Origin of the sequence: Paractinoplanes tereljensis, from assembly GCF_016862435.1 — a bacterium.
GTDB lineage: Bacteria > Actinomycetota > Actinomycetes > Mycobacteriales > Micromonosporaceae > Actinoplanes > Actinoplanes tereljensis.
In genome coordinates this window covers 1-40458 of sequence record NZ_BOMY01000026.1, presented here as the reverse complement: position 1 = coordinate 40458, position 40458 = coordinate 1, and the positions used below count along the sequence as shown (strand labels likewise).

General features: G+C 69.6%; 37 protein-coding genes. 14 read left to right on the top strand and 23 right to left on the bottom strand.

The annotated features are described in order from the left end of the window. Positions 1-598: 598 nt before the first annotated feature. The 3 genes from Ate02nite_RS20250 to Ate02nite_RS20240 all read right to left on the bottom strand — a co-directional run bounded on the left by Ate02nite_RS20250 (position 599) and on the right by Ate02nite_RS20240 (position 2925). Positions 599-1543 carry an ATP-grasp domain-containing protein gene (locus Ate02nite_RS20250; protein ID WP_438871230.1) on the bottom strand — a complete coding sequence of 315 codons (945 nt, stop codon included), beginning with the start codon at positions 1541-1543 and terminating at the stop codon, positions 599-601. After that, positions 1507-1800, bottom strand: coding sequence for a hypothetical protein (locus Ate02nite_RS20245; protein ID WP_203807806.1), 294 nt, complete (start codon positions 1798-1800; stop codon positions 1507-1509). Before Ate02nite_RS20245 ends, Ate02nite_RS20250 begins: the two co-directional genes overlap by 37 nt. Before the next feature lie 183 nt (positions 1801-1983). Next, positions 1984-2925, bottom strand: a complete 942-nt coding sequence (locus Ate02nite_RS20240; RefSeq protein WP_203807804.1) for a heme o synthase — start codon at positions 2923-2925, stop codon at positions 1984-1986. A gap of 328 nt (positions 2926-3253) precedes the next feature. Between Ate02nite_RS20240 and tkt the strand changes: the two genes are divergently transcribed. From tkt to pgl, 5 genes are all read left to right on the top strand, one after another. Continuing rightward, positions 3254-5308 carry a transketolase gene (gene tkt, locus Ate02nite_RS20235; protein WP_239147544.1) on the top strand — a complete coding sequence of 685 codons (2055 nt, stop codon included), beginning with the start codon at positions 3254-3256 and terminating at the stop codon, positions 5306-5308. Between the two features lie 10 nt (positions 5309-5318). Beyond that, positions 5319-6455, top strand: coding sequence for a transaldolase (gene tal / locus Ate02nite_RS20230; protein WP_203807800.1), 1137 nt, complete (start codon positions 5319-5321; stop codon positions 6453-6455). An 89-nt stretch (positions 6456-6544) separates the two neighbouring features. After that, positions 6545-8062 (top strand): glucose-6-phosphate dehydrogenase, encoded by a 1518-nt coding sequence (gene zwf / locus Ate02nite_RS20225; RefSeq protein WP_354263221.1) that lies wholly within the window; start codon positions 6545-6547, stop codon positions 8060-8062. Beyond that, on the top strand, positions 8059-9075 hold the full coding sequence (locus Ate02nite_RS20220) for a glucose-6-phosphate dehydrogenase assembly protein OpcA (RefSeq protein WP_203807796.1): 1017 nt from the start codon (positions 8059-8061) through the stop codon (positions 9073-9075). The genes zwf and Ate02nite_RS20220 overlap by 4 nt, the downstream gene beginning before the upstream one ends. A gap of 64 nt (positions 9076-9139) precedes the next feature. Continuing rightward, positions 9140-9865, top strand: coding sequence for a 6-phosphogluconolactonase (gene pgl / locus Ate02nite_RS20215; RefSeq protein WP_203807794.1), 726 nt, complete (start codon positions 9140-9142; stop codon positions 9863-9865). A 3-nt stretch (positions 9866-9868) separates the two neighbouring features. On the opposite strand, the gene Ate02nite_RS20210 is transcribed toward pgl, so the two are convergent. The 13 genes from Ate02nite_RS20210 to rsgA all read right to left on the bottom strand — a co-directional run bounded on the left by Ate02nite_RS20210 (position 9869) and on the right by rsgA (position 26198). Next, complete coding sequence (locus Ate02nite_RS20210; protein WP_203807792.1) at positions 9869-10210, bottom strand: RNA polymerase-binding protein RbpA; 342 nt, start codon at positions 10208-10210, stop codon at positions 9869-9871. A gap of 119 nt (positions 10211-10329) precedes the next feature. Further along, entirely contained in the window at positions 10330-10587 is a 258-nt protein-coding gene (gene secG / locus Ate02nite_RS20205; protein WP_203807790.1) for a preprotein translocase subunit SecG, read from the bottom strand. Between the two features lie 88 nt (positions 10588-10675). Next, on the bottom strand, positions 10676-11470 hold the full coding sequence (tpiA, locus tag Ate02nite_RS20200; RefSeq protein WP_203807787.1) for a triose-phosphate isomerase: 795 nt from the start codon (positions 11468-11470) through the stop codon (positions 10676-10678). A 2-nt stretch (positions 11471-11472) separates the two neighbouring features. Beyond that, positions 11473-12669 carry a phosphoglycerate kinase gene (locus tag Ate02nite_RS20195; RefSeq protein WP_203807785.1) on the bottom strand — a complete coding sequence of 399 codons (1197 nt, stop codon included), beginning with the start codon at positions 12667-12669 and terminating at the stop codon, positions 11473-11475. 6 nt (positions 12670-12675) lie between these two features. Next, the gene (gap, locus tag Ate02nite_RS20190; protein WP_203807783.1) at positions 12676-13671 is read right to left on the bottom strand and encodes a type I glyceraldehyde-3-phosphate dehydrogenase; all 996 of its coding nucleotides are present in this window, start codon (positions 13669-13671) and stop codon (positions 12676-12678) included. Positions 13672-14163: 492 nt separating this feature from the next. Further along, a complete protein-coding gene (gene whiA, locus Ate02nite_RS20185; RefSeq protein ID WP_097322458.1) occupies positions 14164-15144 on the bottom strand; it encodes a DNA-binding protein WhiA in 981 nt (326 codons plus the stop codon). Positions 15145-15206: 62 nt separating this feature from the next. Next, positions 15207-16166, bottom strand: a complete 960-nt coding sequence (locus tag Ate02nite_RS20180) for a gluconeogenesis factor YvcK family protein (protein WP_203807780.1) — start codon at positions 16164-16166, stop codon at positions 15207-15209. Beyond that, entirely contained in the window at positions 16163-17071 is a 909-nt protein-coding gene (gene rapZ / locus Ate02nite_RS20175; protein ID WP_203807778.1) for an RNase adapter RapZ, read from the bottom strand. Before rapZ ends, Ate02nite_RS20180 begins: the two co-directional genes overlap by 4 nt. Positions 17072-17202: 131 nt before the next feature. Continuing rightward, the gene (gene uvrC / locus Ate02nite_RS20170) at positions 17203-19347 is read right to left on the bottom strand and encodes an excinuclease ABC subunit UvrC (RefSeq protein WP_203807776.1); all 2145 of its coding nucleotides are present in this window, start codon (positions 19345-19347) and stop codon (positions 17203-17205) included. 90 nt (positions 19348-19437) lie between these two features. Continuing rightward, positions 19438-19965 (bottom strand): Rieske (2Fe-2S) protein, encoded by a 528-nt coding sequence (locus tag Ate02nite_RS20165; protein ID WP_203807774.1) that lies wholly within the window; start codon positions 19963-19965, stop codon positions 19438-19440. 273 nt (positions 19966-20238) lie between these two features. Beyond that, positions 20239-23202 (bottom strand): excinuclease ABC subunit UvrA, encoded by a 2964-nt coding sequence (uvrA, locus tag Ate02nite_RS20160; protein WP_203807772.1) that lies wholly within the window; start codon positions 23200-23202, stop codon positions 20239-20241. A gap of 136 nt (positions 23203-23338) precedes the next feature. After that, complete coding sequence (locus Ate02nite_RS20155) at positions 23339-25135, bottom strand: hypothetical protein (RefSeq protein WP_203807770.1); 1797 nt, start codon at positions 25133-25135, stop codon at positions 23339-23341. Between the two features lie 25 nt (positions 25136-25160). Next, positions 25161-26198, bottom strand: a complete 1038-nt coding sequence (rsgA, locus tag Ate02nite_RS20150; RefSeq protein WP_203807768.1) for a ribosome small subunit-dependent GTPase A — start codon at positions 26196-26198, stop codon at positions 25161-25163. Between the two features lie 166 nt (positions 26199-26364). On the opposite strand from rsgA, the gene Ate02nite_RS20145 reads away from it, so the two are divergent. From Ate02nite_RS20145 to Ate02nite_RS20130, 4 genes are read left to right on the top strand one after another with little or no spacing between them, the layout of a single operon-like run. After that, the gene (locus Ate02nite_RS20145) at positions 26365-27060 is read left to right on the top strand and encodes a maleylpyruvate isomerase family mycothiol-dependent enzyme (RefSeq protein ID WP_203807766.1); all 696 of its coding nucleotides are present in this window, start codon (positions 26365-26367) and stop codon (positions 27058-27060) included. Between the two features lie 2 nt (positions 27061-27062). Then, on the top strand, positions 27063-27710 hold the full coding sequence (locus Ate02nite_RS20140; protein ID WP_203807764.1) for an MBL fold metallo-hydrolase: 648 nt from the start codon (positions 27063-27065) through the stop codon (positions 27708-27710). A gap of 36 nt (positions 27711-27746) precedes the next feature. Continuing rightward, on the top strand, positions 27747-28232 hold the full coding sequence (locus tag Ate02nite_RS20135) for a SigE family RNA polymerase sigma factor (RefSeq protein ID WP_203807762.1): 486 nt from the start codon (positions 27747-27749) through the stop codon (positions 28230-28232). Beyond that, positions 28229-28822 (top strand): hypothetical protein, encoded by a 594-nt coding sequence (locus tag Ate02nite_RS20130; RefSeq protein ID WP_203807760.1) that lies wholly within the window; start codon positions 28229-28231, stop codon positions 28820-28822. Before Ate02nite_RS20135 ends, Ate02nite_RS20130 begins: the two co-directional genes overlap by 4 nt. Here the strand turns inward: Ate02nite_RS20130 and Ate02nite_RS20125 are convergent. Continuing rightward, on the bottom strand, positions 28819-29472 hold the full coding sequence (locus Ate02nite_RS20125; RefSeq protein ID WP_203807758.1) for a hypothetical protein: 654 nt from the start codon (positions 29470-29472) through the stop codon (positions 28819-28821). The two genes, Ate02nite_RS20130 and Ate02nite_RS20125, sit on opposite strands and share 4 nt — an antisense overlap. Then, positions 29469-29978, bottom strand: coding sequence for a SigE family RNA polymerase sigma factor (locus Ate02nite_RS20120; protein WP_203807756.1), 510 nt, complete (start codon positions 29976-29978; stop codon positions 29469-29471). The genes Ate02nite_RS20125 and Ate02nite_RS20120 overlap by 4 nt, the downstream gene beginning before the upstream one ends. A gap of 121 nt (positions 29979-30099) precedes the next feature. Between Ate02nite_RS20120 and Ate02nite_RS20115 the strand changes: the two genes are divergently transcribed. From Ate02nite_RS20115 to Ate02nite_RS20105, 3 genes are read left to right on the top strand one after another with little or no spacing between them, the layout of a single operon-like run. Beyond that, on the top strand, positions 30100-31611 hold the full coding sequence (locus Ate02nite_RS20115) for an NCS1 family nucleobase:cation symporter-1 (RefSeq protein ID WP_203807754.1): 1512 nt from the start codon (positions 30100-30102) through the stop codon (positions 31609-31611). Next, positions 31611-32339 carry an aspartate/glutamate racemase family protein gene (locus Ate02nite_RS20110; RefSeq protein ID WP_203807752.1) on the top strand — a complete coding sequence of 243 codons (729 nt, stop codon included), beginning with the start codon at positions 31611-31613 and terminating at the stop codon, positions 32337-32339. Before Ate02nite_RS20115 ends, Ate02nite_RS20110 begins: the two co-directional genes overlap by 1 nt. Before the next feature lie 49 nt (positions 32340-32388). Next, a complete protein-coding gene (locus Ate02nite_RS20105) occupies positions 32389-32613 on the top strand; it encodes a DUF397 domain-containing protein (RefSeq protein WP_203807750.1) in 225 nt (74 codons plus the stop codon). A 75-nt stretch (positions 32614-32688) separates the two neighbouring features. On the opposite strand, the gene Ate02nite_RS20100 is transcribed toward Ate02nite_RS20105, so the two are convergent. Beyond that, positions 32689-33558: a GntR family transcriptional regulator gene (locus Ate02nite_RS20100; RefSeq protein ID WP_239147541.1), complete on the bottom strand. Its 870-nt coding sequence runs from the start codon at positions 33556-33558 to the stop codon at positions 32689-32691. Positions 33559-33615: 57 nt separating this feature from the next. On the opposite strand from Ate02nite_RS20100, the gene Ate02nite_RS20095 reads away from it, so the two are divergent. Next, the gene (locus Ate02nite_RS20095) at positions 33616-34230 is read left to right on the top strand and encodes an ATP-dependent Clp protease proteolytic subunit (RefSeq protein ID WP_203807748.1); all 615 of its coding nucleotides are present in this window, start codon (positions 33616-33618) and stop codon (positions 34228-34230) included. Between the two features lie 12 nt (positions 34231-34242). Here the strand turns inward: Ate02nite_RS20095 and Ate02nite_RS20090 are convergent, their stop codons facing one another. Together Ate02nite_RS20090 and Ate02nite_RS20085 are read right to left on the bottom strand one after the other, a co-directional pair. Then, positions 34243-34668 carry an uL11 family ribosomal protein gene (locus Ate02nite_RS20090; RefSeq protein WP_203807746.1) on the bottom strand — a complete coding sequence of 142 codons (426 nt, stop codon included), beginning with the start codon at positions 34666-34668 and terminating at the stop codon, positions 34243-34245. Between the two features lie 127 nt (positions 34669-34795). Beyond that, the gene (locus Ate02nite_RS20085; protein ID WP_203807744.1) at positions 34796-35569 is read right to left on the bottom strand and encodes a lytic transglycosylase domain-containing protein; all 774 of its coding nucleotides are present in this window, start codon (positions 35567-35569) and stop codon (positions 34796-34798) included. 150 nt (positions 35570-35719) lie between these two features. Here Ate02nite_RS20085 and typA point away from each other — a divergent pair, with 150 nt between their 5' ends. After that, positions 35720-37582, top strand: a complete 1863-nt coding sequence (gene typA / locus Ate02nite_RS20080) for a translational GTPase TypA (protein ID WP_203807742.1) — start codon at positions 35720-35722, stop codon at positions 37580-37582. A gap of 128 nt (positions 37583-37710) precedes the next feature. Here the strand turns inward: typA and Ate02nite_RS20075 are convergent, their stop codons facing one another. Continuing rightward, on the bottom strand, positions 37711-38706 hold the full coding sequence (locus Ate02nite_RS20075; RefSeq protein WP_203807740.1) for a TerC family protein: 996 nt from the start codon (positions 38704-38706) through the stop codon (positions 37711-37713). 342 nt (positions 38707-39048) lie between these two features. Next, a partial coding sequence (locus Ate02nite_RS49460) for a GNAT family N-acetyltransferase (protein WP_203807738.1) occupies positions 39049-40458 on the bottom strand: 1410 nt, incomplete at its 5' end.

Sequence of the window (40458 nt, the reverse complement as noted above, 5' to 3'; positions counted from 1 at the left end):
GGCTCGCGAGCCGCCCCGCCACGTCGTAGGCGTGCGCCGGCGACTCGACAAGCAGTCCCAGCATCGGCAGCACGAGCCCGTTCCGCGTCGCATCCAATGGCATGACGCGGAGCCTATAGTCGTATACGTCTAATGGGCAAGTGGAGCCCCCAACCGGCCCGGCGCATGGCGTTGCCGGGAGGCAGACGGACCGGACGCCGCTTGGTCAGAGCGACGAACGGACTCCCGGATGCCGGGCCGGTCGAGGACGCGGCCGCCTTGGAGACAGAGGCGACCGCCACGCACTATTCCGAGGCTGTCGTAAGGCCTCATTCCTTTCTGCGCCGACCGGCCGCGCGCTACGGCGGCGGGCGCTGCTGCGGACATCGGGCAGTGGCCATGGCACTCGTCGCGTCAGCGGGCGGCCGGCCACCCGCTGACGAACTGCACACAGCCTGGCGCCCCGCAGCGATCAACGAAGAGAAAAATTTGAGCCTGTGGATAACTGCCCACCGCATAGCGCGAGCGGCGCGCTACGGCCTCTGGCCGTGGCTGGGTCGCGCTGCTCGGCGGGACCGGGTGGAATCGGCGGGGACGGGGATGCCCGTACCCCTCGGATTTAAAGGCGGGTGCGGATCGCCTGGGCCAGGCGGGTGGCCGCGGCCGGGGCCGTGCGCAGGAAGAGTGAGGGCTCGGTGAGCTCCAGCTCCAGCAGCAGCGGGAGGCCGTCGGGGCCGGGGATCACGTCCACCCGGGCGTACAGCAGGTTTTGGAAGCGTTCGGGGATCGCGGCCAGGACCTTGTCGGCGGTCGCCAGCTCGGACGGGGACGCGATGCGCGCGGTGATGTTCTCGCTGCCGGGGTTGATCTTGCCCTCGTCGGGGCCGGTGAGCATGGGGCCCTTGCGGGCCGCGTGGCTGAAGGTGAGCCGGCCGGAGGCGTCGGCGAAGTAGAGCAACGCGGTCTCGCCGGCGGTGTCCACGGCGGAGAGGTACGGCTGGATCATCGCGGTGCGGCCCAGCGACGTCAGTCTGGCCACATGCGCCTCGGCCAGGTCCAGCTGGGACGGCAGCGCGTAGCGGCCGGTGTCCTGGCTTCCGGCGCTGACGGTCGGCTTGACCACCCACTCGCCGTCGGACGGTGGCTGCCAGGTCTCACCGGGAGACACATAGGTCGTGGGGGTGATCGGGGCGCCGGCCTCGGCCAGCTCCCGCATGTAGCGCTTGTCGGTGTTCCACTCGACGACGTCGGCCGGGTTCAGCAGACCCGGCACCGAGTGGGCCCAGGCGACGAACTCGTCGCGGCGGGCGACGTAGTCCCAAGGGGAACGCAGCACCACTGACGCATAGGAGGACCAGTCGGCGGTGGGGTCGTCCCAGCGGACCACGTCCACCGGTATGCCGGTGGCCAGCAGGGCATCCCGCAGCGGGTGGTCATCGTCCCAGAGGGACGGAAAGAGGCTGCAGGTAACGAGAGCGACCCGGGAGGACTCCCGGGTCGCCTGGGTTGAAGTGGACGGGGACAAGATCAGCGGGCCATGCTCCGGCGCGACATCGAGCGCCACAGGTCGTTGCTGGGGCGCATCTGCTCCAAGAGCTCGCGCTCCCACTCGTTCTCAATCTCTACGCCGGCGTTCTCACACGCCTGGCGGGCGACGTCGGTGCCATCGGCGAACTGGTCGGACCACTCGCCGTCCTGGCCGACGAGGACGATGCGGGCACCACGCTTGCCGACGTACTCGATGACCGCCTTCGCGCCGCCGTGGCCGGCGGCGAAGGATTTGATCCCCGCAGTCAGTGTCGTATCGGAACCTTGAGCCATGACGGGCAGCCTAAGCACGTTCCCTGTGGAAGCAAGCACCGGCTGTTGCATTTTGTGATGACAATAACCAGGAGGTTTACCTGATGGACTCATTGGTATGCACCAATTGCGCCCGAATTGCCCGCATCAACAGGTTTCCATCGATGGGGTGACCAACCGTAACCTTTAAAACGGTCATTTCGCTCAAATGAGCGCATCCACCGCGACCGCGATGAAGAGGATCGTCAGGTACGTGATGGACCAGTGGAACAGGCGCATCGGCTTGATCGGGCCGCCCTTGCGGGTGCGGTTCACCAACAGGAGCGCCTCGCCGAGGAAGAGGGCTCCGGTGACGATCGCGGTGATGCCGTAGATCGGGCCGAGGCCGAGCGGCCAGGCGACGAGCGACGCGACCACGGTCAGCACGGTGTAGAGCACGATCTCGAAGTTGACCCGGCCGACCGAGCGGACCACGGGCAGCATCGGGATGCCGGCGCGGGCGTAGTCGTCCTTGTACTTGATGGCGAGCGCATAGAAGTGCGGCATCTGCCAAAAGAACACAACCGCGAAAAGCGCCCATCCGAGCGGGGCCACCGAGCCGGTCACCGCGGCCCAGCCGATGATCACCGGGGCCGCTCCGCAGACGCCACCCCAGAACGTGTTGGCCGGCGTGCGCCGCTTCAACCAGAGCGTGTAGACCACGTCGTAGTAGAAGATGGCGCCCGCGGTCAGGGCGGTGGCGAGCCAGTTGGTGAAGACCGCCATCAGCGCGACGGAGATCACCGCGAGCGAGAGTCCGAAGATCAGCACGGCCCGCGGAGTGACGCTGTGTGCGGGCAGCGGGCGCCGCTTGGTGCGCCGCATCAGCTCGTCGATATCGCGGTCGATGTAGCAGTTCAGCGCGCTGGCCGCACCGCCCGCGAGGGCCCCACCGATCAGGACGATCGCGAGAGTGCCCAGGTCGGGCCAGCCACCGGCGGCCAGCATCAGGGCCGGCACAGTGGTCACCAGGAGCAGTTCGACGATCTGTGGCTTGGTCAGCGCGAGGTAGGCGCGGAAAACGGCCGCGCGATCGCGGCGAGTTTCACCGCGCTCCTTGACGCCGGGCGCCCGTGAGGTGATGGGACGCTCGGTGATCATGCTCACGGACTGCCACCTTCCGGCATCGGCACTAGCCAACTCACGACCATTGCCGGCGCCAGCCGGCGGCACGCTGGGACAGCCTACGCTCAGCCGAATGTGCAGCTCCGGCGACCCAGCGCCGGTGCAAGGCGTCACACGTGGCATGTCCGCTCTCAGCGTATGGGCCTGAGGCGTTCCCCCGGCGCAGGTTTACGGCAAGTGGATAGGGTCAACCTCAAAAGGGTTCCTAATTCATGCCCCGAGGAGCACAACCGACGTGGCTGCGACAGATCCTGCTCTCAATTGGTCCGACCTCGACCGCAAAGCGGTGGACACCGTCCGGGTGCTGGCCATGGACGCCGTCGAGAAGTCCGGCAACGGCCACCCCGGCACCGCGATGAGCCTTGCCCCGGCCGCTTACCTGCTGTTCAACCGGGTCATGCGGCACGACCCGACCGACCCGCACTGGGCCGGGCGCGACCGCTTCGTGCTCTCCTGTGGGCACTCCAGCCTCACCCTCTACATTCAGCTCTACCTCTCCGGCTACGGCCTGGCGCTGGACGACCTGAAGTCGCTGCGCCAGTGGGACTCGCTGACCCCGGGTCACCCGGAGTACGGGCACACCCCCGGCGTCGAGATCACCACCGGCCCGCTCGGGCAGGGCATCGGCAACGCGGTCGGGATGGCCATGGCCGCCCGCCGCGAGCGTGGACTGTTCGACCCGAGCACCGACGCCGGTGACTCTCCGTTCGACCACAACGTCTACGCGCTGTGCTCGGACGGCGACATCGAAGAGGGCGTCAGCCACGAGTCGAGCGCCATCGCCGCGGTGCAGAAACTCGGCAACCTCACGGTGATCTACGACGACAACGAGATCTCCATCGAGGACGACACCCGGATCGCCAAGAACGAGGACGTCGGCGCCCGCTACGCCGCCTACGGCTGGAACGTGCAGCACGTCGACTGGCGCAAGGGCGACCCGGCGAAGGGCGACTACCACGAGGACGTCGAAGCCCTCTGGAAGGCGATCCAGGCCGGCCAGAAGGTGACCGACAAGCCGACGTTCATCGTCCTCAAGACCATCATCGGCTGGCCGGCACCGAACAAGCAGAACACCGGCAAGATCCACGGTTCGGCTCTCGGTGCTGACGAGGTCGCCGCGACCAAGAAGGTTCTCGGCTGGGACCCCAACGAGTCGTTCGCGGTCGCCGCGGACGTGCTCGCGCACGCCCGTGAGGTCTCCGACCGGGGCCGGGCGGCGCACGCCGAGTGGCAGAAGGCGTTCGACGCCTGGGCCAAGGGCAACGCCGAGGGCAAGAAGCTGTTCGACCGGCTCGACTCGCGCACCCTGCCGGACAACTGGTTCGACGCCGTTCCGGTCTTCCCGGCCGACGAGAAGGGCATCGCCACCCGCGCCGCGTCCGGCAAGGTGCTCGACGCCCTCGCGCCGGTGCTGCCCGAGCTGTGGGGCGGCTCGGCCGACCTGGCCGAGAGCAACAACACCACGATGAAGGGCGAGCCCTCCTTCATCCCGGCCGAGTACGCCACCAAGGCGTTCCCGGGCAACGAGTACGGCCGCACGCTGCACTTCGGCATCCGCGAGCACGGCATGGGCTCGATCCTCAACGGCATCGCGGTGCACGGCGGCACCCGCCCGTACGGCGGCACCTTCCTGGTGTTCAGCGACTACATGCGCGGCTCGGTCCGGCTGTCCGCGCTGATGAAGCTGCCGGTCGTCTTCGTGTGGACGCACGACTCGATCGGTCTCGGCGAGGACGGCCCGACGCACCAGCCGATCGAGACGGTCTCCGCCCTGCGCGCGATCGTCGGCCTCGACGTGGTCCGCCCGGCCGACGCCAACGAGACCGCCTGGGCCTGGCGCGGTGCCATCGAGCACACTGACCGGCCGACCGCGCTCGCGCTGTCCCGGCAGAACCTCCCGACGATCGACCGCAGCAAGTACGCGGCGGCCGAGGGCACCCTCAAGGGCGGCTACATCCTCTCCGAGGCGTCCGGTGGCCAGCCCAGCGTGATCCTCATCGGCACCGGCTCCGAGGTGCAGCTCTGCCTCGTCGCGCAGGAGCGGCTCGAGGCCGAGGGCACCCCGACCCGGGTCGTGTCGATGCCCTGCCAGGAGTGGTTCTACGAGCAGGACACCGCGTACCAGCAGGAAGTTCTGCCGCGTGGTGTTAAGGCGCGCGTCACCGTCGAGGCTGGCATCCGGATGAGCTGGGACCGCATCCTTGGAGATGCGGGCGAGCCGGTCAGCATCGAGCACTACGGCGCCAGCGCACCCGCCAAGATCCTTTTCGAGCAGTTCGGCTTCACCGCGGACAACGTGGTGGCCAAGGCCAACGCCGCCCTGGCCAAGGTCGGCGAGATCACCGGTCACAAGACCGGAAACTGAGGAGTACGCGATGACCGACAGGCTGGCCGAGCTTTCCGCCCAGGGTGTGGCGGTATGGCTCGACGATCTCTCCCGTGTCCGCCTGACCACTGGTTCGCTCGAGAAGCTGCGCGTTGACCAGCACGTGGTCGGCGTGACCACCAACCCGAGCATCTTCCAGAAGGCGCTGTCCGACGCGGACGCCTACGACGAGCAGCTCCGGGACCTGGCGGCGCAGAAGGTCACGGTCGAGGAGGCCGTGCGCCTGATGACCGCCAAGGACGTGCGGGCGGCGTGTGACGTGATGCGTCCCGCGTACGACGCGTCCAAGGGCATCGACGGCCGCGTCTCCATCGAGGTCGACCCGCGCAAGGCGCACGAGACCGAGAGCACCGTGGCCGAGGCCAAGACGCTCTGGTGGCTCGTCGACCGGGAAAACCTCTACATCAAGATCCCGGCCACCCTGGCCGGCCTGCCCGCGATCACGGCGACCCTGGCCGCCGGGATCAGCGTGAACGTGACGCTGATCTTCTCGCTGGAGCGCTACCGCGCGGTGATGGAGGCGTTCCTGGCCGGTGTCGAGCAGGCCAAGCTCAACGGCCACGACCTGTCCAAGATCGGTTCGGTGGCGTCGTTCTTCGTCTCCCGGGTGGACAGCGAGGTCGACAAGCGGCTCGACAAGATCGGCAGCGACGAGGCCAAGGCGCTCAAGGGCAAGGCGGCCATCGCCAACGCCCAGCTGGCCTACGAGGCGTACACCGAGGTCTTCGGCACCGACCGGTGGAAGGCCCTGGAGAAGGCCGGCGCGCACCCGCAGCGTCCGCTGTGGGCGTCGACCTCGACCAAGAGCCCCGAGTTCAAGGACACGATCTACGTCGAGGAGCTGATCGCCCCCGGGACGGTCAACACCATGCCGGAGTCGGTGATCTTCGCGTACGAGGACCACGGTGACACCCGTGGCGACACCGTCAGCCCCGCGTTCGGCGACGCCAAGAAGGTCTTCAGCGACCTGGCCGCCGTGGGCATCGACTTCAACGACGTCGTGAAGGTCCTCGAGGACGAGGGCGTCGACAAGTTCGAGGTCAGCTGGAAAGAGCTGCTCGACGGAGTCACCAAGTCGCTGAAGGCGGCCGCTTCCGGCGCCAAGAACCCGAGCGACGCGGCCTGATTTTCCCCGCCGGGGCCCGCCATGTTTTAAACAGGCGGGCCCCGGCGTACTTCACCTGCACGACACCGATAACTGGCAGGATGGACCACGTGGGCAATCCGCTGCGTACCGCACAGGACCGCAGGCTCCCGCGCATCCCGGAGCCGTGTGCTCTGGTGATCTTCGGAGTCACCGGTGACCTGTCCCGAAAGAAGCTCATCCCGGCCGTCTACGACTTGGCCAACCGCGGTCTGCTGCCGCCCGGTTTCGTGGTCCTGGGCTTCGCCCGCCGCGACTGGGGTGACGGCGACTTCGAGTCTCTGGCCCTGGAAGCGGCGAAGAAGGGCGCCCGGACCCCGTGGCGTGAGGATGTCTGGCAGCGTCTGGCCAGCCAGTTCCAGTTCGTGCCCGGTTCGTTCGACGACGACGCCGCCTTCGACAGCCTGGCCGAGACGCTCGACGACCTGCGCGAACGCAACGGCATCCCGGGCAACGCCGCCTTCTACTTCTCCATCCCGCCGGCCGCGTTCCCGCTGGTGCTCAACCAGCTGGCCCGCACCGGGATGGCCGACAACGCCAAGTCCGGCGGCTGGCGGCGGGTCGTGGTGGAGAAGCCGTTCGGTAACGACCTGCAGTCCGCGATCTCGCTGAACCAACTGGTCGACGAGGTCTTCACCCCGCAGGACGTTTACCGCATCGACCACTACCTGGGCAAGGAGACGGTCCAGAACATCCTGGCCCTGCGCTTTGCCAACAGTCTCTTCGAGCCGGTGTGGAACTCGAAGTACGTCGACTCGGTGCAGATCACCATGGCCGAGGACGTCGGCATCGGCACCCGGGCCGCGTTCTACGACGCCTCCGGTGCCGCCCGCGACGTCCTGCAGAACCACCTGCTGCAGCTGCTCGCGCTGGTCGCCATGGAAGAGCCGACAAGCTTCGACCCCAATGACGTACGCGCCGAGAAGCTCAAGGTCCTCAAGGCCATCGCCATCCCGAAGGACGTCGCGACGGGTTCCGTCCGCGGGCAGTACCTTCCGGGCTGGGTGGCCGGCGAGCGAGCCGTGGGCTACCTCGAGGAGAAGAACATCCCGCCGGACTCGACCACCGAGACCTACGCGGCGGTCCGGCTCGGCATCCAGAACCGGCGCTGGGCCGAGGTCCCGTTCTACGTCCGGGTCGGCAAGCGCATGCCGCGCCGGGTGACCGAGATCGCGATCCTGTTCAAGCGCGCGCCGCACCTGCCGTTCGACCCGGCCGACGTGGAGATGCTGGGCAACAACCAGCTGGTCCTGCGGGTGCAGCCGGACGAGGGCGTGGTGCTCAAGTTCGGTTCCAAGGTGCCCGGCACCACCATGGAGGTCCGCGACATCGCGATGGACTTCCAGTACGGCGAGGCGTTCACCGAGTCCAGCCCCGAGGCGTACGAACGACTGGTGCTGGACGTGCTGGTCGGCGACCGGACCCTGTTCCCGGACGCCGCCGAGATCGAGCAGTCCTGGCAGGTCATCGACCCGCTGGAGGCCGCCTGGGCGGACACCACGCCGGAGCCCTACCGGGCCGGCGAGTGGGGCCCGCGGGCGTCCGACGAGATGCTGGGCCGCGAAGGCCGTGCCTGGAGGCGAGCATGATTGGCTTGTGGGACACCACCGGCAACGAGGTCGTCAAGGCTCTCGCGGCCGAGCGGCGCAGCGCCGGCGGCGTGGCCTCCGGCCTCGCCCTGACCCTGGTCGCCGTCGTGGAGGAGAAGAAGGTCCGGGAGGCCGAGGCGGCCGCCACCATCGCCGCCTCCGCGCACCCCTGCCGCCTGCTCATCGTGGTCCGCTCCGATCTGGAGGGACGCAGCCGCCTCGACGCGGAAATCGTCGTGGGTGGCCGTCTCGGCCCGGCCGAGGCGGTCGTCATGCGGATGTACGGCCGTCTCGCGCTGCACGCCGAGTCGGTCGTCATGCCGCTGCTCGCCCCGGACGTCCCGGTGGTCAGCTGGTGGCACGAGGAGCCGCCGGACTCGATCGCCAACGACTTCCTCGGCGTCGTCGCCGACCGGCGGATCACCGACTGCGCGCAGTCCCCCGACCCGGTGGCCGCGCTGCGGCAGCGGGCCGTCGACTACGCGCCGGGCGACACCGACCTCACCTGGACCCGCATCACGCTGTGGCGCACCCTGGTGGCCGGCGCGTTCGACACCACCGACGAGCGGGTCACCGGCGCCACCATCGTGGCGCCGGCCAAGGACCCGACCGCCTGGCTGATGAAGGGCTGGCTGCAGTCGCGGCTCGGCATCGAGCCGAAGCTGGAGTCGTCCGACCGCTCGCCGCGGATGCACTCGGTGGAACTGCAGTGCGCCAACGGCGACTGCGTCCGGGTCACCCGCGAGGAGAACACCGCGCTGTTCAGCCGCACCGGCCAGGAAGACCGCTACATGCCGCTGCCGAAGCGGCCGGTCGGTGACGAACTGGCCGAGGAACTGCGCCGGCTCGACGCCGACCAGATCTACTCCGAGGCCCTCGGTGCGATGGCCGGCGCGACCGGCCTCGACCACCGGGCCCCGATGCGGGTGCACGTCTGGAAGGACCCGGCCCTCGCCGCCCGCGCGAACGAGGACGCCGGAGCCATGGCCGGCCCCGGTGGCACCGCCGCCTGACCCCGACAATCAAGCAGGGCCGTCCGCCTCACGGTGGGCGGCCCTTCCGCAATAGGAGGCGTACGTGAGCAAGACCCTGGTCGTGGTGGTACCCGACGCCGACGTCCTCGCCGCCACCGTCGCATCCCGCCTGGTCGCGAAGATCGTGGACGCGCAGGCCGACCGTGGCACGGCGAGTGTGGTGCTGACCGGCGGCCGGATCGCCGCGAAGGTGCTGACGACCGTCAAGGACCTGCCGGCCGCGGCCGCGATCGACTGGTCGCAGGTCGACCTGTGGTGGGGGGACGAGCGGTTCCTGCCGGCCGGTGACGCCGACCGCAACGAGACCCAGGCCCGGGCCGCGCTGCTGGACGCGCTGCCGCTGGACCCGGCCCGGGTGCACGCCATGCCGGCCGACGCCGGTCAGGGCGTTTCGTCGGCGGCGGTCAGCTACGCTGCCGAGCTCGGTGACCCGCTGCCGACATTCGACGTGCTGATGCTCGGCGTCGGCGAGGACGGGCACGTGGCGTCGCTCTTCCCGGATCACCCGGTGCTGACCGAGACGGGGACGACGACGGCGGCCGTGCACGACAGCCCGAAGCCGCCGCCGAACCGGGTCACGCTGACCATGCCGACGATCCAGAGCGCCGACGAGGTGTGGCTGATCGCCGCCGGGCCGGACAAGACGGTGTCGGTCGGTGCCGCCCTGGGCGGCGACAAGTCGAAGCCGGCCGCACACGCCACCGGTGTCAGCAAGACCTACTGGCTGCTCGACCGGGCCGCGGCGGCCGACGTACCGGCCCGGCGATAGTCCTTACTCGCCTCGGCGCTGGCGCACCTTGGCGAGGGCCTCAGCGAGAATCTTCTCGCCGTCCTCGTCGGTGCGCCGCTCCTTGACGTACGCCAGATGCGACTTGTACGGCTCGGCACGCATTCGGCCAGGCGGGTGTTCCCCGTCGAGACCGGCCGGCTGTCCGCAACGCGGGCAGTCCCACGTGTCGGGCGCGGGCGCCTCGGCCGAGAACTTGATCAGGCTGGCGTGGCCGGCCGCGCAGAAGTAGGTCACTTCTCGGCGCGGGGCGGGCTCGCTGCGCTCGTCGGGGCGCATCGGGCTGGACCCGACACGGCTGCCGCGGATCGCACTGCCGCTGGACACGGATGTCACTCCTGTCTCGAGGCGGGTCGGCCGGAAATATGGCCGAAATAATGGGGATAAAATAGCCGCGCGCCCGGCAGAACCGGACGCGCGGCAGATTCTACGACTATTGGCGACGGTCAGGAAGCAGGCAGGGCCAGACGCAGCCAGAGTCCCAGACCGACGATGCAGGCGAACCAGACGATGCCCACCAGAACGGTGTAGCGGTCGAGGTTCTTCTCCGCGACCGACGACCCGGCCAGGCTGGAAGAGACGCCACCGCCGAACATGCTCGACATGCCGCCGCCCTTGCCGCGGTGCAGCAGGATCAGCAGGGTCAGCACGAGGCTGGTAAGCACCAGCAACACGATCATCGTGTACGCGAACCACATCGGCATGATCGGGTTCATTCCTCTCGAAGGACAGACAGCACCGCAACAATAGCGGGTGCCCGGCCGCAAGGTGCGACCGGGCACACAGCATGTTTCAGCGGCCTACGTGCTCCCGGTAGCGCACGATCGAGGCGAACTCGCCGGCCTCCAGCGACGCGCCGCCGACCAGCACACCGTCGACATCCGGCTGCGCCATGATCGACGCGATATTGGCGGCCTTCACTGAACCGCCGTACTGGATGCGCACGGCCTCGCCGACGTCGGTGCCGTACTTCTCGGCGATCGCCGCGCGAATGGCCTTGCAGACCTCCTGCGCGTCGTCCGGCGTCGCGGTCTTGCCGGTGCCGATCGCCCAGACCGGCTCGTACGCGACGACGATCTGCTTGACCTGCTCCGGCTTCAGCCCGGCCAGCCCGGCCAGGGTCTGGTTGGTGCAGTGGGCGACGTGCGTGCCCTCCTCGCGGGTGACCAGGCCCTCGCCGACGCAGAGGATCGGCGTGATCTCGTTCGCGAAGGCCGCCTTCACCTTCGCGTTGACCAGCGCGTCGTCCTCGTCGTGGTACTCCCGGCGCTCGGAGTGCCCGGCCAGCACGTAGGAGACGCCCAGCTTGGACAGCATCGCGCCGGAGATCTCCCCGGTGTACGCGCCGCTCTTGTACTGGGAGATGTCCTGCGCGCCGTAGACGAGGTGCAGCTTGTCGCCGTCGATCGCGGTCTGCACGCTGCGCAGATCGGTGAACGGCGGCACGACGACGGTCTCGACGTCGGTCAGCTGCTGCGGGGTGAGACTCGCGGCCAGCTTCTGCACCAGAAGGATGGCCTCGAGGTGGTTGAGGTTCATCTTCCAGTTGCCGGCAACGATCGGACGGCGGGGGGTGGGGTCCGTCATGCTCACTTCTCCAGGGCTTCGACGCCGGGCAGCTTCTTGCCCTCGAGGTACTCCAGGGAGGCACCGCCACCGGTGGAGATGTGCCCGAACGCCGACTCGTCGAGGCCGAGCGTGCGCACGGCCGCGGCCGAGTCGCCGCCACCGACGACCGAGAAGCCGTCGATCTTGGTGATGGCCTCGGCGACGCCCCGGGTGCCGGCCGCGAACGGCGCCAGCTCGAAGACGCCCATCGGGCCGTTCCAGAACACGGTCTTCGCGGACCCGATGGCCTCGGCGAAGATCGCGACCGACTTCGGCCCGATGTCCAGCCCGAGCCGATCGGCCGGAATGTCGGAAATGTCAACCGTGTCATACGCAGCGTCAGCCGAGAACTCGCTGGCCGCCACAACGTCCACGGGCAGCACGATCCGGCCGTCGGCTTCCGCCAGCAGCGCGGAACAGGTGTCGATCATTTCCGACTCAAGCAGCGACTTGCCGACCTCGTGCCCCTGAGCCTTCAGGAACGTGAAGCACATGCCGCCGCCGACGAGCAGCTTGTCGACCTTCGGCAGCAGCGCCTTGATCACGGCGAGCTTGTCGGAGACCTTCGAACCGCCGAGCACGACCACGTAGGGCTGCTCCGGGCTCTCCGACACCCGCTTGAGGACCTCGACCTCTTTCAGGACGAGCCCACCGGCGTAGTGCGGGAGCAGAGACGGCACGTCGTACACCGAGGCGTGCTTGCGGTGCACGGCACCAAAAGCGTCATCGACGTAAAAATCGGCATATGCCGCCAGCTGGCCCGCGAAGGCAACGCGCGCGGCGTCGTCCTTCGAGGTCTCGCCCTCGTTGAACCGCAGGTTCTCCAGCAGGAGCACCTGGCCGTCGGCCAGCGCTTCCACGGCAGCGGAAGCAGAAGGGCCGACCGTGTCCTCAGCGAAGACGACGTCGGAGCCAAGGAGCTCCGAAAGCCGCGTCGCAACGGGAGCAAGCGTGTACTTCGGGTCCGGCGCGCCCTTGGGGCGGCCGAGGTGCGACATCACGATGACGCGGGCACCCGCGTCACGCAGCGCGACCAGCGTCGGCAGCACCGCGCGGGCGCGGCCGTCGTCGCTGATGACGCCAGGGTTGGCTTTGTCGAACGGGACGTTCAGGTCGGCGCGCACGAGCACGCGCCGACCCGAGACACCCTCGCCGAGCAGGTCGTCGAGAGTCTTCACGATTCGTCAGCCAACCAGCTTGACCAGGTCGACGAGGCGGTTCGAGTAGCCCCACTCGTTGTCGTACCAACCGACGACCTTGACCTGGTTGCCGATCACCTTGGTGAGGCCGGCGTCGAAGATGCAGGAGGCCGGGTCGGTGACGATGTCCGAGGACACGATCGGGTCCTCGGTGTAGACCAGGATGCCCTTGAGCGGGCCGTCGGCGGCCGCCTTGATCGCCTGGTTGACCTCGTCGACCGAGGTCTCCTTGCCGGCGGTGAAGGTCAGGTCGGTGGCCGAGCCGGTGGGGATCGGCACCCGCAGCGCGAAGCCGTCGAGCTTGCCCTTGAGCTCCGGCAGCACCAGGCTGACGGCCTTGGCGGCACCGGTCGAGGTCGGCACGATGTTCAGGGCGGCGGCGCGGGCGCGACGCAGGTCCTTGTGCGGGCCGTCCTGCAGGTTCTGGTCCTGGGTGTAGGCGTGGATCGTGGTCATCAGGCCACGCTCGATGCCGATCGTGTCGTTCAGCACCTTGGCCATCGGCGCCAGGCAGTTGGTGGTGCAGGACGCGTTGGAGATGACCGTGTGCTTCGCGCCGTCGTACAGGTTGTCGTTGACGCCGATGACGATCGTGATGTCTTCGTTCTTGGCCGGGGCCGAGATGATGACCTTCTTCGCGCCGTTCTCGACGTGCACCTTGGCCTTGTTGGCGTCGGTGAAGAAGCCGGTCGACTCGATCACCACGTCCGCGCCGACGTCGCCCCACTTGAGGTTGGCCGGGTCACGGTCGGCGAACGCCTTGAAGGTCTTGCCACCGACGGTGATCTCGTCGGCCGTGGCCTTTACCTCCTGGCCCAGACGACCCAGGATCGAGTCGTACTTGAGCAGGTGAGCCAGCGTCGCGTTGTCGGTGAGGTCGTTGACCGCCACGATCTCGATGTCCGCGCCGGAGGCCTGAACGGCCCGGAAGAAGTTACGTCCGATACGGCCGAAGCCATTGATGCCAACCCGGATGGTCACAGGTGGATCTCCTCGTTTCGGTCCGCCGGATTTCGTCGACCGGCGGAGAGTCTCTGCACGCCGAACTTCAACGGTCCGGCGTAGGGCGTCCGGCGAACGCGCGCGAATGAAGGGTGCGCCGCACCGAACTGGCGGCGTCACAGCGCGGTCGGCCGAGCTGCCGGCACCGTCGCCGTCACCATCGACCCTATCCGAGCCATCCGCCGACCGAGAGGCCGGGTGGGTTACCGACAGGTGACCAAGGTCCCTAATTAAGCGTTCATTCAAAACCCTTGGAAAGTACGCGTTCCGGCAGGTCCCCGCCTACCAGCGCGATCTTCGCGGCCCCTTACGGCCGCGACGCGCCTTTCGCGTGAGGCGTCCCGGAGCGCCTTCGGGCGCAACCCAACGCCGCACGCGAGAGTCGCGTCGCGGCCCGGTGCGGCCGCCCGGTCGCGCTGCTCGGCGGGACCGGGCATACCCGTATTTTCTAAGAAAGCGGGAGCGAACCGCTCAGCAGGCCATCATCTCGGGGGTTACCGCCGCCTCGGTGTCCGGAATGCCGAGGTCGCGGGCGCGCTTGTCGGCAAGCGCCAGCAGACGCCTTATGCGGCCGGCGATCGCATCCTTCGTCAGCGGCGGATCGGCGAGGGCGCCCAGCTCCTCGAGGGAGGCCTGCCGGTGCTCGAGACGCAGCTGACCGGCGCTGGTGAGGTGGTTGGGGGCCTCGTCGGCCAGGATCTCCAGGGCGCGGGTGACCCGGGCGGCCGCCGCGACCGCGGCGCGGGCCGAGCGGCGCAGGTTGGCGTCGTCGAAGTTGGCCAGGCGGTTGGCCGTCGCCCGGACCTCGCGGCGGACCCGGCGTTCCTCCCAGGCCAGCACGCTGGCGTGCGCGCCGATCCGGGTGAGCAGGGCGGCGATCGCGTCGCCGTCCTTGATCACCACCCGGTCGACGCCGCGGACCTCGCGCTCCTTGGCGGTGATGCCGATCCGGCGGGCGGCGCCGCGCAGCGCGAGGGCGGCCTCCGGGCCGGGGCAGGTGATCTCGAGGGCGCTGGAGCGGCCGGGCTCGGTGAGCGAACCGTGCGCCATGAAGGCGCCGCGCCAGGCGGCGACGGCGCAGCAGACGTTGGCCGAGACGACGTGCGGCGGGAGGCCGCGGACCGGCCGGCCGCGCACGTCGAGCAGGCCGGTCTGGCGAGCGAGGGCCTCGCCGTCCTTGACGATCCGGACGATGTAGTGGCTGCCCTTGCGCAGACCGCCGGAGGCCAGCACGTGGACCTCGCTGGGGTAGCCGTAGACGTCGGCGATCTCGCGGCGCAGGCGGCGCGCGACCGCGCCGGTGTCGAGCTCGGCCTCGACCACCACCCGGCCGGACACGATGTGCAGGCCGCCGGCGAAACGCAGCAGCGCCGCCATCTCCGCCCGGCGGCAGCACGGCTTGGGCACGTCGACCCGGCTCAGCTCGTCCTTGACCGCTGCCGTCATCGCCATCGTGTTAGTCCCACCTCATGCGCTGAAATGTTGAACAGTGTGTGCCGCACTACGCCGTCTGCTTAACGAGCGGCGCCCAATACTGGCACCAGTGCAACGCCCAGCGACTCAGGATCATGCCTCGGGCTGCCGTCCGCAACGGCCAACGGTGCCAACACGAGACGGGCACCCAAAGTTTCGGCCGCCAGGTGCACCGGTTCGGGTTCGCCCACCCACTTGGCGTCGGCCAGCACGGTGTCGGCCCGCAGACCCGGTAAATACCACCTCAGGGCGGCCAGGTGATCGGCCACCGACAGCCCGAGGGTCTCGTTGTCGGCGGCCAGGTTGAGCGTCACCAGCTTGCGGGCCGGGCTGGCGATGATCGCCTCGGCCAGCCGGGGCACCAGCAGATGTGGCAGCACGCTCGTGTACCAGCTGCCGGGGCCGAAGATCAGCCAGTCGGCCGCGTGGATGGCCTCGATCGCCTGGTCGCAGACGGGCGGGTCGGCCGGCTCGAGCCGGACCGCCTCGACGTGCCCGAGCGCCACCGCGACCGCGTGCTGACCGCGCACGGTGACGACCTCGCCGGGTCGTTCCGGGTCGGCGCCGAGCACGTCGGCCTCGATGCCGACCGCGTGCCGGGCCATCGGCAGCACCCGGCCGCGCGCGCCGACCAGGGCGGCCACGTGATCGAGGGCGTCGACCGGGTCGTCGAGCATCTCCATGAGACCGAGCAGCAGCAGGTTGCCGACCGCGTGCCCGGCCAGCGAGTCACTGCCGGCGAACCGGTACTGCAGCAGCTGCGCGGTCAGTTGCCGGGCCGGGTCGTCGGCGGCCAGCGCGGCCAGCGCCTGCCGCAGGTCGCCCGGCGGCAGCAGCGCGTCCCGCTCGGCCCGCAGCCGGCCGCTGGACCCGCCGTCGTCGCCGACCGTGACGATCGCGGTGATGTCCAGTTCCAGCTCGCGGGCGGCGTGCCGCAATCCGCGGAGGGAGGCGCCGAGCCCGTGCCCTCCCCCGAACGCGACCACGCGAACGGCCGTCACTCCCGCCCCAGGTCGCGGTGCGAGGGGTGGGCGGAGAGCCGCATGTCACGCAACTGGGCGGTGAGTTCCTCGGTGATCGCGACGCTGCGGTGCTTGCCGCCGGTGCAGCCGACCGCGACGGTGAGGTAGCGCTTGCCCTCGCGCTCGAACCCGGGCGCCGTCGACGCGATCAGGCCGGCGTAGTTGCTGACGAAGGTGCTCGCGCCCTCCTGGTCGAGGACGTACTTGCTGACCGCGTCCTCCAGGCCGGTGTGGTCGCGCAGGTCGGGAACCCAGAACGGGTTGGGCAGGAAGCGGGCGTCCAGCACGTAGTCGGCGTCCGGCGGCAGGCCGTATTTGAAGCCGAACGACAGCACGGTGATGCGCAGCTTGCGCACGTCTTCCCCGCCGAACAGTTCCTCGACCCGGCGGCGCAGCTGGTTCACGTTCAGGTGGCTGGTGTCGATGATCACGTCGGACTGCTCGCGGGCCTCGGCCAGCAGCTTGCGCTCGGCGGTGATGCCGTCGGCCAGCCGGCCGTCGCCCTGCAGCGGGTGCGAGCGGCGCACCGACTCGAACCGGCGGATCAGCACCTCGTCGTCGGCGTCGACGAACAGCACCCGCGGCGAGAAGCCACGCTCCTTGAGGGCGTGGATGGCGCCGGCCAGGTCGGTGGAGAAGGCCCGGCTGCGCACGTCGAGCACCATGGCGGTGCGCCGGGCGGCGCCACCGGCCTGGAACGCGAGCTGGGCCATGTCCAGCATCAGCGCCTGGGGCAGGTTGTCCACCACATAGAAGCCCACGTTCTCCAGCGCCCGGGCGACCGTGCTGCGGCCACCGCCGGAAACGCCGGTCACGACCACCAGGTCGGTGGCCACCTCGTCCGGGTCCACCGAGTCAGCGAACTCCGGCAACGACTCCGTCAACGCACGCCTCCCGCGTAGATGCCCACTCCATCGCGGGCGGACACCCCATCCAACCGCCCCGCCGCCACCCTTGAGCGGACTGAAGGCAATACATCTTAGGCCGAACCAACTCCGCGAGTCGGGCCGATCCGCTATTCGTGTGACTCCAGGTTGTCCGGTGCCGCGGCCGGGATCCGGACCGGGGCCGGCGCCGGCAGGCTGCTGCCGGCCCGGTTGCGGGTGGCCCCGGCCTTGGTCTTGCCCGCGCCGCCGGCCGGAACCGCCCCCGCCTCGGCCGGTGGCTTCTGAGCCTCGGCCGGCGGGTTCAGCGTCGCGATCAGGGTCTCGGCGGTGCGCTTGCCGATGCCGGGGACCTCGGTGATCTCCTCGACGGTGGCGGCGGCGAGCCGCTTGAGCGAGCCGAAGTGCCGCAGCAGCGCCTTGCGGCGGGTCTCCCCCATCCCCGGGATGCTGTCCAGGGCCGAGCCGGTCATCCGCTTGGACCGGCGCTGCCGGTGGAAGGTGATGGCGAACCGGTGTGCCTCGTCCCGGGCCCGCTGCAACAGGTAGAGCGCCTCGGAGGTGCGCGGGAAGATCACCGGGAAGTCGTCGCCGGGCAGCCACACCTCCTCGAGCCGCTTGGCCAGCCCGCACAGCGCGACGTCGGTGATGCCGAGCTCGGCGAAGACCTCGGCGACCGCGTTGACCTGCGGCTGGCCACCGTCGACCACGACCAGCTGGGGCGGGTAGGCGAACCGGCGGGGCTTGCCGGTGAGCGGGTCGATGCCGGGCAACTCGGCGGGCGGGACCTCGTCGCCGTGCAGCAGCGCGTCGGCCTCGTCGTCGGCCACATCGGACTCCGGCTCGTCGCGGGGCGCGTCGGCCCCCGGCCGGGCCTTGAAGCGGGCGAACCGCCGCCGCATGACCTCGGTCATCGCGGACAGGTCGTCGGTGCCGCTGCCGTCGGCGTTGCCGCGCACCGCGAACCGGCGGTATTCACTCTTGCGGGGCAGGCCGTCCTCGAAGACCACCATGGACGCGACCACGTCGGTGCCCTGGATCTGCGAGACGTCGAAGCACTCGATGCGCAGCGGCGAGGTGTCCATGCCGAGCGCCTCGGCGATCTCGTCGAGCGCCTTGCTGCGGGTGGTCAGGTCGCCGGCCCGGCGCAGCTTGTGCCGCTGCAGCACCTCGCCGGCGTTGCGGGCCACCGTCTCCATCAGATCTTTCTTGTCGCCGCGCTGCGGCACCCGCAGCGACACCCGGCTGCCGCGGCGCTCGGACAGCCAGTCGGCCAGCGCCGGAGCGTCCTCGGGCAGGGCCGGGACCAGCAGCTCGCGCGGAACGTCGCCCTCGCCCTCGACATCGCCGTACACCTGCGAGCAGAAGTGGTGCACCAGGTCGCCGGTGGACAGGTCTTCCACCTTTTCCACCACCCAGCCGCGCTGACCGCGGATCCGGCCGTCGCGCACGTGGAACACCTGCACGGCCGCCTCGAGCGGGTCTTCGGCGAAGGCGACCACGTCGGCGTCGGTGCCGTCGCCGAGCACCACGGTCTGCTTCTCCATGGCCCGGCGCAGGGCGGCGATGTCGTCGCGCAGCCGGGCCGCGCGCTCGAACTCGAGGGTCTCGGAGGCCTTCATCATGTCGCGCTCGAGCCGCCGGACGAACGCGTCGGTGCGCCCGGCCATGAAGTCGCAGAAGTCGTCGACGATGGCCCGGTGCTCGTCGGCGGAGACCTGGCCGGTGCACGGGGCCGAGCACTTGCCGATGTAGCCCAGAAGGCAGGGGCGGCCGATCTGGCCGGACCGCTTGAAGACACCGGCCGAGCAGGTGCGCGCCGGGAACACCCGCAGCAGCAGGTCGAGGGTCTCGCGGATGGCCCAGGCATGCGAGTAGGGCCCGAAGTAGCGCACGCCCTTGCGCTTGGCGCCGCGCATCACCTGCAGGCGCGGGAACTCCTCGTTGAGGGTGACCGCGAGGAACGGGTAGGACTTGTCGTCGCGGTATTTCACGTTGAAGCGCGGATCGAATTCCTTGATCCAGCTGAACTCCAGCTGCAGCGCCTCGACCTCGGTGCCGACCGTCACCCAGTCGACGGCGGCCGCGGTGGTCACCATCTGCTGGGTGCGCGCGTGCAGCGACCAGGTGTCGGCGAAATAGGAATTCAGGCGGTTTCGTAGGTTCTTCGCCTTACCGACGTAGATCACGCGGCCGGTCGAGTCACGGAAGCGGTAGACGCCGGGTGAGTCGGGGATCGTCCCGGGCGCGGGTCGGTAGGTCGACGGGTCTGGCACGGGGTCAACAGTAGTGCGGGGGACTGACATGATTACCCGACCGGAGGTCCGTTGCCGCCGCCACGGCGTCGGACCTCCGGCCGTAAATCGTTACGCCTTGACGATGCTGTCGCCGTCCGCCTTGACCTTCGTCTCGGCCAGGGCCTTGGTGGCCGGGCCGACGGTCGGCTCGCCGGTCTCGATGGAAAATTTGCTCCCGTGGCACGGGCAGATGATCACGCCGCCGTCCACCTTGCTCACATCGCAGCCGGCGTGCGGGCACACCTTGCTGAACGCCTTGAAGGTGCCGGCCACCGGCTGGGTGATCACGTAATCGCCGGAGATGACGCCGCCGCCCTCCGGCACGTCGGCGGTGGAGGCCAGCGCGCTGCCGCCGGTCGCGCCCGCGGTGCTGCCGGTGCCGCTGCCGGCCTCGGCGCTGCCGGCCGGGGCCGGGTCGTTGCTGAAGCCGGTGCCGTTGGTGTTGGTGCTGCTGGTTCCGCAGGCGGCCAGGACCGCGGTGGCACCGGCCGCGCCGGCGCCGAGCAGGACGAGCCGGCGCGTCGAGGCCGTGCCCGTGCGGCCCGGCGGCGCCTCGGTGGGAAGCGCGGAGTCGGTCCTCGTCTGCACGTCTGTCATCGGTAAGCCCTCCAGTGCAAGTCCGCGCGAGTGGTCACGCGGCGTCTACGTGGTGTACGCGGTCACGGCCGAGCCGGTTCAGGGATTCCGCGAAATTGTGCGCCCTGATGGCCGAGCTTTCCTCGGGTTTGGGCGCCTTTGCCCGGCGCCTTTTCCCGTTGTTTACACACAGAACGGCGCCCGGTCGAGCCTATGGACCCGACCGGGCGCCGTTGCTATGAGTCACCTGTGACCTTGCTGGAACTTTACGCTTCAACCAGGGCGTGTCCTGCGTCAGACGGCGGCCTTGGCCCGGGACCTGGTCGCCCGGGGCTTGGCGGGAGCCTTCGGCGCCGGGGTGCCGTTGGCCTTGGCCGCCCGGGCGACGGCCGCCGCCGACCCGGCCGGCTCACCCTCCAGGCCCAGGACGTGGCGCAGGTATTGCCCGGTGTGGCTCTCCGGCACCTCGGCCAGTTCCTCCGGGGTGCCGGTGGCCAGCACCAGGCCGCCCTTGCTGCCGCCCTCGGGACCCATGTCGATCAGCCAGTCGGCCGTCTTTATCACGTCGAGGTTGTGCTCGATGGTGATCACCGTGTTGCCCTTGTCGACCAGGCCGTTGAGCACCAGCAGCAGCTTGCGGATGTCCTCGAAGTGCAGGCCGGTGGTCGGCTCGTCGAGCACGTAGACGGTGCGGCCGGTGGACCGCTTCTGCAGCTCGGAGGCGAGCTTGACGCGCTGCGCCTCGCCGCCGGACAGGGTCGGGGCGGGCTGGCCCAGCCGGACGTAACCGAGGCCGACGTCGACGAGCGTCTTGAGGTGCCGGTGGATCGAGGTGATCGGCTCGAAGAAGGTCGCGGCCTCCTCGATCGGCATCTCCAGCACCTCGGAGATCGTCTTGCCCTTGTAGTGCACCTCGAGCGTCTCCCGGTTGTAGCGGGCGCCCTTGCACACCTCGCAGGGGACGTAGACGTCCGGCAGGAAGTTCATCTCGATCTTGATCGTTCCGTCGCCCGCGCAGTTCTCGCAGCGGCCGCCCTTGACGTTGAACGAGAACCGGCCGGGGCCGTAGCCGCGCACCTTGGCCTCGACCGTCTCGGCGAACAGCTTGCGGATGTTGTCGAACACCCCGGTGTAGGTGGCCGGGTTGGACCGCGGGGTGCGGCCGATCGGCGACTGGTCGACGCCCACCACCTTGTCGACCTGGTCGAGGCCGGTGAGCCGGGTGTGCCGGCCGGGCACCAGCCGGGCGCCGTTCACCTGGTTGGCCAGCACCGTGTAGAGGATGTCGTTGACCAGGGTCGACTTGCCCGAGCCGCTGACCCCGGTGACCGCGATGAACTGGCCCAGCGGGAAGCCGACGGTCAGGTTGCGCAGGTTGTGCTCGCGGGCCCCCTGCACCACCAGCTCCCGGCCGGCGGTCTGCGGTCGGCGGGTGCCCGGCGTCGGGATCGACTTGCGGCCGGAGAGGTAGGCGCCGGTCGGCGACTCCTCGTTGGCCAGCAGGCCCTCGACCGAGCCGCTGTGCACGATCTTGCCGCCGTGCTCGCCGGCCCCCGGGCCGATGTCGACGATCCAGTCGGCGGTGCGGATCGTGTCTTCGTCGTGCTCGACCACGATCAGCGTGTTGCCCAGCTTCTTGAGCCGGACCAGCGTCTCGATCAGCCGGTGGTTGTCGCGCTGGTGCAGGCCGATCGACGGCTCGTCCAGCACGTAGAGCACGCCGACCAGGCCGGAGCCGATCTGGGTGGCGAGCCGGATGCGCTGCGCCTCACCGCCGGACAGGGTGCCGGCGCCGCGGTCGAGCGACAGGTATTCCAGGCCGACGTCGACCAGGAAGCGCAGCCGGGCGTTGATCTCCTTGAGCACCCGCTCGGCGATCATCTTCTGCCGGTCGTCGAGCTCGATGGTGGCCAGCAACTCGGCGCAGTCACCGATGGACAGGTTGCAGACCTCGGCGATGCTCTTGCCGGCGATCGTCACGGCCAGCACCTCGGGCTTGAGACGGGTGCCGCCGCAGACCGGGCACGGCACGTCGCGCATGTAGCCCTCGTACTTGTCCCGGGACCAGTCGCTCTCGGTGTCGTTGTGCCGGCGCTCGATCCACTGCACCACACCCTCGAACCCGGTGTAGTAGGAGCGCTCCCGGCCGTACTTGTTGCGGTATCGGACGTGGACCTGGTCTTCCGAGCCGTAGAGGATGGTCTTCTGGGCGCGGGACGGCAGCGACCGCCACGGGGTGTCGACCGAGAACTTCTCGGCGGTGGCCAGGGCCTCGAGGATGCGGGTGAAGTATTCCTGGGTCTGACCCCCGGCCCACGGCTGGATGGCGCCCTCCCGGATGCTGCGCTCCACGTCGGGGATCAGCAGCTCGGGGTCGACCTCCTTCTTGGTGCCGAGGCCGGTGCACTCGGGGCAGGCGCCGTAGGGCGCGTTGAAGGAGAACACCCGGGGTTCGAGGTCCTCGATCGCCAGCGGGTGGTCGTTGGGGCAGGCCAGGTGCTCGGAGAAGCGGCGCTCGCGGGCCGGGTCGTCCTCGGCCAGGTCGACGAAGTCGAGCAGCACGATGCCACCGGCCAGGCCGAGCGCGGCCTCGACCGAGTCGGTCAGGCGCTGCTTGCTGGACGCCTTGACGCTGAGCCGGTCGATCACCACCTCGATGGTGTGCTTCTCCTGCTTCTTCAGCTTCGGCGGCTCGGTGAGCGGGTGCACCACGCCGTCGACCCGGGCCCGCGCGTAGCCCTTGGCCTGCAGCTCGGCGAACAGGTCGACGTATTCACCCTTGCGGCCGCGGATCACCGGGGCGAGCACCATGAAGCGGGTGCCCTCTTCCATGGCGAGGACCCGGTCGACGATCTGCTGCGGGGTCTGCTTGCTGATCCGCTCACCGCAGACCGGGCAGTGCGGGATGCCGGTGCGGGCGAACAGCAGACGCAGGTAGTCGTAGACCTCGGTGATGGTGCCGACGGTCGAGCGCGGGTTGCGCGAGGTCGACTTCTGGTCGATCGAGACGGCCGGCGACAGGCCCTCGATGAAGTCGACGTCGGGCTTGTCCATCTGCCCGAGGAACTGCCGTGCGTACGACGACAGCGATTCCACGTATCTCCGCTGGCCCTCGGCGAAGATCGTGTCGAACGCGAGGCTGGACTTGCCCGAGCCGGAGAGCCCGGTGAAGACGATCATCGCGTCGCGGGGCAGGTCGAGGTTGACGTCGCGCAGGTTGTGTTCGCGCGCGCCTCGAATGATCAAACGGTCGGCCACCAGCCAGCCTCTCCGTACAGGTGTATGAGTCGAGCAAAGCCGCGGCCACTCTAGCCATGGGGTACGACAAGTTTTCGCTGTCGTAGTGCAGCGCCTGTCACATGACGCACATTCCCGCAGTTCAGGCGGCGCTAACTCACCCGGTCGAGGGAACCGGCAGATAGCGTACGTCCCACATTTGGACACCGCCCACCAGCTGCGGCGGCCCCAGGGCGTCGGTCAGGGTGGTCAGCAGGGCGTCACCGTTGCGGCTGTTCGGCACCAGCACCACCACCGCCGCCCGCCAGAAGGTCAGGTCCTGCCGGATCCGGATCCGCATGGTGTCGGTCATCACCGGCACCTGGCCGTACTCGCGGACCCGCCACAGCAGGCTCGACGTGTACCGGACCGGGGCGCTCCACGAGCCGGTGTCGTCGGCCGGCGGGTTGACCGGGCCCATGAAGTAGCCGCGCGGGGTCCGGTACGCCAGGTTGGACAGGGTGACCCAGCGCATCCCGGTGCGCCCGGTGGTCACGTCCGGCAGCGGCACGGTGACCAGGCTGCGGTCGTCCGAAACGTACTGCTGGTAGATGCCTTGAGTCAAAAACGGGGGCAGCGGGTCGCCGGCCACCACCGGCAGCGGCTTCGGGATCAGCGGCACCAGCGCCAGCACCAGACCGGTGAGGAACCAGCGGCGGCCCTTGACGCTCATCGCCGGCATCCGGTCGGCGGCCATCGCCAGCAGCACCCCGGCGATCGTGGCCGGCACCAGCGCGAACCGGGTCACGCTCACCAGGTCGATCACCGGCACGTGGCTCACCAGGCCGAACGGCAGCGGGATGGAGGTGTCGTGGCCGGCCACCCGCAGTCGCGGGCCCATCGACACCAGCAGCAGCACCAGCGCCGAGATCGCCGCCGACCGGGCCGCCACCGACCGCCACAGCACCACCACCGACACCACGATCATGACGAGGCCGATCGGCCCGAAGAACGTGTTGTCCTCGGTCGCGCTGACGCTCAGATGCCGGGTCACGGCCGCGTAGCCGGCCAGCGACTGCCGCGCGAACGCGCCCACCGACAGCAGGTCGGTCACGTACTCGTCCGGCGAGAACGGCTGGCCGTGGTAGCTGCCGGCCCGGAAGAACTGGAAATGCAGCGGATAGGCGAGCAGCGCACCCGAGGCCAGGGCCGCGACCCCGAGACCGGCCAGGAAGTGCCGCGCCTCCCGCTTGGCTCTCGGCCAGGCCATGGCCGCGTACGCGACGACGAACACGCCCAGGGCCAGCGCGGTGAAGAGCAGCGCCTCCTCGTTGATGAAGACCTGCAACACGATGAGCCCGGTGAGGATGAGTCCCCCGCGGACCGCCCGGCCCGGCTCGCGCAGGCGCAGCACCTGCAGCACGATGAACGGGATCACGAACTGGCAGACGAAGTTCACGTGCCCGTTCGCGTGCGACACCATGGCCGGCGCGAACCCGCACCACAGGCCGCCCAGCCAGGCCGCGACCCGGCTGGTCACCAGGTGCCGGGAGAGCACCCAGTACCAGGCCCAGGCGGTGCCGGCCAGGCCGAGGGTGAGCAGCAGCGCGACCGACACGCCGGCGCCGAGGAAGTGGGTGATCGGCGACACCGGCAGAGTCAGCGCCAGCATCGCCGTGTTGGCCATCATGTTCACGCCGTCCGGCACGTTCAGCCGGTCGGACCAGAACGGGCTGTCGCCGTGGAAGATCACCCGCTCGCCGTGCGCCAGCATGAACAGCATCACGCCGTGGTCGTCGTCGTTGCTGGCCAGCACCCGGCCGTTGGGGTCGCGCCAGAGCTGGATCATCACCAGCATCGAGAGCACGACGTAGTTCAGCAACGACAGCAGGTCGGCGCGCCGACGGGGCGCGGTCACCGGTTCCGGCGGCTCGGGGACAGCCTGCTCCTCGACCACCTCGTCCACCGCGCGCATCGGAGCATTCTTGCAGACCAGCCGGTCAGCCCCGGCGTCGGCGTTGACCGGCGGCCGCGGTCAGGCGGGCCTGCCGGCGGGCGCTCTCCACCTCGACCTCGTGGTGCAGCTTGCGCCAACTGGCCAGCCGGCGCGGGGCGAGCGAGCCGTTGGCGAGGGCGGCGGCGACCGCGCAGCCCGGCTCGGCGCCGTGCCGGCAGTCCCCGAACCGGCAGTGCGCGGCCAGCTCGGCGATGTCGGCGAAGGCCCGGTCGAGCCCGTCGGCGGTGTCCAGCAGACCGACACCCCGGATGCCCGGGGTGTCGATCACCGCGCCGCCGCCCGGCAGTGGCACCAGGTTGCGGTAGGCGGTGGTGTGCCGGCCCTTGCCGTCGGCGTCCCGGATCGCCTGCACCGGCATCACGGCGGTGCCGGTCAGGGCGTTGACCAGGGTCGACTTGCCGGCCCCGGAGCGGCCCAGCAGGGCCAGGGTGCGGCCGTCCGACACGTACGGCCGGAGTTGCTCGACGCCGGCTCTCCCCCGGGTGCTGACCGCGACCACCGGCACCCCCGGCGCGAGTTCGGCGAGTTGCCGGACCACCGCGCCGGGATCGCGTGAGGTATCGCACTTACTCAGGATCAGCAGCGGCTTCGCGCCCGATTCCCAGGCCAGGGCGAGCAGCCGCTCGATCCGGGCGTCGTCCGGTTCGGGGTGGATCGGTTCGACCACGGCGACGGTGTCCATATTGGCGGCCAGCAGCTGGCCGGTGGCGTCCTTGTCGGAGGTGCGCCGGATCAGCGCGGTGCGCCGGGGCAGCACCAGCTCGATGGTCACCCGGCGGTCGGGCCAGCGGCGGGTCACCACCCAGTCACCGGCGCAGGGGAGGTTGACCGGGTCCTGGGCGGCGCCGAGCAGCACGCTGCCGGCCAGGGTGGCCCGGGTGACGCCGTTCTCACCGAGCACGGTGCAGACGCCACGGTCGGCGCGCAGCACCCGGGCCGGGGCGGCGTCGGAGCGGTCGAAAGGTCGGTATGAGGATGCAAACGTGTCGTCCCACCCGAGGTGGGACAGGGCGTGCGACATGGGAACCCTTTACGGGACGGGAGGGCAGGCCTCCGGGTGAAGGGACGCATCACGGTCGAAGGGCACGTTCCTCACCTCCCCGCGGGTCGATCGGCGCGTCTGCATCGACGGTACGGCGGCCCACTACACCAGCGAAAGCGAATTCCGGGCCGATAGGGTTGGCCGCGTGACGATGGACCCGCTCGTTCTGCTCACCGACGTCGACCGCGCCACGGAAGCGCTGGTCCGCACCGCGTCGGACCTCGACCCCACGGTGATCTCGCAACCGTCGCTGCTGCCCGGCTGGACGGTGGGGCACGTACTGACCCACGTCGCCCGCAACGCCGACGCGTACACCCGGTTGCTGACCGCGGCCCGCACCGGCTCCCCCGCCGAGGGTTACGCCCCGGGCCAGCGGGACGCCGACATCGAGGCCGGCGCGACCCGGCCGCTGCGCGAGCAGATCGCCGACATCCGCGAGTCGCACGAGCGGTTCGCCGACGCGGGCGCGGCCATGCCGGCCGAGGCGTGGACCTTCCCGATCGAGTTCCTGAAGCAGCCGGCCGCCGCGGTGCCGTGGGCCCGGCTGCGCGAGGTCGAGGTCCACCACGTCGACCTGGGGCTGTCCTACACGCCGGCCGACTGGACCGACGCGTTCGCCCAGCGCCTGCTCAAGGAGCTGGTCGCCGGCCTGGACGGCCCGGCCATGGTGCTGCGGCCGTTCGGCCTCGAGCACACCCTCACCATCGGCGACGCCGACAATCCGCCGGTGATCGGCGGACCCACCAAGTCGATCGCCGCCTGGCTGGCCGGCCGCGGCGACGTCACCGACCTGACCGTCTCGCCGGACGGCAAGTTCCCCGCCCTCGGAAGGTGGAAGTGACCGTGTCCTACACCGGAGACGTGACCCGGGGTGGCGTCCCCGCCACCCGCACCCTCGACCACCTGACCGTCACGAAGATCTCGGTCGGCCCGATGGACAACAACGCCTACCTGCTGCGCTGCGGCGACGACCAGGTGCTTGTCGACGCGGCCAACGACGCGCCGGCCCTGCTCGAGCTGATCGGCCCGGCCGGCTTGAGCGCGGTGGTCACCACCCACCGGCACGGCGACCACTGGCAGGCGCTGTCCGCGGTGGTCGAGGCGACCGGCGCCCGCTCGCTCGCGCACGCCGACGACGCGACCGAGATCCCGGTGGTCACCGACACCCTGGCCGAGGGCGACAAGGTCCGGGTGGGCGAGTGCGAGCTCGAGGTGATCCACATCGTGGGCCACACGCCCGGCTCGATCGCCCTGCTCTACCGCGACCCGAACGGCCACGGCCACCTGTGGACCGGCGACTCGCTGTTCCCGGGCGGCGTCGGCAACACCCAGAAGGACGCGGCCCGCTTCGCCTCACTGATCGACGACGTCGAGCACAAGCTGTTCGACCGGCTCCCCGACGACACCTGGTTCTACCCGGGCCACGGCAAGGACTCCACCCTCGGCACCGAGCGCCCGCACCTGGCGGAGTGGCGCGAACGCGGCTGGTGATGCAACAGAACCGGGGCCGGCCGGTGTAATCAGCATGTGAGCCGATTCCCGGGTGCCGACTTCGAGGCCTACGTGCGCGAGGTCAGCCCCGGGCTGCTCCGCTTCGCGCACGTCCTCACCCTGCATCGCGCCGAGGCCGAGGACCTGGCCCAGGAAGCCCTGATCCGGGTCGGTCTGGCCTGGTCGCGGGTACGCCGGGACGGCAACCCGGTCGGGTACGCCCAGCGCACCCTGCTCAACCTCTTCCTCAACCGGCGTCGCCGCCGCGGCGACATCCCGGTGGCGGCGGTGCCGGAACACGCCGGCGAGGACGCCGCGCTCGCGGCCGTGGACGCCTTCGACGGCGTACGGGATCTGCTCGCCGCGCTGCCGCCGAAGCAGCGGGCCGCGGTCGCCCTGCGGTACGTCCTGGATCTGCCGGATGAGCAGATCGGCGAGTTGCTCGGGTGCAGTCCGCAGACCGTCCGTTCACAGGTGTCCCGGGGCCTGGCCGCCCTGCGCGCCCAGGAGGGATCACGATGAGCTGGGATATTCCGGTAAACGACCACTTCGTGCAGAACATCCGGCGGGGAGTGCGGCGACGCCGTCTGCTGCGCCGCGCGGTGGCCGGTGCGGCGGTGCTGCTCGCGGCCGGCGGTGGCGTGGTCGCGGTGCGGGCCGTGCACGATCCGGGGCCGGCGGTCGTCGCGCCGGCGATCGGGGAGGTGCTGGACGGATTTCAGATCACCTGGCTGCCGGACGGCACCACCCGGACCGGTGGGGACAGCATCTTCCGGCGCGGCCTGAACGACGAGGACACCGGGCCGGGGTTCAGCGCCGCGAGCCGCCGCTTCGACCGGGGCGTCGGCATCGGGCTGTTCGTCTGCGTCATGCGCCCGGAACCGGGTGTCACCACCGATCAGGTCGCGCACTGGGCGGCCGGGGCCGCGCAACCGGTGCGGACGTTCGCCGTACCCGCCGGAGACGCGGAGCTGCTGGCGAACGTCGGCAGCGAAACCACCACCTACACGGCGGTGATCACCACCCCCGGAGGGGTGGTGATCACGGTGGAGGCCAACGGGGCCTTCCGGGCGGCCGAGGTCGAGTCGGTCGCCCGGGGAATCACCCCTTAGCCGACGCCCTGCACCGCGTCCTTCGTCACGTGCAGGCCGGCCCCGAACTCGACCATGTCCGCGGTGGTCCAGTCGCCGGCGTCCCAGATCTGCGCCAGCAGCCAGATCCCGTTGGGCTGCTGGACCCACAGGTTGCGGGTGTCGCCGCCGTCGGTCGGGGTGTTGATCACGCCCGGCCGGCCGGCCACCGTGACGTTCGTACCGCTCGGGGTGCGCTTGTCGTCCTTCGACTGCAGCATCACGGCGATCTTGCCGACGAAGCTGTTGACCTCTTTGTCCTTGAAGCCGATCGGGGCGATCGTCAGCACCGACTCGTTGACGCCCTGCAGTTCCCAGCCGGCCGGCACCTTGTCGATCGTGAAGCCCTTGAGCTGCTCGCCGTGGTAGGCGACGAGCTTGGCGGTGCTCACCGTCGACGTGCCGGCCGGGCCGGCGGCCTGGTGGCTCGGGGCAGCGGCCTGGTTGGTGGTGCCGTAGGCGACCACGGCGGCCAGCGCGGCCACCGCGAAGACCGAGGCACCCGCTCCCTGGAACGCGCGGCGGCGGCGCAGCGCCCGCTTGCCCCGGTTGAGGTCGGCGTCCGCCTGCTGGGCCGAGGTGTCGCCGGCCGGTCCGGCTATCGTGGACAGACGGTGGTGCAGATCCATCATCGGATCACTCCTGTCAGGGGAAGGTTCATGACCGCCCGCAGCCGGTCCAGGGCCCGGGCGGTCTGGCTCTTCACCGTGCCTTCGGAACATCCGAGGGCGTCGGCGGTGTCGGCGACGTCCAGGTCGTAGAAGTAGCGGAACACCAGCGCGGCCCGCATCTTCGGCGGCAGCTCGCCCAACGCGGCGCGCAGCCCGTCGGTGCGGTCGTCCGGGTCCGTCGACGCGGCGTGCGGGCGGTCCGGCAGCTCGGCCACCGGCCGTTCGTGGCGGCGCCACCACCGACGCTTCTCGTCGGTCAGGGCGTTCACCAGGGTGCGGCGCAGATAGCCGTCCGGGTTGTCCGCGCGCCGGAACGCCGGCCAGGCGACATACAGCTTGGTCAGGGTGGCTTGGACCAGATCCTCGGCCAGATGTCCGTCACCCGCCGTCAGCAAGGTCGCCGTACGCACCAACCCGGCTCGCTTCTCGAGCACGAAGCTGTGGAACTGCTCGTCACGCTCTGTCATTCACGTGCCCTCCTTCGCTCTCACAGCCCCCTGACGACTCGCAGTCCGGATCGGTTGCATGGCGCGAAGATATACAGTTCCGCAAATCCCAGTGAAACAGCGGCTACCTAGCGTGTTCGCCATGGCCGACATCACCTCGAGCACGCCACAGGACCTGGTCGAAGCCGCCGGCATGCCGGTCGGTAGCGGCGTCATCAAGCCGGAGTACGACCTCCGGCTCACCAACGAGGATCTGGCCCCGCTGAAGGATCAGCACTGGGGTTCCTACAACATCTTCGCGTTCTGGATGTCCGACGTGCACAGCGTCGGTGGATATGTGACGGCGGGCAGCCTGTTCGCCCTGGGCCTGTCCAGCTGGCAGGTGCTGGTCTCGCTGATCGTGGGCATCACCATCGTCTACTTCTTCTGCAACCTGGTCGCCAAGCCGTCGCAGCAGACCGGAGTGCCCTACCCGGTGATCAACCGGGCGGCGTTCGGGGTGCTCGGCGCGAACGTGCCGGCGATCATCCGAGGCGCTATCGCGGTGGCCTGGTACGGCATTCAGACGTACCTCGCCTCGGCTGCTCTTGATGTTGTGGTCTTGAAGTTGTGGCCGTCCCTCGCGCCCTGGGCGGATGTCGACCTGCACGGCTTCCTCGGCCTGCCAACCCTCGGCTGGTGCACCTACGCGGTCCTGTGGGTGCTGCAGGCGGCGGTGTTCTGGACCGGCATGGAGACGATCCGCAAGTTCATCGACTTCTGCGGCCCGGCCGTCTACGTGGTGATGTTCCTGCTCGCCGGTTACCTGATCTACAAGGCCGGCTGGGGTGCGATCAACCTGTCGCTGGGGGACGTGAAGTACCACGGCTGGGACGCCCTGCCGATCATGCTGGGGGCGATCGCCCTGGTCGTCTCGTACTTCTCCGGGCCGATGCTGAACTTCGGCGACTTCTCCCGGTACGGCAAATCGTTCAAAGCGGTCAAGACCGGCAACCTGCTCGGCCTGCCGCTGAACTTCCTGATGTTCTCGATCCTGGTGGTGGTGACCGCGTCGCTGACCATCCCGGTCTTCGGCGAACTGATCACCGACCCGGTCAGCACGGTAGCCCGGATCGACAGCACCTTCGCGATCGTGCTCGGCGCCCTGACCTTCACGATCGCCACCATCGGCATCAACATCGTGGCCAACTTCATCTCGCCGGCCTTCGACTTCTCCAACGTCTCGCCGCAACGGATCAGCTGGCGGGCCGGCGGCATGATCGCCGCGGTCGGCTCGGTGCTGATCACCCCGTGGAACCTCTACAACAACCCGGACGTCATCCACTACACCCTGGAAACCCTTGGCGCCTTCATCGGACCGCTGTTCGGGGTGCTGATCGCCGACTTCTACCTGATCCGCAAGCAACAGGTGGACGTGGACGAGATGTTCACCATGAAGCCGACCGGCAAGTACTACTACCGCAAGGGCGTCAACCCGGCGGCGGTCATCGCCACCGCGGTCGGCGCGGTCGTCGCGATGATCCCGGTGCTCTGGACCGGTGGCCCGCACATGCACACCATCGCCCAGTACAGCTGGTTCATCGGGATGGGCCTCGGCTTCCTGGTCTATCTGGCCCTGACCGTCCGCAGCCGGGTGGAAGAGCCGGCCGTCTGATGCACATCCGGGTCGTCAACCCCAACACCACGGAGTCGATGACCGCCCTGATCGAGGCGACCGCCCGGGCCGTGACCGGCCCGGGCGTCACCCTGGACGCGGTCACCCCGGCGATGGGCCCGGCGTCGATCGAAAGCCACTACGACGAGGCCCTGGCGGTCCCCGGCCTGCTCGCGGCGGTCGCCCAGGGCGAGCGGGACGGCGTCGACGGGTACGTGGTGGCCTGCTTCGGCGATCCCGGCCTGGACGCCGCCCGGGAACTGGCCAGTGGCCCGGTGATCGGGATCGCGGAGGCCGCGATGCACGCGGCGACGCTCGTCGGCCGCGGGTTCAGCGTGGTGACCACGCTGGACCGGACCCGCGGCCGGGCGCTGGACCTGGCCGCCCGCTACGCCCCGGCCGGAGCCTGCCGCGGGGTGTACGCCTGCGACATCCCGGTGCTGTCCCTGGAGGGTGACCCGACCGTCCGGAAACGGGTAGTGGATTTGGCCCGGGTCGCGCTGGAGCGGGACGGTTCCGACGTGATCGTGCTGGGCTGCGCGGGCATGGCCGACCTGTGCGCGGCGGCCACGGCCGAGCTCGGCGTGCCGGTCATCGACGGGGTCGCCGCGGCCACTCTCCTGGTCCAGTCGTTGATCACGCTGTCCATAAAGACCTCCAAACGCGGCGAGTACGCCACGCCACCGGCCAAGCCGTACACCGGGATGCTGTTGCCGTTTCGTCTTTAACCGGACAACGTGGGCGACATCGGTGGCGGGCGACCGGCACGATGGACGCGTGAGCGTCAAGGGATACCAGGAACAGTTCGACCGGCACACCGCCGAGTGGCGGACCACCGACCAGGGCGGCGGCGACGGCAACAGCGTCGAGGTGGCCCTGCTGCCGGACGGCGGGTGGGCGGTGCGTGACTCCCGCGAGCCGGAGGGCCCGATCCTGTTCTTCACACCGGCCGAGGTGGAGGCGTTCGTGGCCGGCGTGAAGGACGGCGAGTTCGACACGTAGGGCCGGTCCTGCGCATTTGCCCGTTTTGCCAGCTCGGGCCGGGGGTAAGGACAGGATCATGGCTGATCCCGATCGTTACCCGCCGCTCGACCCCGGCGCCCCGATCCCGGACGACCCGGGCGAACTCTCCCCCGACACCCCGGACACCCTGCCACCGGCACCGATCGAACCGATGGGTCCCGACCCGGACCCGATCGGCATCCCCATCCCGGGCCCGGACCTGGACGGCGTACCCGAACCGGCCTGATCCTCGGGCTCGAAGAGCCCGGTGTCATGCGGCAGCGCACCGATCGCCGCCTGCAGCCGGTGGTGATGCTCGGCGAACACCGCGGTGAGCGCCTCGGCGTCGCGGGCGCAGAACGCGGCCAGCATGCCGGCGTGATCGGCGTGCAGCAGCGCCCGCTCCCCGCCGCCGAGGTGCGTCATCGGCTGCAGCGGCTCGGTCATGTTCCAGGCCGCATCGAGCATGTGCAGCAGCCGGCGCATCCGGCACGGCCGGAGCAGCGCCAGGTGGAAACGACGGCTCTCCCGGTGGTAAAGCCGTCCGTCGTACGCGTTGATGGCCGCGTCCAGCGCACCGTGCGCGGCCCGCGCCTGCCGGTCGTCCTCCTCGGTGGCCAGCTCGACGGCGGCCCGCAGCGCGGCCGTCTCGAGCGCCTCCCGCACCAGGTAGATCTCGGTGAACTCGGCCGCGGTCATGGTCGTCACCCGGTAACCGCCGTTCGGCCGGTGATCGACCAGACCCTCCCCGATCAGGGTCATCAGAGCCTCGCGGACCGGGATGCGACTCACCCCGAACGCCGCCGCCACCGCGTCGACCGGGATCGCCGAGCCGGGCGGCACCTCGCCGTCGAGAATGATGCCGCGGAGTTCGTCCAGGACGCCGCCGAGCGGGCGCCCGCCCAGCCGCGAGATCAGAATCGACCGGCGGCGAGGACCTGGCATGCCCGGACCCTAAACCGCTCCGGTTACAGCCCCGCTACAAGTGACTAGGCTGGAAGCATGCGGCACGATCCGAGCTGGGGCCGGCCCCCGCAAAACGAGCCCGTGCCCGGTCCCGGCCTGCCCGCCTGGCTCGAGGAACGCCTCTTCGACCAGCGCATCGTCATGATCCGCGGCCATCTCACCAACGACGCCGCCACCGGCATCTCGGCGGCCCTGCTCACCCTCGACGCGGCCGGCCCGGCCCCGGTCCAGCTGCACGTGTCCGGCGACGGCGGCGATCTGAGCGCGGCCCTCACCGTGATCGACGTGATCGACACGATGACCGCCCCGGTGCACGCCCTGGTCACCGCCCAGGCGGTCGGCGCGGTGGTGGCCGTGCTGGCCGCGGCCGAGAAACGCACCGCCTACCGGCACGCCCGGTTCAAGCTGACCGAACCGCGCGCCACCGGGGTGACCGGCACCGCCGACGAGGTGACCCGGGCCGCCGGCCAGCACCTGCGTGAGCTGGAGGAGATCGTGCTGCGTTTGGTCGAGGTGACCGGCCAGCCCCGCAGCCGGATCGAGGACGACCTGGCGGCCGGCCGGACGCTGAGCGCCGACGAGGCCGTCGCGTACGGCTTGATCGACGACGTCATTAAAAACGGCTCCCGGGAAGATCCCGGGAGCCGTTGACAAGCACGAGTGTTACTGCGCGACCTTGACACCCATCGAGCGTGCGGTGCCGGCCACGATGTTGACCGCGGCGGCGATGTCGTTCGCGTTCAGGTCGGGGAGCTTGCGCTCGGCAATCTCCTTGACCTGGGTGGTGCTCAGGGTGCCGACCGTCTGGGTCAGCGGGTTCGACGCGCCGGACTGGATCCCCAGAGCCTTGCGGATCAGGAAGCTCGTCGGCGGCGTCTTGTAGAGCAGCGTGTGGCTGCGGTCCTCGTAGACGGAGACGACGACCGGGATGATCTCGCCCCGGTTCTTCGAGGTGGCCTCGTCGTACTCCACCTTCACGGCCCGCATGTTGGCCCCGGTCGGACCAAGCATCTTGCCGAGGTCGACCATCGCGGCGTTACCCGCCTCAAGCGCGAGGGTTACCTCATGGGTCTTTTTCTTGGGCGGCATTGCGTAAGGCTCCTTAGGGTGAGCTGCAAGCTTTGAAACCGCAGCTCGCCAGCATCATCAACACACGACTAACCTGCGGACCCTACTACAGTCCCCAGGCGCACGACAAAAAGTGTAGCTCGCAGGCTCAGTACTTATCGCACTGGCACCGGGTCATCAACGAGCGGACCGCCGCCACGTACTCCGGGTTGGGCAGGGTCTTGCTCTCCGCCGCCGCCTCGATCCCGCCCTGGCCCGCGTTGTAACCCGCGATCACCACGTTGAGCAGACACCACGACGAGTGCGTCTTGCACTTGCTCGTGCTCAGGTTGTAGTTGGTGCTCTTGAAGTACTTGTCGCCGGCCCACTTGGTCAGCCACGCCACGTAGTTGGCCCCGACATATGCGTTGTCCTGGAACAACGACGGGTTGTAGGCCAGCCCGAACCGCTGATTGATCATGTCGACGGTGGCCGGCATGACCTGCATGATCCCGGCGCCGCCGTCACAGTTGTGGATGTTGCTCTGCCAGCCGCTCTCCTGCCAGGCCACCGCCTTGAGCAGCGGATAGTTGAGCTTCAGCTGGGGCGCCTCGGTGTTCCAGTAGGTGCGCCCGGCGGCCGCCTTCAGCGCGACCTTGATGGTGCCCTTAGGCACCGCCTTGGTCTTGTCGTAGTGCGCGCAGTCGGGCAGCTGGCTCCAGAACGCCGGCTGGGTCGGCTCGGCCGTCTTCGGCTTCGCCGTCGGCTTTTTCGAAGTGGCCTCGGGAGATGGTGTCGGCGACTCGGTCTCCAGGTCGAACGTGGGCTCGGCCGAGGGTGTGGGCGCCGCCACGAACGCCGGCTCGTCCTTACCGGTCAGCCCGCATCCAGCCGCGACGATCAAGGCGACCACCGCCGCAAGCACTTTCCATCGATGCGCCATCGACGACCACCTTCCCCGTGAACTCGCCGCCGCCGAACGCTAACAGCCCTCAGCCAAGATCCGCTGCCCGGCGATTACGGACAAACAACCCGAGTTTCGCGGTCACCCCCCGGACCCACGCCAGCAACCAAGACCGGGGACAATAGCTCTATGCAGACCCGCACCGACCTACGCAACGTCGCCATCATCGCTCACGTCGACCATGGCAAAACCACCCTGGTCGACGCCATGCTGCGCCAGGGGAGCCAGTCCCACGCGCGTGGCGAGATGGCCGACCGCGCCATGGACTCCATGGACCTGGAGCGGGAAAAGGGCATCACCATTCTCGCCAAGAACACGGCCATCAGTTACCAGCCGGCCGAGGGCGACCCGGTCACCATCAACATCATCGACACCCCCGGCCACGCCGACTTCGGTGGTGAGGTCGAGCGCGGCCTCACCATGGTCGACGGCGTCGCGCTGCTGGTCGATGCCTCCGAGGGCCCGCTGCCGCAGACGCGGTTCGTGCTCCGCAAGGCCCTCGCGGCCAAGCTCCCGATCATTCTGATCATCAACAAGGTCGACCGTCCCGACGCCCGGATCAAGGAGGTCGTCGACGAGACCTACGAGCTCTTCCTCGACCTCGACGCCGACGAGCACCAGATCGAGTTCCCGATCGTCTACGCGTGCGCCCGCGACGGCATCGCCTCGCTGACCCAGCCCAAGGACGGCACCGTCCCGGAGGACAGCACCGACCTCGAGGTCCTGTTCAACACCATCCTCGAGACCATCCCGGCGCCGACCTTCACCGAGGGCGCGCCGCTGCAGGCCCACGTCGTCAACCTCGACTCGTCCAACTTCCTGGGCCGGCTCGCGCTCTGCCGCGTGCACGAGGGCACGATCCGCAAGGGTCAGACCGTGGCCTGGTGCAAGACCGACGGCACGATCAGCAACGTCCGCATCTCCGAGCTGCTGATCACCGAGGGCCTCGACCGCAAGCCGGCCGAGAACGCCGGTCCCGGCGACATCATCGCCATCGCCGGCATCTCCGACATCATGATCGGCGAGACGCTGGCCGACGCGGAGAACCCGATCCCGCTGCCGCTGATCACGGTGGACGAGCCGGCCATCTCGATGGTCCTCGGCACCAACACGTCGCCGCTGGTCGGCAAGGTCAAGGGCGCCAAGGTCACGGCCCGCATGGTCAAGGACCGCCTCGACCGCGAGCTCATCGGTAACGTCTCGCTGCGGGTCCTCCCGACCGAGCGCCCCGACGCCTGGGAGGTCCAGGGCCGTGGCGAGCTCGCCCTCGCCATCCTGGTCGAGCAGATGCGCCGCGAGTCCTACGAGCTGACCGTCGGCAAGCCCCAGGTGGTCACCAAGACCATCGACGGCAAGGTGCACGAGCCGGTCGAGCGCCTCACCATCGACGCCCCCGACGAATACATGGGCGCCATCACCACGCTGCTGTCGACCCGCAAGGGCCGGATGGAAGAGCTGATCAACCACGGCACCGGCTGGCTGCGGATGGAGTGGCTGGTCCCGGCGCGCGGCCTGATCGGCTTCCGCACCGAGTTCCTCACCGAGACCCGCGGCACCGGCATCATGCACCACCTCTTCGAGGACTACGAGCCCTGGTTCGGCGAGCTACGCACCCGCAGCAACGGTTCGCTGGTCGCCGACCGGGCCGGCGCGGTCACCCCGTTCGCGATGATCAACATCCAGGAACGCGGTCAGCTGTTCGTCGAAGCGACGACTGAGGTCTACGAAGGCATGATCGTCGGCGAGAACTCTCGCGAGGACGACATGGACGTCAACATCACCAAGGAAAAGAAGCTCACCAACATGCGCGCGGCAAGCGCCGACAACACCGAAAAGGTGATCCCGCCGCGCAAGCTGTCCCTGGAGCAGGCTCTCGAGTTCTGCCGCGAGGACGAGTGCGTCGAGGTGACGCCGGCCGCGGTTCGCATCCGCAAGGTCGTCCTCGACCAGCAGGCGCGAGGCCGGGCCGCGGCCCGCCGCAAACACCAGTAAACCTTTATAGATACGCCGTAGGGGTGCCCCAACCGCAAGGTGGGGCACCGCTGCCACAACGCCAGCAGCCCGATTGGCCGCGCTTTCCAGCGCGACCATCGGGCTGTGTGCTTTCTAGGCCTTCTTTTCTAGGATTTCGCGTCCACTAACGCGCGTTTCGCGTCCCGGGACGACTTCACCAGGCTGGCCACGGTCGCCACCCCGAGCGTGCCGATGATGACCAGCAGCGACAGCCAGATCGGGATCTCCGGCGCCCAGTGCACGCCCTCGCCGCCGTTGATGAACGGCAGGGTGTTGGTGTGCAGGGCCTCGAGGAACAGCTTCACGCCGATGAAGGCCAGCACCGCGGCCAGCCCGTAGTTGAGGTAGACCAGGCGTTCCAGCAGGCCACCCAGCAGGAAGTAGAGCTGGCGCAGGCCCATCAGGGCGAAGATGTTCGCCGTGAAGACCAGGTAGGGCTCCTTGGTGATGCCGAAGATCGCCGGAATCGAGTCCAGCGCGAACAGCAGGTCGGTGGTCCCGATCGCGATCGTCACGATCAGCAGCGGCGTGAACATCCGCTTCCCCACCGAGCTGACCGTCATCATCCGGCCGTCACCGAACGAGTTCGACACCGGCAGCACCTTCTTGGCCCACCGGATCAGGACGTTCTCGTTGAAGTCGTCCTCGTCGTTCTCGCCCTCCTTCAGCAGGTTGATCGCCGTGTAGACGAGGAACGCGCCGAAGATGTAGAAGACCCAGGAGAACTGGGCGATCAGGGCGGCACCGGCCGCGATGAACAGGCCGCGCATCAGCAGCGCCAGCACGATGCCGATGAGCAGCACCTTCTGCTGGAACTGCCGGGGCACCGAGAACCGGGCCATGATGATGACGAAGACGAAAAGGTTGTCGACCGACAGCGAATATTCGGTCAGCCAGCCGGTGTAGAACTCACCCGCGTACCGCCCGCCCGCGGTGATCCAGACCCCGATGCCGAAAACGACCGCCAGCCCGACATACAGCGCCACCCACCCGCCGGATTCCTTCACGGAGGGCTCATGCGGCCGCCGGCCGATGATCAGCAGATCAACGGCGAGAACGGCGATGAGGGCGACGAGTGTGGCGATCCACACCCAGGCGGACACAGACAACAGGAACCTCCGGCAGACACGGTGCGACCCTGCGTCCGCTCGGAGAGCGGGCACAGCGACTTACGGCTGTCGGAGGTCTCTTCCGCCGCCTTTCGGCGACCGCCGGCCCCGGGTAGCCCACTGGGGGGCATTCCGTGTTGACGAGACCGGCGCGAGGGAATACTCCCCTCCCACGTACGGCAGCCATTGTGTCTCATCACAAGGCGCAACGGCAGGGCACCCCGGCAAAGCGTGTCGAGCCTCTCCCTTTCCACAGGTGACCCTGGGCCAAGCGTAACGCCTGCCGGGCAGCCCGGGGCTATACAGCGCGGTCCGTAGCCGCAGCCCCTACCCGTCCTAGGAGGCTAGTTCAGTGCCGATTCGCCGGAACCGTGCCCGCCGCCCGCGCTCCACAAACCCGAGACGCCGGTACAGCGCGGCCGCCCCCGGGTTGTTGACGTTGACGTTGAGCCAGGCCTCGGCTGCGCCGTCGGCCGCCATCCGCCCGAGCGCCTCCCGCACGAGGGCCGCCCCGATCCCCCGCCCGCGCCCCCGCGGAACAACCCCCACCTGCACGATCCACCCCAGGGCCGCAGTGACGAACCCAAGGTCCCCACCGGAGTCCGAGACAAGCACCGACCACTCCGCCCGAAACTCCTCGTCGTCGTCATACTCAGCGATCCACTCAGCCGCGGATTCCCCCGGAAACCCCGGCCGCTCCCGAAACGCCGCCGTGTAGACCGCATAAAACCGCTCCGCCACCGAGCCAGACCACCCAATGACCTCAAGGCCATCCGCCCACCCAGCCCCCACCCCCACAGACCCACCCGACGCCTCAGCCGCAGGACCGGCCGACGTAGGACCGGCCGTCGCGGGACTCGCGGTCGCAGGACCGGCCACCGCAGGACTCGCGGTCGCAGGACCGGCCACCGCAGGACTCGCGGTCGCAGGACCGGCCAACGTAGGACCAGCCGCCACCGTAGGACCGGCCATCGCGGGACTCGCGGTCGCAGGACCGGCCACCGCGGGACTCGCGGTCGCAGGACCGGCCGCCCTGGGATCCGTGGCCGTAGGGTCCGCGGCCGTAAGGTCGGCCGCCGCAGGACTCGCGGCCGCAGGACCGGCCGGCGGCGCGCTGGGCAGGGCGATTCGCATGATGTCTTCGGCGAAGACCTGTTTGAAGCCGCGCGACTCGAAGAGCGCCGCAGCGGCGTCGGTCAGCGACTCGGTCTCGATGGTGACCGCGGTGTCGCCCGCGAGCAGCAAACCATGATCAAGAACCCGGGCCCCTAGGCCTCGGCCGCGGGCGTCCGGATCGACCAGGCCGGTCACGATGACGCCGTCGTCCGAGGGGCAGACCGCCCCGGCCGCAAGCAGCGGCCCGCCCTCGGAGGGGCGCAGCGCGAACGTCACGCCCTCCGGAGCGGCCCACCGCCGCCGCAGGAACCACGGCTCGATGGCGAGCGGCATGCCGCCGTCGGCCCGTAGGCACCGCTCGGCCAGCCCGATCAGGTCGGCCCCGACCGCGTTCGCCTCGGCCGGGTCCGCCTCGAGCGGGTCAGAGCCGACCCAGCCCGCCGCGATCGAGCCGAACCCGACCCAACCGGCAGGGATCGAGCCCGCCGCGATCGGGCTAAACCCGGCCCGGCCCGCCGGGATCGAGCCCGCCGCGATCGGACCGGCACCGTCCAAGCCGGCACCGTCCAAGCCGGCACCGTCCAAGCCGGCACCGTCCAAGCCGGCACCGTCCAAGCCGGCACCGTCCAA

Coding starts and splice junctions, on each gene's coding strand:
- Ate02nite_RS20245 (WP_203807806.1), bottom strand. CDS start 1,800: ATGGCTCAAGGTTCCGATACGACACTGACTGCGGGGATCAAATCCTTC.
- tkt (WP_239147544.1), top strand. CDS start 3,254: ATGGACGCCGTCGAGAAGTCCGGCAACGGCCACCCCGGCACCGCGATG.
- tal (WP_203807800.1), top strand. CDS start 5,319: ATGACCGACAGGCTGGCCGAGCTTTCCGCCCAGGGTGTGGCGGTATGG.
- Ate02nite_RS20220 (WP_203807796.1), top strand. CDS start 8,059: ATGATTGGCTTGTGGGACACCACCGGCAACGAGGTCGTCAAGGCTCTC.
- secG (WP_203807790.1), bottom strand. CDS start 10,587: ATGCCGATGTGGTTCGCGTACACGATGATCGTGTTGCTGGTGCTTACC.
- tpiA (WP_203807787.1), bottom strand. CDS start 11,470: ATGACGGACCCCACCCCCCGCCGTCCGATCGTTGCCGGCAACTGGAAG.
- whiA (WP_097322458.1), bottom strand. CDS start 15,144: ATGGCGATGACGGCAGCGGTCAAGGACGAGCTGAGCCGGGTCGACGTG.
- Ate02nite_RS20165 (WP_203807774.1), bottom strand. CDS start 19,965: ATGACAGACGTGCAGACGAGGACCGACTCCGCGCTTCCCACCGAGGCG.
- Ate02nite_RS20155 (WP_203807770.1), bottom strand. CDS start 25,135: ATGCGCGCGGTGGACGAGGTGGTCGAGGAGCAGGCTGTCCCCGAGCCG.
- rsgA (WP_203807768.1), bottom strand. CDS start 26,198: ATGTCGCACGCCCTGTCCCACCTCGGGTGGGACGACACGTTTGCATCC.
- Ate02nite_RS20130 (WP_203807760.1), top strand. CDS start 28,229: ATGAGCTGGGATATTCCGGTAAACGACCACTTCGTGCAGAACATCCGG.
- Ate02nite_RS20125 (WP_203807758.1), bottom strand. CDS start 29,472: ATGATGGATCTGCACCACCGTCTGTCCACGATAGCCGGACCGGCCGGC.
- Ate02nite_RS20120 (WP_203807756.1), bottom strand. CDS start 29,978: ATGACAGAGCGTGACGAGCAGTTCCACAGCTTCGTGCTCGAGAAGCGA.
- Ate02nite_RS20115 (WP_203807754.1), top strand. CDS start 30,100: ATGGCCGACATCACCTCGAGCACGCCACAGGACCTGGTCGAAGCCGCC.
- Ate02nite_RS20110 (WP_203807752.1), top strand. CDS start 31,611: ATGCACATCCGGGTCGTCAACCCCAACACCACGGAGTCGATGACCGCC.
- Ate02nite_RS20100 (WP_239147541.1), bottom strand. CDS start 33,558: ATGCCAGGTCCTCGCCGCCGGTCGATTCTGATCTCGCGGCTGGGCGGG.
- Ate02nite_RS20095 (WP_203807748.1), top strand. CDS start 33,616: ATGCGGCACGATCCGAGCTGGGGCCGGCCCCCGCAAAACGAGCCCGTG.
- Ate02nite_RS20090 (WP_203807746.1), bottom strand. CDS start 34,668: ATGCCGCCCAAGAAAAAGACCCATGAGGTAACCCTCGCGCTTGAGGCG.
- Ate02nite_RS20085 (WP_203807744.1), bottom strand. CDS start 35,569: ATGGCGCATCGATGGAAAGTGCTTGCGGCGGTGGTCGCCTTGATCGTC.
- typA (WP_203807742.1), top strand. CDS start 35,720: ATGCAGACCCGCACCGACCTACGCAACGTCGCCATCATCGCTCACGTC.